Origin of the sequence: Caballeronia sp. NCF2 (assembly GCF_023631205.1) — a bacterium.
Classification (GTDB): Bacteria; Pseudomonadota; Gammaproteobacteria; order Burkholderiales; family Burkholderiaceae; genus Caballeronia; species Caballeronia zhejiangensis.
The window spans coordinates 1-57,671 of sequence record NZ_JALQDN010000090.1; the positions used below are offsets into that span (position 1 = coordinate 1).

Here is a 57,671-nt window from a genome sequence, read left to right on the forward strand (position 1 = left end):
CGGCTCTTTAATCAACATTTCGTCATTCCAGAAAGACCGGGAAATCGATTCAACGAACTTCTAACTCACGACACTAGCACGATGTCGCACAGAAGCGCGTCCGGCCACTGCGCGCCGGGCAGTTCGCGCAGACGCGCAAGCGCTTCATCGCCCGATGCGCAAGACATGACGCGCGCGCCCACCGATTCGAGCACGGCTTCGAGCGCATCGCGCGCGTCTTCCTGATCGTCGAGCACCATCACGGTGATGCCGGCCAATGCATCGTCATGCGTGGCTTCGGACGCTTGCGGATCGTCGAGCACGGGACGAAGCGGCATCGTCGCGACATACGCGACATGCTCGTCGATATAGCGCACCGTGAAGCCGCCGCCCATTTCGTTCAATGCGGATTCGAGCCGCCGCATCTGCTGCGAAGACAGATCGGCGGGACTCGCGCGCTGACCGATCACCGTGAGATTCGCGTGATTGTCTTCGCGGAACACGCGCAGTTCGATGCGCTCGCCGCGCGCCGCCGAGCTCATGTGCGAACGGCACAGATCGGCCACGATCTGCTGCAGCACGCTGGCATCGCCCGAGACGCGCAAACCCGGATCGCTGATGACCGTGTAGAGATTCACGCCGCGCGTGACGATCTCGTCGTGCAGCGCATCGACCACGCCTGCGACGAGCGCATCCAGTCCGAGCGCCGTCGCGGACACCTTGCGTTGCGCGTGCTTCAGCTCGCCCTGCTGCCATTGCAGCGACCACATGCGCGCGTACACGCCATCGCGCGCGAGCAGTTCGTCGTGCTGTCCCTGCTCGACGATGCGTCCATGCTCCATCACGAGAATCCAGTCGGCATCGACGACAGTGGACAGCCGGTGCGCGATGACGATCGACGTGCGGCCCTCCGCGAGCCTGTCGAGCTCGTTCTGGATCGCGCGTTCGGAGCGCGTATCGAGCGCGGACGTCGCTTCGTCGAACACGATGATGCGCGGATTCTTGAGTATCGCCCGCGCAATCGCGATGCGCTGACGCTCGCCGCCGGAGAGCCGCACGCCGCGCTCGCCGACGCGCGTCTCGTAGTCGTCCGGCAGACGCTCGATGAAACCGTCGAGTTGCGCCGCGCGGGCCGCCCGCGCGATGTCCGCGCGCGTCGCGCCGGGACGCCCATAGCCGATGTTGTAGGCGATCGTGTCGTTGAAGAGCACGGTGTCCTGCGGCACGATGCCGATGGTCGCGCGCAGGCTGTTCTGCGTGACCTGCGAGATGTCCTGACCGTCGATGCGTATCGCGCCCGCCGTCGGCTCGTAGAGCCTGAACAGCAGCTTCACGAGCGTCGACTTGCCCGATCCGCTGCCGCCGACGACCGCGAGCTTCTTGCCCGGATGCGCGCGAAAATCGACATCGCGCAGAATCTGCCGCGCCGGATCGTAACCGAACTCGACATGATCGAACTCGATCTCGCCCGCCGTCACGACGAGCGGCTTCGCGTGCGCTTCATCGACATCCTCGCGCACGCGGCCGCGCGACAGCAGAATGTTGAACATGCGCTCGACGTTGACCATCGCGTCGTTGGTCTCGCGAAACACGAAGCCGAGCGTGTTGAGCGGATTGCACACCTGCACGATATACGCGTTGACGAGCACGAGATCGCCCACGCTCATCGTGCCAGCGACGACGTGTTGCGCCGCGCGCAACATCACCGCCGCAATGCCGATCGTGATGATCGTGCTCTGCCCGACATGCAGCAGCGTGAGCGCGCGCTGATTGGCGATGCGCGCATGCACCCACTGCTCCAGCACGCTCGAAAGACGCCGCGTTTCGATGCTTTCGCTCGCGAAGAACTTCACCGTTTCGTAGTTGAGCAGGCTGTCGACGAGACGGCCGTCCGATTGTGCTTCGAGGCCGTTCACCGCGCGCTGGAAGCGCATGCGAAAGCGCGTGAAGATGACCGTCCACACCGAATACAGGACGAACGTCGCGCCGATGATCGCCATGAATTCCAGCGAATACGCATGCACCATGACCGCGACGATCGTGCCGATCTCGATCATCACCGGCACGATCGTGAAGAGCGATGTGCCGAGCAAAAAGCCGATGCCGTCCGCGCCCTTCTGCACGTCGCGCACGACCGCGCCGGTTTCGCGCCGCGCATGAAAGCGCGCGCCGAGCGCATGAAGATGCGCGAACGTGCGCTCGGTGAACGACGCGACCGTGCGCTGCGTGACGATGCTGAAGACGACGTCGCGCGCTTCGTTGAGCACATCGCCGAGATAGCGCAGCAGGACGTAGGCGAGGACGAGAAAGACCGGAAAGACGACGCTCGATGCGGGATGGCTGAACTCGTCGATGACGCGCTTGAGCATCAGCGGCACCCCGACCACCGCGAGCCGCGCGCCGATCATCAGCGCGACCGCCGCGGCGGTCTGATAGCGCCAGGCCCACACCGCGCGCCACAGATCGGCGCCGATGCGCCTGCGCACACGCGCGCGCTCCTGATCCTCCGTTACGCGGGCCGTCACTCCTTCCAGTCCTTGCGCTTGCCCGCGCCGGGATTCGATGCGCCCTTCGTCGCGGATTGCGCGTTGTTCTTCTGCACGCGCTCTTCTTCCATGCGGCTAAGCGTGGCCGGGTCCGTGCCCGACTGGCCCGCGGCGCCCGCGCCGCCGGCGACACCCGCGGATTTCCCGGATGCCTGGTTTCCCGATGTGGAATGGCCTGGCGGCGCACCGTTTTGCTGGGCGTTTGCGAGCGTGACGCCCGACAGCGAGACGCACGCGAGCGTGTGGATCATTCCCGATCGTAATTTGCGATTCATGGCGTTCTTCCTGCAACAGGGAGTGGTCAGCACTGGTGTGTCGATCAGCAACCCGTGCGCCCGGGACCGCGATGACGGACCGAATGGGAAGCGTCAAGGGGCCTGAATCCAGCATGAACCCACGTCATCATCGGGGCGCCCGAAGGTCTTGTCCGACAGCGAATCGATATCGCCGGAGGCATCTCAGGCTGTTTTGCAATTCGTGAAGCAATGCCATGCACGCTTTACTATTGCAACCGATCTGTCGTAGACGAATCTGACGCTATTCCTGTTCGGAAACTCTACGCTCGAATTGCGTGAGCGTGAGGTCGATCCTCGAGAGAGTCTGCCTATCCATCTTGTCATAGTGGATTGAGATCGAAAAGACTCGACCCAGTACGTTTGCAGGCAATTGCCTTCAATGAGCCTTGCGCGCCGCCTCTTCCAGCCGCAAGGACGATTCGAGAACTTCGCTCGAAGACGTGACGAATTCGCGTGCCCATTGCGTGGCGGCGCGCTCGGCGGCGCTCCGTGTTCCATACGCCACGTTGGTCGGAAAGGTCGCTTTGGGCACTTCGTCGTGCTTTCGATAATCTCGCTGGCGCGAGAACTGTGCGATCGCGGTCCAGCCATCATCCGGTACGTGTTCTGGAATGATCTCGACAAAAAAACCGCTCATGGAGTACATGATGTCCTTCGTTTAAAAGCACATCTGCTGATGCAAGGTCCGAACGCCCGGAGAAACGCCCGACCGTTCGAGCGCTGCCTTGCCGCGCCGCTTTCGACGGCCACGCAATGCACGTTTTTCCAGACATGCGATGTAAATCAGGCATTCGGATAGCCTAGCCCTTATCGAGCAAATATCGGACCGCAGCGCCTAAAAAATCACGCGCATTTCATGATGTGGTTATAGGAAAGCATTCGATTGAATGCGCCGCTTTCTTGGCCGCATCCCGGGCAACATCCGGTAAGAGGCGCGTAACCCAATGCGCGTCGTGCCTTCATAGACTGTGCGCTTTCGATAACCCGCTTCGAACGCACATGCGCCCGGCTCTCACCATCGATTCGCTCGCGAGCTTCCGGCTAAGCGAAGACGGCGGCTATCTCGTCGTCGACGCGCGCTCGGGCTCGTCGGTCGCATTGCATTGCTCCGTCATGCACGAGTTGATCGCCGCGCTCGCGCACGCCATCGCGTGCTCGGAAAGAATCCGCAAGAAAAATCGCGCGGCCAAATTCACGATGCATTGCGCAGGCTGGGAAGTCGCGCTCGATGCGGATGGCACCGGCGCGCTGATTCTCTCCTTCGTCCTTCAGGGCGGCGCGCAGCTCTCCTTTCGCATACGCCGCGAAAGCGCGCTGCAGATCCATGAAGTCATCGGCGCGGCGACCGGCCAGTCCCTGCCTGCCATCGGCGATGCACCGATCCAGTAAGCCCGCGCCGCTCTCTCCACTTTTCCCGATTCCCGCATGAAGCATCACATCTATCGCTCGCTCGCAGTCGCGGCGGGCGCCCTCGTCAGCGCGCACGCGCATGCCGGCAGCAGCTTCATCGTGCGCGACATTCGCGTGGAAGGCGTGAGCCGCGTCGATCCGTCGACGGTCTTCGCCAATCTCAAGATACGGCGCGGCGACACCTTCACCGAGGCGGGAGCCACCGATGCGATCCGCGCGCTCTACGACACCGGCCTCTTCACCGACGTGAGCGTGTCGACCGAAGGCGACGTGCTCGTCGTGCGCGTCGTCGAAGCGGCGGCCATCGCCGGCGTTCAGTTCGCGGGCGTGCATGAATTCGACAAGGACAATTTGTCGAAGGCGTTGAAAGCGGTCGGACTCGCGCCGGGTCAGACCTACAACAAGGCGCTCGCGAACCGCGCGGAACAGGAACTCAAGCGCCAATATCTGATGCGCGGCTTTTACGCCGCCGAAGTCACGACCACGGTGACGCCGCTCGATCGCGGCCGCGTGCAACTGCTTTTCTCGGTCGCCGAAGGACCGAGCGCGAAGATCAGGCAGATCAATTTCCTCGGCAACACCGCATTCGATGAAAAGACGCTGCACGACGAGATGCAGCTCTCCACGCCCAACTGGTTTTCCTGGTACACGAAGAACGATCTTTATCAGAAGGAGAAGCTCACCGGCGATCTGCAAAACCTGCGCTCGTTCTATCTCGATCGCGGCTACCTCGAATTCAGCGTGGAATCGACGCAGGTTTCGATCTCGCCCGACAAGAAGGACATGTATCTGACGATCATGCTGCACGAAGGCAAGCCTTACACCATCACGAGCGTGAAGCTCGCGGGCAATCTGCTCGGGCGCGATGCGGAATTGGCGCGGCTCGTGAGCATCGAGCCGGGCGAGCTGTTCTCGGCTAACAAGCTGCAGCAAGTGACGCAGACGCTCGTCGACAGGCTCGGCGGATACGGCTACGCCTTCGCGAGCGTGAACGCGCAGCCGGACATCGATCAGGCGCATCACACGGTCGCGCTCACGTTGCAGGTCGATCCGGGCAAGCGCGTGTATGTGCGCCGCGTCGAAGTGATCGGCAATACGCGCACGCGCGATGAAGTCGTGCGCCGTGAAATGCGCCAGTTCGAAAGCGCATGGTTCGACAGTCAGGCGCTCAAGCTCTCGAAAGACCGCATCAGCCGTCTCGGCTATTTCACCGATGTCGATGTGACGACCGTGCCCATCGAAGGCGATCCGGATCAGGTCGACGTGCAGATGAAAGTGACAGAGAAACCGACAGGGGCGATCACGCTCGGCGCGGGCTTTTCATCGACGGACAAGGTCGTGCTGTCCGCCGGCGTCACGCAGGACAACGTGTTCGGCTCGGGCACGAGTCTCGGCGTGAACGTCAATACGGCGAAGACGTATCGCACGCTGAGCATCACGCAGACGGACCCGTACTTCACCGTCGACGGCATTCAGCGCATCACCGATGCGTATTACCGGACGACGTATCCGCTCTACTATTCGAGCGATTCGAGCTTTCGTATCGTGAGCATGGGCGTCGACACGAAGTTCGGCATTCCGTTCTCCGAGTCGGACATGGTGTACTTCGGCGCGGGCGTCGAGCAGGATCGCTTCAATACCGATTCGGATACGCCGCAATCGTATCTGGACTACGTGAGCGAGTTCGGCCGTGTGGTGAACAACGTGCCGCTCACGGCGAGCTGGAAGCGCGACCATCGCGACAGCGCGCTGGTGCCGAGCCGCGGCTATTATTTGCAGGCCAACGCGGAAGTGGGCACGCCGCTCGGCAACACCGAGTACTACAAGACCGATTTCACCGCGCAGTATTACCACTCGTTCTCGCGCGGCTTCGTGTTCGGCGTGAACCTTCAGGCGGGCTATGGCTCGGGTCTGGGCGGCAAGTCGTATCCGATCTTCAAGAATTACTACGCGGGCGGCATCGGTTCCGTGCGCGGCTACGAGTCGAGCTCGCTCGGTCCGCGCGACAAGACGACGAACGATCCGATCGGCGGCTCGAAGATGGTCGTCGCCAACATCGAGATGACGTTTCCGTTGCCGGGCACCGGCTACGACCGCACCTTGCGCGTGTTCACCTTCGTCGATGGCGGCAACGTCTGGGGCGACGAAGGCAACAGCACGGGATCGAACGGCCTGCGCTACAGCTACGGCATGGGCCTCGAATGGATTTCGCCGATCGGCCCGCTGAAGCTGAGCCTCGGTTTCCCGATCGTGCATCACAGCGGAGACACGTATCAGAAGTTCCAGTTTCAGATCGGCACCGCGTTTTAAGGCTCTTTACGTGAATCTCCGGCGAAGAGCCCGGCCCGTCCCGGTTCGGCGATCTACGCATGAGCGGGCATGACCGCGCCGAGCTTCGCGCCATTCGGACTGAAGGCGTAGCCGCGCCCGCGTATCGTCTGAATGAGGCGCGGCTCTGCGGGATCGTCCTCGACGATCTGTCGCAAACGGCACACGAGCGCATCGACCGAGCGCTCGGACAGCGCGCAGCCCTGCTCGCTCAACTGACGGGTGAGGCGCAGGCGCGACATCACCGTCATCGGATTGCGCGCGAACAACGCGAGCAGTTCGAGGAGCCTGTCGTGTACGTCGATGGCCACGCGCTTGCGCTTCAGCGTGCGCTTCGCCGGATCGAGCACGAAGTCGCCGAGGCGCAGCTTGCCGTTGCCGGGCGTGACCGGCAATGCACGCCCCGCGCGATGACGCAACAGATTGCGCATCCGCGAAAGAATCTCGCGCTCGTTGCAGGGCAGTTGCACGAAGTCGTCGGCGCCGAGATCGAGACAGGTGATGGCGTCCATCCAGCCGTGCGGCGCGCCGATGACGAGCACCGCGATATCCGGATGCAGCGTGCGCAGATCGCAGAGCACGGCTGCCGTGGGCGTGTCGGTCAGTTCGTTGCTGAGCAGGATCAGCGAAGGCTTCGTGTGCTCGATCTCGACGGCGAGCGTCTCTGCATTCGAGATCGTTCGCATCGCCGGGTAATAGCTCGAAAGAAATGCGCGCAGTTTTTGCCGAACGCCGTCATCCGGCTCGACGATGACGATGCGATGCGGCTCGTGCGTACCGGACATCATCGTTACGCCCTCCGCAGCTTCGGACGGCCGAGCGCGGCCGCATCGAGCGCGACGTGACGTTCGCCGTTGGCGTGCAGGCGCATGCGCTCGCGGATTTCCGGTTCCGTCGCGCTCACATGCACCGCGATGAACGAGCGTTCGCCGCGAAAGTTGATCCATTCGACGACACGGCAGGACGCGCCCCACGGCTGCACGATCGGCGCGGAAAGGCGGCAGCCGCGCAGTTTCGTCGCGGGTTCGTCGGCGATCTGCGCTACATCGGCGGAACTTCGTCCGGGCCAGGATGGGCGCTTCATATCGGCCTCCTTTCGTTCGGTGCGTGGCATGGCGTAACTCCGTGGTTTTCCCTTGAGATTGCCAGCGACGTTAGCGATCAATGCCGCATCCAGCATGGAGAAAAAGTGGAGAAGTCGTGGAGATTCGCGAGGAAACTGCGTGACGAAGGCCGCATCAACTAGAATCGGCCGTCATTCAATCCGCCTGCCACGCGAAGGGTTCCTCATTGAAGTTTCGTTTTGGCATCGCCTCGAAGATCTTTCTGCTCGTGCTGGTCGCGTGTCTCGTCATCACGTTGACGATGGGCTACGCCGTGCGCGTCAGCTTCGAGAACGGCTTTCTGCATTACGTGCGCGAACGCGATGCGGGGCGCGAACGCGCCGTGATGGCGAAGGTCGCGAGCGAGTACGCCGCGCACGGCAACTGGGCGTTCCTGCGCGGCAACGACGACGCATGGCTCGCGCTGCTCGACGACGCACAGGAGCAGTTCGTGCGGCGCGAGATCGAAGACATGCGCGCGACCGTGCCGAGCGCGTGGCGCAGCTTTCCGGGCAGCGGCAGCGTGGCGCGCATCCTCGGGCCGCTCGGCGAGCCGTGGCACGGCCCGCACTGGGGCATGCGTCCTTCGAACGCGTTGCCGAACCCGTCGCCTTTCGCGCCGCCCGAATCCGCACCTCTGCGCGATTCGCTGAATACAGCGCCCGAAATCGAATCGGCGGATCGCGTGCGCGGGCATAGACGGGAACGTCCGCCTGCCGCGCTCTTCGATGCGGATCGCGCGCTCGTCGCATCCACCAACGAGCCGCCGCCGCCGGATGCGCCCGCGTCGCCCGTGCGCGTGCATGGCAAGGTCGTCGGCTGGCTCGCAACCGCCGGGCCGACGCCGCTCACCGACGCCGCCGACATCGCGTTTCAGGCGCAGCAGATGCGCGCGACCTGGCAGATCGGCGGCGTCGCCGTGATACTCGCCGCCGTCGTCGCGATGGTGCTCGCGCGCCTCGTGCTCGTGCCGGTGCGCCGCGTGATGGCCGCGACGCATCGGCTCGCGAGCGGTGACTATTCGATTCGCGTGCCCGCGAAGAATCGCGACGAGCTCGACAAGCTCGCATCGGACTTCAACTCGCTCGCCGATTCGCTGGAGCGCGCGGAACGTTGCCGGCGCGAGTTCATCGCGGACGTGTCGCACGAATTGCGCACGCCGCTCGCCGTGCTGCGCAGCGAACTCGAAGCGATCGAAGACGGCGTGCATGTATTCGATGCCGCATCGCTCGCCTCGCTGCAGACGGAAGTCGCGGCGCTGAACAAGCTCATCGAAGACCTGTACGACCTGTCGCTGAGCGATGTCGGCATGCTGCGCTATCGCAAGGCGCCCGCGCAGGTGAACGCGCTCACGCGCGCGTCCGTCGATGCGATGCGTCAGTCGTTCCGCGCGAAGCGGCTCGCCATCGATGTCGAATGCAGCGATGCGCTCGCCTCCGCCGATGTCGATGTCGACGCCGCGCGTTTCGTGCAATTGCTGAAGAACCTGCTGCAGAATTCCCTGCGCTACACGGATCCGAACGGGCGCGTGCGCGTCGCGCTCGCGGGCGCACCCGACGACTGGACGCTCAACGTGCAGGACTCGTCGCCGGGCGTGCCGACGTCCGCGCTGCCGCATCTCTTCGACCGTTTCTATCGCGTCGACGAATCGCGCAGCCGGCAAAGCGGCGGCGCGGGACTCGGGCTCTCGCTATGCAAGGCGATCGTCACGGCGCATGGCGGCAGCATCCGCGCGGACGATTCGGCGCACGGCGGCGTGTCGATCACCGCGCGCTTTCCTTCCCACCGCGAGTAAGCGATGCCCGTAACTTCTCCCGCCCATGTCCTGATCGTCGAGGACGAGCCGAAGCTGGCCGCCGTGCTCGCCGACTATCTGCGCGTCGCGGGTTACATCGTGACGACGCTCGCCGATGGCGCGCAGGTCATCCCGTTCGTGCGTCAAACGCCGCCTTCGCTGATGCTGCTCGACCTGATGTTGCCGGGCCGCGGCGGACTCGATATCTGCCGCGAATTGCGGACGTTTTCGGAGCTGCCGGTCATCATCCTGACGGCGCGCATCGACGAGATCGATCGTCTGCTCGGACTCGAAACCGGCGCGGACGACTACGTGTGCAAGCCGTTCAGCCCGCGTGAAGTGGTCGCGCGCGTGAAGGCGATCTTGCGTCGCGCGGGCGGCGCGAACGCAACCGCGAGCGGCGCGGCGGCCAGTGCGCTGCAAATCGATCCGCAGTTTCATCGCGTGACGCTCGACGGCCACGAACTGCGCCTCACGCCGATCGAGTTCCGATTGCTGCATCTGCTGCATGTGTCGATGGGCCGAATACTGCCGCGCTCGTTTCTGCTCGATAACGTCTACGCGGATCATCGCGTGGTGACGGATCGCACGATCGACAGCCACATCAAGAATCTGCGCCGCAAGCTGCAGGACGTCCGGCCCGAGGGCGAGATCATCGTCTCGGTCTACGGCGTCGGATACAAGCTCGAAATCTGAGCGAACGTTCAGTTCGATGCGGGCATCGTCACGCGCGCGACCAGGCCCGAAGGCTCGCGATTGATGAGCGCGAGCGTGCCGCCGTGCGAACGCACGATGTCATCGACGATCGACAGCCCGAGGCCCACGCTGCCGGGCCGCTGCGCGCGCGCCGGGTCCAGGCGCACGAACGGCTCGATCACGTCCTGAAGGCGATCGGCGGGAATGCCCGGCCCGTCGTCGGTCACGTCGATCACCACGTTGCCTGCATCGAGCGCCGCCGTCACGACGATCTCCGTGCCGAAGTGAATGGCGTTGTCGATGAGATTCGTGAGCACGCGCTGGATCGCATCCGGCTTGCAGAAGAACGGAATCTGATCCGGCCCGTCGTAGCGGATCGCCGCGCCCGACTCCGCGTATTCGTCGCATAGCGTGCCGAGCAGCGCGCCGAGATCGAGCCACTCTTTTTTCTCCGCGCCCGCATCGCTCGTGAGGAATGCGAGGGCGGAACTCACCATTGTCTGCATCAGATCGATGTCGCGCAGCAGCTTGGCGCGCTCGATCTCTTTCTTCTCGGCGTCGAGCTGCAGGCGCATGCGCGTGAGCGGCGTGCGCAGATCGTGGCTGATCGCGGCGAGCATGCGCGTGCGGCTTTGCATCGAGCGCGCGATGCGTTCCTGCATACGGTTGAACGCATGCGCGGCGCGGCGGATTTCGAGCGGTCCTTCTTCATCGATCGGCGCAACGGTGATGTCGCGGCCGAACGCATCGGCTTTCTCGGACAATCGCCGCAACGGGCGAATCACGCGCGACACCGCCCACGCCGACAATCCCGCGACGCCCACGCACAGAAACGCGAGCGCGCCGAAGAACGGAATCGTGAAGCGATCGGGCTCGCGTTCGTTGCGGTCGGTGCGAATCTCCAGCGTGCGCTGGCCGAGGGGAATCAGCACTTGAAGATTCTGCGTCGGCTGACGCGCATCGCACGTTCGCACCGTCAGCGCCGCGCCCGCGTGCAGTTCCGCTCTGAGCGCGGCTTCGAGATCGTGCGTGTCGAGCGTCGAGCCTTTGCAGATGACGGCATCGTCGACGAGCTTCGCCGTCATGCGCGCGCGACCGGCGGCGGCCAGCACGCGCACGCGGTCCGCGTCGGGCGTCGCGCTCAGCATGTCCACCAGCGCGACGATGCGATACGACGTCTGCCACGGCCACGGCGGGCTCGGCGGCGCGCCGGGATAGAACAGCAACACGATGAAGAGCAACAGCGTCGCCGCCGACGAGCCCGCGACGATCGCGAGAATCTGCCCGAGCGTGGTCGCGAAAACGCGCGGCATCAGGCGGCGCATCACTGGGCGGTCACTTCGGGCTGGAACGCGTAACCGTCGGCGCGCACGGTTCGGATCGGATCATCGAGCGGATCGTCGCCCGCGAGCTTGCGGCGCAGCCGGCTCACGAGCAGATCGACGGAGCGCGTCGCGATCGGGAAGTTTTTGCCGCGCGTGAGACGGATGAGTTCTTCGCGCGATAGCACTTGCCGCGGATGCTGGCACAGCACGAGCAGCAAGTCGGTTTCGGCGCCCGTCAACGGCACGCGCAAGCCGGCGGGCGAGCGTAGAAAGCGCCGGTACGGATAGAACGTGAAGCCGGAGAACGTCATCACGATTTCGCTTGCCGGCGCGCGCGCGGCGGCCTCGTTCGTCTGGCCGCGGCGCAACACGACGCGGATGCGCGCGAGCAGCTCGCGCAGATCGAACGGCTTCGACACGTAATCGTCCGCGCCGAGTTCGAGGCCGACGACCTTGTCGGTCGGTTCGGACAGCGCGGTCAGCATGATGATGGGCGGCCCGCCCGATGCACGCACCCGACGGCAGAAGCTCAGGCCGTCTTCGCCGGGCAGCATCACGTCGAGCAGCACGAGGTCGAAGCCGCCGCGCGCGAGCAGTTCGTGTCCGGCTTCCGCGCTTCCGGCGACCTGCACGCGAAAGCCCTTGCCGCGCAGATAATCCGCGAGCGATTCGCTGATTTCCGGGTCGTCTTCCACGAGCAGCAGTTGAGATTCGTTCACTTCGTTGCACCGGTTCGAGAGCGGGCGGCGTCGCGCCTCAAGACGAGATTGTCCATCAATCCGGACCTCAACTTCATGTCAATCCGGACACACTCGGCCATCTTACTCAGTACGCGGATGTCGCGCGCAGACCACAACGTCCTTCCGATTCGCACAAGGCATTACCGCAGGTAATCGCGATTCGCGCCGCATTGCGGCATCGCGCGCACGCGAACGCATTGATGCTCAAGGGATTCCTCTTTCGCTGTGCTCCGCAGGCGCACGCGTTACACAACATTCGGTAACTCGCGTCCAACGAAAGCACGTCATGTGCCGTGATTTAATCCGCCGTCCGATGCGTCGACCGATCGATCGGAAAGAACCTCAAGCTCTCTTGGAGATACCACAGTGAAGAAATCCCTATTCACGCTGAGCGCGCTGGCCGCGCTCGGCACCGTCGCCGGCACGGCGCACGCGCAAAGCAGCGTGACGCTCTATGGCCTCATCGACGCGGGCCTCACCTACACGAACAATCAGGGCGGCGCGCATAACGTTCAGGCGACGAGCGGCGCCGTCAACGGCAGCCGCTGGGGCCTGCGCGGAACGGAAGATCTCGGCGGCGGCCTGAAGGCGATCTTCACCCTCGAAAGCGGCTTCAGCATCATGAACGGCAAGCTCGGCCAAGGCGGACGCGAGTTCGGCCGTCAGGCGTTCGTCGGACTGTCGAGCGATCGCGCGGGCGCACTCACGCTCGGCCGTCAGTACGATTCCGTCGTCGATTATCTCGGCCCGCTCGCACTCACGGGCACGCAATACGGCGGCACGCAGGCCGCGCACCCGTTCGACAACGACAACCTCGACAACTCGTTCCGCGTCAGCAACTCCGTGAAGTACCAGAGCCTGAACTACGGCGGCTTCAAGTTCGGCGGCCTGTATGGCTTCTCGAACGATGCGGGCGGCTTCGCGACGAATCGCGCGTATAGCGTGGGCGCATCGTACAACTACGGTCCGTTGAACGTAGCGGCGAGCTACATGCAGCTGAACAACGCGGGCGCGACGCTGAATTCGAGCGGCGCAGTCAGCGATGACGCCACGTTCAGCGCAAGCCGTCAGCGCACGTTCGGCGCGGGCCTGAGCTACACGTTCGGCGCGGCGCAAGCGGGCTTCGTCTTCACGCAGACGCGACTCGACGGCGCGACGGGCATCGGCGCATCGGCATCGGGCACGACCAACGGCATCACGCTCGATGGCGGCAGCGCGCGCTTCACCAACTACGAAGTGAACGGCCGCTACAACCTGACGCCCGCGTGGTCGGTGTCGGGCGCGTACACCTTCACCGACGGCCATCTCGAAGGCGTCGATCCGAAGTGGAATCAGTTCAGCCTGCAAACGGCGTACGCGCTGTCCAAGCGCACCGACGTGTATCTGCAAGGCGTGTATCAGCACGTGAGCGATACGGGCGATTCGGGCATCACGGCGGCGATCAACGGACTGTCGGCATCGTCGACGAACAGCCAGGTCTCGGCGACCGTGGGCTTGCGTCACCGCTTCTGATCGAAGCGTGAGCGAACGGCGGACGCGTATGTCCGCCGTTTTTGCGTCGCATGGGTTGCGGCGTTACTGATCGTCCCAGCGCGCGACGGTCTGTTCCTGAACGCCGAGCCCTTCGACGGATAGCTTCATCACGTCGCCCGGTTTCAGGTATTGCTCGGGCTTCATGCCGAGGCCGACGCCCGGCGGCGTGCCCGTCGTGATGACATCGCCCGCTTCGAGCACGACGAACTGGCTGATGTACGAAACGAGCTTGCTGATCGGAAAGATCATGTCGGACGTCGATGAGTTCTGGATGCGCTTGCCGTTCAGTTCGAGCCACAGCGGCAGATTCTGCACGTCGCCGAGTTCATCGGGCGTGACGAGCCACGGACCGAGCGGACCGAAGGTGGGCGCCATCTTGCCTTTCACCCATTGACCGCCGTGTTCGAGCTGGAACGCGCGCTCGGACACGTCGTTGCAGACTTCGCGCGATCGATATCGCAGAGCGTGATGTGCGCGACGCCTGCATCCGCGAGCGATACCGCGATCGCCGCGCCCGCGCCGCCGCATCCGAGCACGAGCGCGCGCTTCGCTTTCACGTCGTGGCCCTTCGCGAGCAGGCCGCGCACGAAACCTTCGCCGTCGAACATGTCGGCGTGCCAGCGGCCTTCGTCATCGCGACGCAAAGCGTTCGCCGCGCCGATGCGCCGTCCGCGCGAATGCACTTCATCGGCGATGGCGAGCGCACGTGTCTTGAACGGCGACGTCACGAGCAGGCCGTCGAGGTTCTTCAGGCGCAGCAGCGCGGGCAGAACCGCATCGATCTCGCTTGCCTCGATGTGCATCGGCACGAGCACCGCATCGATGCCCGCGTCGGCGAACTTGCGCGTATAGACTTCGGGCGAGCGCACCTGCGCGATCGGATCGCCGATGATGCCGTACAAGCGCGTGCGCCCCGTGATCGACGCGGCACTCATGCGCGGCTCCCGTACCACTCGGCGATGCGTTGCGAACGATGCCTACGTTCCCGGGCCACCGTTTCATCCTTGATGCCCATGAGTTGCGGCGCGAAGATGCGCGCGTCCATCTCGTGCACGTCGGTGGCGATGGCTGGACGGAAATCCATCTGCGCGAAGACATCGCGTTCGATATCGATGCCCGGCGCGACTTCGATCAACTCCAGCCCTTTATCGCCGACACGAAACACCGCGCGCTCGGTGATGAACAACGCGGAATTGCCGCGCTCGCGCGCGAGCGGCGCGCTATAGCAGATCTGTTCGAGCGAACGCACGAATTTGCGATGCCTGCCTTCCTGCACGATCCGCGTCTTGCCGTTCTCCCATTGCACGTCGAGCCCGCCCGCGGTGAGCGTGCCGCTGAAGATCACGCGCTTCGCGTTCTGGCTGATGTTGATGAACCCGCCGACGCCGACGATCTTGTCGCCGAAGCGGCTGATGTTCACGTTGCCGTGCGCGTCGACTTCCGCGAACGAGAGGAACGCGAGATCGAGACCGCCACCATCGTAGAAGTCGAATTGCGACGGCTGCTCGATCATCGCGGCGAAGTTCTGCGCGCCGCCCGAATCGCGGCCTGTGATGGGCGCACCGCCGATCAGCCCTTGCTCGTTGGTGAGGATCACCGAGTCGAGCAGGTCTTCTTCCGCGGCGACGGTCGAGAGTCCCGTCGAAATGCCTGCGCCGAGATTGCACACGGCATGCGGATACAGCTCCATCGCCGCGCGCCGCACGATCACCTTGCGCGGGCCGAACGGCAGCGGACGAATCTCCGAAAGCGGCACGCGCAATTCGCCGGCGTAGCTCGGATCGTAATCGGTCGCGTAAGTCTGACGCTGCTCCGGCTCGACGACGACGAAGTCCACGAGAATGCCGGGGATCTTCACTTGCTTGGGCGGCAGCGTGCCGCGCCGCGCCATGCGTTTCACCTGCACGACGACGATGCCGCCCGCGCGCCGCGTCGCCTGCGCCATCGCGAGCATCTCGCCGAGCACGGCTTCCTGTTCCATCGTGACGTTGCCGTCTTCGTCGGCGGTGGTGCCGCGCAGGAACGCGATATCGATCGGGAACGGCTTGAAGCGCAGCCATTCCTCGCCGTCGATATGCATCAGCTCGACGAGCATCTCTTCCGTCGACGGACTCTGACGCGCGCCCTGCTGACGCGGATCGACGAACGTGCCGAGCCCGGTCTTCGTGATGAGGCCGGGACGCCCGCCCGCCATTTCGCGCATCAGTTGCGACCTTGACGATGAGGCCATTGGGACAAACCCAAAGGACGAGGTATCGACGGGGCACGCATCGATTTACAGGCTATGATCTGTTTTAATGCTTAACAACTCAAAGGCTGTAAAATGGCTTTACAGATCAGAACCTGTAGGAGCACGCGATGGACTATTCGCTGAAAACACTGAGCCAGCTCAGGCCGATCCTGATCGGCTTTCGCAAGGCGGCGGGCCTTACGCAAGCGGCGGTCGCGGCGCGTCTCGGCGTTACGCAGCAGACGTACGCGCAACTCGAAGCCAATCCGGCAGCAGTGAGCGTCGAACGTCTCTTCAAGGTTCTACGCGTGCTCGACGTGGAACTCGCGCTCACGCGAGCGGAAAAGGCGAGCGAAGCCACGCCGATACACCCGCCGCCGCCCATCGCGGCCAAGGCCACCGCCGCGCGCCCGGCACGCAAGCGCGCCCCGGCCGCCGCTGCGGCCTCGAAGAAACGGGAGAACTGGTAATCATGGCGCGCCGCACGCAATCCGGCCGACTCGACCTGTGGATGAACGGCCTGCCCGTCGGGCATTGGGAAACAGGCGCGGCCGGCGAACGCCTCGTCTATCGCGACGACTGGATCGCCGATCCTCAAGGCCGTCCGCTATCGCTGTCGCTGCCCTTCACGCCGGGCAATCAGCCGTGGCGCGGGCAAGTCGTCACCGACTTCTTCGACAATCTCCTGCCCGATAGCGAGCCGATCCGCCGCCGCATCGCCACGCGATTCCGCACCGGCGGCACGGCGCCGTTCCAGTTGCTCGCGCAGTTGGGCCGCGATTGCGTCGGCGCCCTTCAAATGCTGCCGCCCGGCGAAGCGCCCGTCGATCTCGACACCATAAAAGGCCGTGCGCTCACCGCATCGCAGATCGCGCGTCTGTTGCGCGAGACCACATCGGCGCCGCAACTCGGCCAGCACGAAACGGTCGACGACCTGCGCCTGTCCATCGCCGGGGCGCAGGAAAAGACCGCGCTTCTGCGTCACGGCAAGCGCTGGCTTCTGCCCGAAGGCAGCACGCCGACCACGCATATCTTCAAGCTGCCGCTCGGGCTCGTCGGCAACATGCGCGCCGACATGCGTACATCGGTCGAGAACGAATGGCTCTGCTCGAAGATCGTCGCGGCGTTCGGCCTGCCCATCGCGCGATGCGAAATGGAACGCTTCGACGATCAGAAGGTGCTCGTCGTCGAGCGCTTCGATCGCCGTCTGTCGAGCGACAAATCGTGGATCCTGCGCCTGCCGCAAGAGGACATGTGTCAGGCCACCGGCACGCCAGCGCTGCTCAAGTACGAGTCGGACGGCGGTCCCGGCATCGAACGGATCATGGAGGTGCTCGCCGGATCGACGCACGCCGCACAGGACCGTCTTCGCTTCTTTCGCACGCAGATGATCTTCTGGATACTCGCCGCCACCGATGGTCACGCGAAGAACTTCAGCATCGCGCATCTGCCCGGCAACCGGTATGAATCGACGCCGCTTTATGACGTGCTCTCGGCGCATCCGGTCATCGGTACGCGGCCCAATCAATTCGCCGCGCAACGCGTGCGCCTCGCGATGGCCGTGCGCAGCAAGAACGCGCACTATCTGATCGGCGAGATTCAGCGGCGGCACTGGATCGCGCAGGGGCGGCGCGTCGGCCTTGCCGCGAACGATGTCGAAACGATGATCGATGAACTCGGCGCGCGCACGCCGCACGTCATCGACGAAGTGGCCGCACGCTTGCCACGCGATTTCCCGATGGACGTCGCCGAGACGATCTTCGACGGCATGCGCCGCCTCGCGCGCAAGCTCGCATCGTGACGCGCGGCGTCACTTGCCCATGTACTTCTGCGCGAGCGCTTCGTAGAGCGGCGGTGCGAACAGCTTCGACACCTGGCTCGCAATCAGCGCGGTGGCCATCAGCGACAGCACGAGCGCGTGACCGTTGATCATCTCGATGACGATCACGAACGCCGTGATCGGACTCTGCGTGACGGCGGCGAGATAGCCGACCATGCCGAGCGCGATCAGCATCGGCAATTCCATGTTGCCGAACACGAGATGCAGCGCATTGCCGATGCCCGCGCCGATCGCGAGCGACGGCGCGAAAAGTCCGCCCGGCGCGCCCGGCAGATACGACCCGACCATCGACGCCATTTTCAGCAACGGATAGCTCGCGCCGACTTCCGTGTGGCCTTCGAGCATGCCGCGCGCTTCCGCATAGCCACTGCCGAAGGTATGGCCGCCCGCCACCACGCCGATGACCGCGATGACGAGCCCGCACGCCGCGCCGAACGCCACCGGATGCGTCTGACGCCAGCTCGCGAGACGGCCCGGCATCCAGCGCTCCGTGTTGAGCAACAGCCAGCAGAAGATGCCGCCCGCGATGCCCGTCACCACGCCGAGCAAAACGACGGCGAGCGCGAGCGATTCGGGGAAGTGTCCGGTGAGATCGATCGTGCCGAAGTAGACGTAGTTGCCTTGCAGCGCGAGCGAAACGATGCCGGCAAAGATGATCGCCGTAATCAGCACGCCGCTCGTGCGCTGCTCGAAGCTGCGCGTGAGCTCTTCGATGGCGAACACCACGCCGGCGAGCGGCGCATTGAACGCCGCCGACAATCCCGCAGCCGCACCCGCGAGCGCGAGATTGCGTTCCAGCGCGCCGCCGCGCATGTTGCGCAAGCGTGTGGGATAGAAGCGGCGCAAGCTGAACATGAGCGCCGCGCCCACATGGATGGTCGGCCCTTCGCGCCCGATGGTGAAGCCGCCGAGAATCGACAGAAACGATATGGCGATCTTGCCGACGAGAATGCGCAGCGTGAGCAAGCGCGGCCCGAGCTCGCGCTTGTCGTGCAGCATCGCGATGACCTGCGGAATGCCGCTGCCTTCGGAGCCGGGAAAGAAGCGGCGCGTCAGCCAGACAGCGAGCGCGCCGATCGCGGGCGTGAGCAGCAGCGGCAACCACCAGTAGACGGCGACGACGCGCAGAAAAGCGTCGTACCCGAAGTCGATCAGCCGTGCATACATGACCGCGACGAGCCCGGTCGCGATCGCGCCGAGCCAGAACACGCCGTAATGCAGCCACAGTCTGCGCGCGCGCAGGATGGTGCGCCGGTCGATGAATCCAGGAATGTGCATCGGGGAAGCCGCCTAAAATTTAAGGCACATTGTGACATAAAAGTTGCATCACACTTCCTGCGGACCGAACACCCAGCCGAACGATCCATAGTGCGCCTTGTGTTCTGCAGCGAGCCTGAGCAGGCACCGCTCGCCCTTCGCGGTGAGGTGAACCTGCACTTGACGGCGATCGGTTTTGTCGGTTTTGCGCGTGACGAGTCCCGCCGTCTCGCATCGCGACACCAGCGCCGCGGTGCCGTTCGGCGCGGCCTGCAGCCGCTCCGCGAGCTCGCCCACGGTGGCCCAGCGCCGTTCGGGAAATCCGCGTACATGCAGAAGCAACTGGTACTGAAGCGTCGTGATGCCGGCCGCGTTGCAGACTTCCTCCGACACGCGCAGGAACTTGCGCAGCTCGTAACGGAAGCTCGACATCGCTTCCAGGTCCTGCTTGTTGATGCTCGATGACATTGGCGATCCTGATTCGAGATTGGCTTGCTCGCGGATCATACGACGCCGGCTACCCGAACACGCGTCGCCACGCCACCCGAAGGCGCCGCGCGCGGTCCTCGAACAGATACGAAGCGAGCAGCGCGAGAAGCATGGAGACGGCGCCCGTCAGCACATGCTCGACGTAAGGCAGACGATAGTGGCCCGGATGCGCATACGCATCGCCGATCGCGGTGAGCACGCCGACGAGCGCTGCATTGCCGTACCGGTTTCCGTAGAGTTTCGCGGCGGGCGTGAAGGTCAGAAGCAGCGCGAGCAGTCCGGTCAGAAGCCCGGTCTTGAACGCCACCATCCAGTGCGCGGCGCTGGCGATATTGCCCCAGCTGCCGGGCATGCACGTCATGCATGCGCTCGTCGGCTGCCAGAAGCGTTGAACGAAGACCTTGATTCGACGCGTCCATTCGTTCCACATGATCGCCGTCCTCATCGACGCAGCGCGTCATCGATTGCTGCGAGCGCGTAAAGCAAGCCGCGCTTCCTGCCCTCTTGCGCGAGCCGCTGTAGCGCATCCGTCGACGCCGCTTTCCGGTCGCCCTTGCCATGCGCGACGAGCGCGCGCGCCCGCGCCACGACGAATGCCGAAAACGGCGATGGCTCGCGTCGCGCGTAATCTTCGAGCGCCGCAGCGTGATGCGCGGCCGCGTCCAGAAGTCCGCGATCGAGGCACGCGTCTATCGCGTCGCGCCGAAAGAGAAAGTGGTTGTGGCTCACCGCGCCGCTGGCGAGCAGAGCTTCGCCTTCGGCGAGCGCGCTGTCGAAGACCGCGACGTCGTCCGTCGAACGCGCCAGCACGCCGAGATACGCGGCGCCCAGATACGTCATGCCGGTCTCGCGGCTGATCGACAGCGCCTCTTCGATATCGTCGAGCGCGTCGCGCCGGCGTCCCGCGACACGATGCAATTCCGCGCGCAACGCGAGCGCCTCGCCTTCGAAGCGCCTCGATTTCAGTTCGCGCGCACAGCGCAGCGCCGGGCCGACATGCTCCCACGCGCGATCCCACTGCGCGAGATCGTGCAGGCAGTGAAACGCCGCATGATGCGCAACCGCGAGCGCCCGCAATTGCCCGACCTTCTCCGCCGCGGCCACACTCGCGAGCGCCGCATCGAGCCCCGCGTTCGCCGCGCCCGCGAACCATGCGGTAATCGCGTGCATCGGCAGATTGGCGACTTCGATCCGTCCGAATCCGTGGCGCCGGCACAGCTCGATGCAGCGGCTGAAGGCGTCGTTCGCGCTGATCATCCGTCCGCGCATGTACTGCGCGTCGCCGATTCCGCCGAGCGCGGCGGCCTCCAGTTCCGCGTCGCCCGCTTGCTGCGCGAGCGCGAGGCTGCGTTCGTGTTCGCGCACGCAGCCTTCGATATCGCCGCGCGGAAAACACAGGTTGCCGCGCAGGAAATGGATGCGCGCTTCCTCGCGCAGCAGTCCTTGCGCGGCCGCGGCCGATGCGGCGCGATTCAGATCGGCCCACGCGCCATCGAGATCGTCGATGACGCGCTTCACCGTCGCGCGCCCGATCCACGCGTGACAGCGCGCCGTGTCGGTCGTGGCGAAGCCGAGCGCGGTTTCGAACGCCGCGAGCGCCGATGTCATGTCGCCCGCGTCGTGCAGGATCGTGCCGCGCAGGCATTCGAGCGCGGCGCGGTCGCTGTCCGCATCCGCGATTTCGAGCCCGCGCGCGACGAGCCGAAGCGCCGCTTCATGCCGATACGCCGACGCCTGCACGCGCGCCGCGTCGCAATAGGCGAGCGCCGCTGCGCGATCCGCGGCGCGATCGAGATGCTCGGCGCGCAGAACCGGATCGCGCTCGCCGAACCACTGCGCCGCGCGACGATGCAACGCGCGGCGACGGCTTTTCAGCAGCCCGTCGTAGATCGCGTCGCGGACCAGCGCGTGGTGGAAGATGAAGCCGGCGCCCTGGCGTCGCACCAGGCGATCCATCGACGGCGATTCGAGCGCGGCGCCCGCGCCGGTTTCATCGACGAGAAAATCGACTGCATCCTTCTCGACGAGCTGCCCGAGCACCGACGCCGCCTGCAAAGCGGTCTTGCCGGCGGAATCGAGCCGGTCGAGCCGCGCCTGCACGAGACTGCGCACCGAGCCGGGCACGCCGGATTCCGCGCCGTCCTGCGCGTGGTTCAGCAACTGTTCGAGAAACAGCGGATTGCCCGCCGCCCGCGCGATGCAGCGCTCCGCGAGATCCGCCGTCGCGCCGGGAAACGATTCGGCCATGACGCGCGCCTCGCTTGCGCTCAACGGTCCGAGATCGATGAGCGAATACGGCGCGCCGTGCGCGGCGTGCCAGGACGCGTCGAAGGTTTCGGATAACGGGCGCGCGGTCAGTACGAGCACGGCCGCGCAATCCGCCGCCGTCGCGGATAGCGCCGCGAGGTCCGCCAGCGTCGGCGCATCCGACCAGTGAATGTCTTCGACGGCAAGAACCCGCGGATGCCGGCCGCTCGCGCGACGAACGAGCCGCGCCACGACATCGCGCCGGCCGCGAACGCGCATCGCGTTGTCCATTGCCTCGAAGACCGTGCGATCCGCGAGCGGCATGGGCATGTCGAGCAGGTCTTCGAGAAAGAGCGCATCGCCTTCATCGATCGAACCGGCGGCGATCGCCTGGGCGATGCCCTGCCCTATCGTTGCGTCATCGTTCGGATCGTCGAGCGCGAGCAGTCCGCGCACGAGCGATTGAATCGCGCCTCGTCCGGTCGCCGCGCCGAAGTCGAGCACGAGCCCGCCGTGACAGACGAATCCCGCATCCCGCGCGGCGCTTTCGAACGCTTCGACGAGGCGCGTCTTGCCGATGCCCGCCTCGCCGCGCAGCACGATCGTGCGTCCATGGCCCGTCGCGCGGCACGAGCCGAGCACGGTCCGGAACGCGAGCAGATCTTCGCAGCGGCCGACCATCGGCCGGATCGGCGGCGCGTGTCGAATGCCGGCGATGCGCCATGCCGGAACCGGATCGGCGAATCCCTTGACGGACAGCGCGCCGCGTTCGACGCAATCGAGACGCTCGGCCAGATGACGCCGCACGGCCTCCGATACGAGGATTTCTCCGGTGCCGGCCGCGTCCGTGAGACGCGACGCGAGATTGACGGTGTCGCCGGTGACGGTGTACGCCCGATGCGTCGCGCTGCCCGTGCCGCTCGCGACGACCTCGCCGCCCGCAATGCCGATGTGCACGCAAACCGCGCGACCGAGCGCGCGCGACAGGCCGGGCATCGCGTCGTCGATTGCGAGCGCGGCGCGCACGGCGCGTTCGGCATCGTTTCCATGCGAGACCGGCGCGCCGAAGACCGCCATCACCGAGTCGCCGACGTGCTTGTCGACATGGCCGCCATGCAGCTCCACGATGCGATCGACCTGCTCGAAGTATCGATCGAGCACGTCGAGCACTTCTTCCGCGTCGATTTCCCGGCTCATCTGCGTGAAGCCGCACAGGTCGGCGAAAAGCACGGCGACTTGCCGCCGCTCTCCTTCATCGCCCGGTTTGATGGACGCATGCGGCAGTCCGGCCAGCGCATGGAGCAGCTTGCGCCGATGCCCGACCGGCGCGACGCCGAGTTCCTTCAGGTCGTCGGCGGTGAGATTGCGCAGCACGTCGGCGTCGATGGCGTTCTCGCGAAACACCGGCTCGTACCGTTCCATTCCGAGGCTGCGCAGCCAGGCGGCGACGTCCACGATCTCTCCTGGGCGGAAGATCTGCTTCCACTCAAAAAGATAGCACGCAGCCGGACGCGCGCCATGGCTCTCACGCTCCGATCGACTGCAGCAACCGCGTGAGATCGCGCGGCTCGACGCGGATCAATCCGCCTTTCGGACTGTCGATGTCGGCGATCAGCGCGAGCGACAGCGCGACCGTCGCCGGAAGAATCGTGATGAGCAGCCCTTTGGTCAGCTTGCCCTTCGCGCCGTAGCCCTGCATCACGCAGCCGAGCAGCGCGATGATGATCATCAGATACCACGCGCCCAGCGGAATATGGTTGATGCGCGCTGCCTCCGAGTAGTCCTGCGAGTTCAGCACGTCGTTCATGCCGGCGACGACGAGCGCGCCGATGGGCGTCGGCTGATCCTTCGCCACTTGCGTCGCGAGCTGCCACAGCTCCGTTTCGACATTCGACGTATCGCGGACGATCGTCGCGAGCGCATCGGGCGCGCGCGTCGTGTAGTTCGCCAGTCTCAGCTTCGTATAGCGGAGCAGCGCGGACTTGATCTTCGCGCCGGTCGCGGCATCGGCGAGATCGGCGCGCGCATATTCGGTGCCGATCGCGTTCGCCTCGCTTTCCTCCAGCGTCTTGCGCAAGTCGTAGCGATTCACCGCCATCGAAAGGCTGAAGCCGACGAGCAGCGCAAGCAAGGTCAGCGTGGAAGTCTGGATGATGTTGAAGTCTTCGCGATCCTCCGGCGGCAGCACGGCGAAGCGCCGCAATACGTGCGCGCCGCACGCCACCGCGCCGATGAACAGCGCGAGCAGCACGACGAACAAACCTTCCGGATGATCGACTAAAACCGTCATCGGCGCTCCTTCAGCGCGCGTCGGCCACGGAAGATTCGGCGCTCGCGAGCATCGTCGCCAGCGTCGTTCCGGCGAGCGCCGGCGCGTCGACGTGAAAGAGCGCATCGCCGAGCGCCGCGCGCGCGCCGATCCGTCCGGCGAGCCATGCGCGCAAGCCCGCCTCCGGCATCACGACGATGTTGCTGCGCCGCGATGCGTCGGTTGCCGTCACGTCCGGCAGCTCGGGGACGATGTCGGGATCGAAGCCATCGACGGTCGCGCGAAAGAACCCCCACGTATCGCTTTCGACGAGGAACACGTAGAACTCCGGCAGCGCGAGAAGCTCGTCCGGCGTGTGCGTTTCCTCGATGCGCGCCTGCAGCAGATTCAGCGCATCGATCGCCGACATGCGCGCGCGCGCCGCGGCGAGCGGCCCTTGCCCGGTATCGGCGGGATCGATCAGCCCGGCCTCGATGGCCTTGCGCGCGGCGACCGCGACCGTCAGCGCCGCCGGATGACCGACGCCGAATTCGATCTTGAAGTTGCAGATGGCGCACATGTCGGCCCCTCAAGGCGTGACGATATTGAAGTAAAACTCGAACGTGTCGAGCCAGGTGAGAAACGCGCCGAGCTGCTGGCTGTTGCCGTCCACCTTGGCTTCGCCGGACATCACGAGCTTCTGCATGTTCGTCGTGCCGAGCATGATGTTGTTCAGGTTCTCGCGCGTCATCGTGATCGATGCATCGGCCGCGCCCGACGTCGTGCCCTTCGAGTAATGGATCGCGCTGTTCTCCACGCCGAGCACGACCTGCTCTTTCGTGTCGGTGAGCGTGAGATTGAACGTGACGGTCTTGCCCGCCGCGCGTTCGCCATTCAGACGGATGCCGAGAAAGTCGAGGAACATGTCGAGCGGCATCGCGCGGATCGTGTCCGGGCTTTGCGGCTGCGGCGCGGGCACTTTCTGAATGCCCTTGCGCAACTCCATCGCGCCCGTCAGATAGAAATTGCGCCACGGCGCGGATTCGGCCTGATAGCCGAGCTGCTCATAGGCGTCCGCGAGCAACTGCTTCGCGGCGACGTTCTGCGGCTCCGCGAACACGACGTGATTCATGACTTCGGCGACCCATCGGTATTCGCCCTTGTCGTAGGACGCGTGCGCCTTCCTGATGACCGCCGCCGCGCCGCCCATGTATTCGACGTAGCGCTTGCCGCTTTCGGTCGGCGGAAGCCTGTGCAGATTCGCGGGTACGCCGTCGAAAAAGCCCAGACGCAAGTTGTATTGCGCGACCGCGTCGTGATAAACGGTGCCGTAATAGCTGCGGCAATACCAGTGCTTCGCGAGGCTGTCGGGCAGACGAATCGCTTCGCCGATTTCGAGCGGCGTCTGTCCCATGTTCGCGAGCCGCAAGGTCTGATCGTGCAGATACCGGTACATGTCGCGCTGCGCGCGCAGAAACGGCTGGATGCGGTCATTGCCCCACGTCGGCCAGTAATGCGAGGCGAACAGCACTTGCGCATCCGCGCCCCACATGTCGATGGACGTCTGCAGATACTTCGACCAGAGCAGCCCGTCGCGAACCTTCGCGCCACGCAGCGTGTAGAGATTGTGCAGCGTGTGCGTTGCGTCCTCGGCCGCGCAGAACGCCTTGAATTTCGGCAGGTAGAACATGAATTCGGACGGCGCTTCCGATTCCGGCGCCATCAATACCTCGATCTCGACGCCGTCGAGCGTCATCTTCTGCCCGGTCTTCTCCGCGAATATCGTCGGGAAGGCGAGCGTGATCGTTCCGACGGACGTCGTCTTCCCGAGGCCGCCATCGACGATGCCGGTCGGGCTGCGCGGCAGCAGCGAGCCGTACATGTAGCTCGCGCGGCGTCCCATCGCGTTGCCGGCGATGACGTTCTCGCCCACGGCGGCGTCGGTGAATCCGACCGGCGCGACGATCTTCACTTTCCCCGATTGCAGATCCTGATCGCTGACGAGCCCGCGCACGCCGCCGTAGTGATCGACGTGACTGTGCGTGTAGATGACGTGCGTGATCGGCTTGTCGCCCAGATGCGGAATGACGAGTTGCTTCCACACCGTCGACGCGACTTCCGTCGTGATGAACGGATCCACGACGATATAACCCTGATCTCCGCGGATGATGCTCATCACCGACAGATCGTAGCCGCGCACTTGCCAGATGCCCTCGACGACCGTGAACAGGCCGTGATTCATGTTGAGCTTGGCGTTGCGCCACAGGCTCGGATTGACCGTGAGCGGCGCATTGTTGTCCGGGCCGCCGTTCACGAACGCGAACGTCTGAAGGTTCCAGGCCGGAAAATTCCCTTGGCCGGGAATCACCACCGGTTCGGGCAGCGTGGCGATCAGGCCGCGGCGCGCGTCCTCGAAGTCCTGTGCATCCGCGAAGTTAAGGAAGTTGGCGTACTGCTGATTGATGTCGAGCGTCGCGCGCGTCGCCGGCTTCGACGCCGCGCCCGTCCCGCCCGATGGCGACGCGTCGGCCTGCGCCAGCGCATCGCCGACGACGCCCGACAGGCCCGTCGCCATGCCGGCGACCGCAACGTTCTTCAGAAAGACTCGACGCGCTTCTGCATCGGCTGGATGTTTCGGCTCGGACATCTCGTCTCCTGTCGGGGAATGCCGGAACGCGATGTATTCCGTCTCGGATCGCCTTTGCGATCCGCACTGAAACACACGCGTCAATAACGTCCATGTGTTGAACCGATACTGGAAAAGCGCTGGATCAACGGTGGATTAAATCTATCGTCCGAATGTTCGAATAGACGAGCGTTATGAAAGTCAATCCTCGCGCACGCGCGCCGTGATCGGAACGTGCGCGCTCGTGCGTGAAGATTCGCGCGACGCGCCGACGAGACGGCGCCCTTGCGGACCGTGAACGGCGTCGGGTTCGGGAAAGAGCCGCAGCATCGTCAGATACAGCGCGCCGCCCACGACGAACGAAACCGGCACGCTGAGATCGCAGCCGCCCGCGAGCGCGCCGAGCGGCCCGGCGAACTGTCCCGGCAGATTCACGAACGTCAGCCCGATGAACGCGGCCGGCAGCCATGCGCCCATCGCGCGCCAGTTCCAGCCGTGGCTATACCAATAGTGGCCGCCGCGCCCGCCGCGATTGAACACTTGCAGATCGTCGGCCAGATAGAAACCGCCGCGCTGCACGAAGCCGATCACCATGATCGCCATCCACGGGCAACTGAAGGTGCAGATGAGCGTCGAGAACGTCGCCACGCTTTCCACGAGGTTGAACGCGAAACGCCCCACGAAAATGAAGCCGATGGCGAGCAGGCCGATCAGCGCCGTCGCGCGCACGCGGTTGAGGAACTTCGGGAACATGCTCGACGTGTCGAGGCCCGTGCCGTAGAGCGCGGTCGTGCCCGTCGACAGTCCGCCGATGATCGCGATCAGACACATCGGCAACAGGAACCAGCGCGGCGATACCGCAAGCAAGCCGCCCACGTAGTCGTTCGAGCTGATGAAGCTCGGCGCTTGCGTCGCGATGATCGTCGCGGTGACGAGGCCGAAGAGGAACGGCACGAACGTCGCGATCTGCGCGAGAAACACGGCGCCCATCACGCGGTGGCGCGGCGTCGATTGCGGAATGTAGCGCGCCCAGTCGCCGAGCGTCGACGCGAACGAAACCGGATTGCTCAACGCGACCAGCGCCGCGCCGACGAACGCCGCCCAGAAGCCCGCGCTGCCGTGCTGAAGCGTGCCCGCGTAGTGGACGTCGAAAGGCTTCGCGAACGCGAATGCGCCGAGCACGAACATGAGGCTCGCCGCCCACACGGCGATCTTGTTCACCCACAGCATGAAGCGAAACCCGTAGATGCAGACGATCAGCACGAGCACCGCGAACACCAGATACGCCGTGCCGAGCGTCCACGGATTGACCGGCAAGCCGATCATGTCGTGCGCGCCGCCGACGAGCGCATCGCCCGAACTCCATACGGCGAGCGAGAAGAACGCGACCGATGTGAGCACCGCGAGAAACGATCCGACGATGCGGCCATGAATGCCGAAGTGCGCCCCCGACGACACCGGATCGCTCGTGCCGTTGCGCGGCCCGAAGAGGCTCATCGGCGCGAGCATGCAGGTGCCCGCGAGCACGCCGATCACGATGGACCACACGCTCGCTTCGAACGAAAGGCCGACGAGCACCGGAAAGCTGCCGAGCACCGAAGTCGAAAACGTATTGCAGCCGCCGAACAGCAGGCGGAACAGATCGATGGGCCGCGCGTATCGCGAAGCGTCGGGAATGCGCTCGAAACCGTAGGTTTCGATCTTCGTGATGCTGGTGCTGTCGCTGGTGTTGTCTGCCATGTTGTCTCGCTCCATTGTTATCGGCGGTCATTCCGTTGCGTCGGAATGCGCGCCGTAATGCGTCATCAAGGCGTCGTCAAGGCGTTCACATCGGGCACGTTGCTACCGCGCGTTCAGGCTCATCGTGATGAATCTCGCGCGCGCCATAGACGCCGAAAAGGTCTTCACAGAAGGCTCGAACGATGGCTTTGTCGGCCATGTCGCGCTTCATCGCGAGATGCAGCGGCACGTCGAAGCCGAACGCGGTGCGTCCCAGCACGCGGATCAGTCCGCGCTGCTCGAAGGCGTCCGCGTGATGCGCGGGCAAATAGCCGATATGACTGCCCGACAGGATCAGCACGGTGGCCGCGTCGATGCTGTCCGCGATCGCCGTCACGCGCCGCTCGCCGATGCCCGCGAGTTCTTCCGGCACCGGATAGCTGCGCCAGATCCAGTCGTGCGCGCGCAGATCGTCGAGCGTCACGAGCGGGTCCGCATGAAAGAGCGGATGTCCGCGCCCGCAGCAGATCACTTGCCGCTCGTTGAACAGCCTGCTGTACGACAGCCCCGCGACGCGATGCCAGAAATAGCCGATCGCCAGATCGAGTTCGCGATTGACGAGGCTTTCTTCGAGTTCCTGCGGCGGCGCGACGTGCATCGCGAAACGCACGGCCTGATCGCGCTTGCGAAATGCGCCGATAGCTTCCGCGAGCCGCGCGTTCTCGACATGCGATGCCTGTCCGATCAACCCGATCGACAGCGTGCCGACCAGCTTGCGATCGATGTCGCGCACCTGCGCGACGAATTGCGATGTGGCGCCGATCAGCGCCCGCGCCGACATCACGAAACGCTCGCCTTTGGACGTCAGCCGAAAGCCGCCGCGTCCGCGTTCGCACAGCCTGAAGCCGACGCGCGCCTCGAGCGCGGAAAGCTGCGAGCTGATGGTCGACTGGCGCACGCCGAGCGACGCTTGCGCGGCGGTGATGCCGCGCGCGTCGACGACCGCGAGAAAGACGCGCACGAGGCGCAGGTCGAGATCGGATGTATTGGAGAACATGTCGTCGCGCTCACATCGGGAAGCCCATCGCCTTGATGCCCTTGATCCACGCGCGCTTCCAGCCGCCCTCGGCATCGGCGCCGTCGAATGCGTGGAACGTGACTTTCGCGGCGAGCCATCGCACCGGCTCGGGCGGAATGTAGGTCGGGCTTCGATTGGCGATGTCGAGCGCGCGCTCGGGACTGTCGCGATCGAAAAGGATGTTCAGGCCCATGAACGCGCCGAAGCGGCTCGCGGCCACGCCGAAGCCGGTGTAGCCCGCGACGAACACGGCTTTGTCGCCGAGATAGCGCTTCGCGAATACCGATCCGCGCGAGCAGTAGTCGATCGGACCGCCCCACGCGTGCGAGAAACGCACGTCGCTCAGTTGCGGGAACGTCTTGTAGAACGCCTCCGCGAGACGGTAGTACGTGTCGCGCTGCCGATCGCGCGGCGGATTCGGATCGCCATCGAAGTGATAACTCACGAGGCCGCCGAAGATGATGTTGTTGTTCTTCGTGAGGCGGAAATAGTTGAGCTGCGTGCGCGTGTCGTAGATGCCCTGACGCTGCTTCCAGCCGATGCGCGAAAGTTGCTCGCCGGTGAGCGGCTCGGTCGCGAGTACGTGATCGCGCACTTGCAGGACGCGCCGGTTGATATCCGGAATGCCGACTTTCGCGGTGCCGCTGCCCAACAGCACGCGCGGCGCGCGCACGCTGCCCGCGGGCGTCGTCACGAAGACGGTCGCGCCTTCGTCGATCACGTCGATCAGCGGACTGTGCTCGTAAAGCCGCACGCCGAGTTCGAGCGCCGCGCGTTTCAAACCCCACGCGAGCTTCGCCGGATGCACGATGCCGCTGCGATTGCGCGACCACAGCGCACCCGCGAACAGCGGCGAATCGAGTTGTTCGCGCGTGGCCGCGGCGTCGAGCAGCGTGACGTCGTGGCCATACGATCTGTGCAGATCGTAATCGGCACGCAGATGGTCGATATGCTCGGGATCGACGGCGACCGTCATCTCGCCGTTCCATTCGATATCGGCGTCGATGCCATAGCGTTCGAGCGTCTCTTCGAAGCCGTCGAGATTGCGCTGGCCGAAGGCTTCGAGCTCGGCGATATCGTTCGGAAAGACCCGCACGGCGTTGGGCAGGCCGTGCATCACCGATGTCGAGATGATGCCGCCCGCGCGCCCCGATGCGCCGTGCGCGACCCGTCCTGCTTCGATCAGCACGACGTCGAGTTCGGGCATCTGCTCTTTCGCCTGCACGGCGGCCCACAAGCCGGTGAAGCCGCCGCCGACGATCAGAAGATCGGCGCGTGTTTCGCCCGCGAGCGACGGTTCGGCCGGCGGCTCGGCGGGATTGTCGAGCCAGTAGGGAGAGAGCTTCGTGCGGGCGAGCGCTTCTTCGACGGTCAGTCGGGCCGGCTTGCGGCGCACATCGCGCGATGCGCCGGGTGCGGCGAAGTCGGCTTCGAACAGTTGCGCGCTTTCGTTCATGACGTGTCTCCTCCTCGGGCGCGGTGCGCGACGTTATTGCTGCGGTTCGAGCACGACGTAGAACTTCTTCGCGTCCTCGATCGTTTCCCAGCGGCCCGCGAAACCGGCCGGCAGCAGATAGCCCTCGCCCGCCGCGAACTCGCGGCGCGCGCCGTTCATATCGGTCAGCGCGATGCGGCCTTCGACAAGCCAGACGGCTTCGTCGGCGGTGGTCGCGGGGAAATCGACGGCGCCGACCTTGCCTTCCCACCAGCCGATCACGTAGTTGCCGGTCTTACCTTCGGCCGCGCGCCAGTCGCTTTCGTCCATGCCGTAATCGAGTTGCGTGAATTGCCCGATGCCAGCGCCCAGCGGCGCGATGTCCTGAATCAGCTTGCTCATGTGTTTCCTTCGGTGCGTCGTTTTCAATGAATCGGTGCGCCAAAGTTACCGGGTCGACATGCCCCGGTATGCCCCCCCGCAGGGGGGACAAGCCGCGTTTCAGCGATCTGCGGGTAAATACCTAGTTACCTCGAAATCCCCGTCTGGCGGGCGATACGGCGCTTGATCTACAATCGGACAGCCTTTTCTTTGGGGCGCGCCATGCTGCTCAACGTACCCCCGCTCAATCAGGATCAAGCCGCGTTTCCGCTGTCTTTCAAGACGCTCGGCAAAGTCATCGAAGCTGTCGGCACGCCGGATTTCGTGCCGCGTCTCACGCTGCTTCTCAATGAAGTCGTGCCGCTCAATGTCGTGCACATCGAACGTTCGCGCGTCGATCGCAGCAAGCCCACGGGGTTTCGCTGCGAGTGGATCGGCAGCAGCGGCGTCGGCATGGACACGAGCGTCATCTCCGATGTCATGACGCTGTACTACGACCGCTTCTACGACAGCGATCCGCTCTTCGCGGGCATTCGCGGCAAGGTCGGGACGATGCTCGTCGTGCGCGATATCGGCGCGATTCCGCCGGGCGAATTCCGTCAGCGGCTCTTCGACGAAGCGTCGATCGCGCACGAATGCGTGCTCGCGCGCGGCACGCCGCACGCGCAGGATTCCATCGCGCTCGAACGCGCGCTCGATGCGCCGCCGTTCACGCTCGCCGAGATGAACCGCTTTCGCAACGTGAGCGAGTTCCTGTTTCCGCTGCTGGAGCTGCATGCTTCGACGAGCGCCGCGAAACGCGTCGCGCATCCGACGTCGTTCCTGCATCCGCTCGCTCAGTTCGATGCGCGCATCGCCGAGGATCGCGTGCGTCTGTCGAAGCGCGAATACGAGATCTGCACGCATCTGATCACGGGCCGCACGGTGCCCGAAGCGGCGGAAATCATCGGTGTGCGAATCGGTACGGCCGAGTCGTATGTGAAGCGCGCGTTCGCGAAGCTCGGCGTGCGGACCAAGCGCGATCTGATCGCGTGGGGGCAGGAGCATCCTCGTCTGCACGCCACCTGAAGCCGCGTTCACATCGAACCGGCTCGATGTGAACATCTCCATTTCGTGATTCGCGCGGCGCTCGCCTCGCCTAACATCGCCCCGTCCTCACAACGATGACGGGAGACGTATCGATGCAGCGCGAACTCAATCAGCCGCTCGGCGGCAACGACATGCCGCGCTTCGCCGGCATCGCGACCATGATGCGGCTGCCGCAGGCGGCGAGCACCGTTGGTCTCGACGCGTGTTTCGTCGGCGTGCCGCTCGATATCGGCACGTCGAACCGTTCGGGCGCGCGCTTCGGGCCGCGCCAGATCCGCGCGGAATCGGTGCTGCTGCGTCCGTACAACATGGCGACGCGCGCCGCGCCCTTCGATTCGCTGCAAGTGGCCGATATCGGCGACGTCGCGACGAATCCCTACGACCTGAAGGATTCGATGCGGCTGATCGAATCGGCGTACGACGAGATCGTCGCGAGCGGCTGTCGCCCGATCACGCTCGGCGGCGATCACACGATCGCGTGGCCGATCCTGCGCGCGCTGCACAAGAAGTACGGCAAGGTCGCGGTCGTGCACGTCGATGCGCACGCGGACGTCAACGACACGATGTTCGGCGAGAAGATCGCGCACGGCACGCCGTTTCGACGCGCGGTCGAGGACGGCCTGCTTCGCTGCGATCAGGTCACGCAAATCGGTCTGCGCGGCACGGGCTATCACGCCGACGACTTCGACTGGTGCCGCAAGCAGGGCTTCACCGTCGTGCAGGCCGAAGCGTGCTGGAACCGGTCGCTCGCGCCGTTGATGGAAGAAGTCCGCGCGCGCGTGGGCGACGCACCGGTGTATCTGAGCTTCGATATCGACGGGCTCGATCCCTCGTTTGCACCCGGCACCGGCACGCCGGAAATCGGCGGCCTTTCCGTGCAGCAAGGCCTTGAAATCGTGCGCGGCATGAAGGGCCTGAATGTCGTGGGCGCGGATCTCGTCGAGGTCTCGCCGCCTTACGATCAGGCCGGAACGACGGCGCTCGTCGGCGCGAATCTCGCATTCGAGATGCTCTGCGTGATGCCGGGCGTCGCGTACCGTTGAACCATCGAGGACGATCATGAATATCCGCGACAATCACTCGATTCTTCTGCCGGCCGCGACGATCGCGGGCACGCGCTATGGCGCATCGGTTCTGGAAGCGGGCAACGCGATCCACAACGCGTCGACGGGCGCGGTCATCGGCTGGCAGGAACATGCCGACGCCGCGCAAGTCGATGCCGCCGTGCGTGCCGCGCACGCCGCGCTCGATGCATGGCGCAACCGCACGCCCGCATCGCGCGGCGAGGTGCTGCGCAAGATCGCGCAGTCGCTCGCTGCGAACCGCACGCGTCTTTCGTCGATGCAGCAAGCAGTCAGCGGCAAGCCTCCGCTCGAAGCCGACACCGACGTCAGCGACGCCATCGCCACGTTCGACTACTACGCGGACCTGTGCGCGGACGCATCGCTTTTTGCGACCGAGACGCTGACATTGCCCGACGACGCCGTGACGGGCGAGCGCCATTACGAAGCGGTCGGCGTGGCCGCGCTGATCGTGCCGTGGAATTTCCCGATGGTCACGACCGCGTGGAAGATCGCGCCCGCGCTCGCGGCGGGGTGCACGGCCGTGCTGAAGCCTTCGGAATTGACGTCGCCGGTCGAGCATCTGCTCGCGGAAATCATGACGGCGGCGGGCGTGCCAGATGGCGTCGTGAATATCGCGAACGGCAGCGGCGAAGTCGGCGCGCTGCTCGCGGCGCATCCGCTCATCGACAAGATTTCGTTCACGGGCAGCACGGGCGTCGGCCGCAAGGTGATGCAGACGGCGGCGCAGGACATGAAGCGCGTGACGCTCGAACTCGGCGGGAAATCGGCGCTGATCGTGCGCGCCGATGCGGACATCGAGTACGCGGTCGCGCTCGCAATGGGCGGCGCGTTCACGAACGCCGGGCAAATGTGCTCGGCGACGTCGCGCATCCTCGTTCACGACGAGGTCTATCGCAAGTTCGTGGCCGCGCTCGAAGCGGCCGTGCGCGCGCTCGTGGTTGCCCCGCCGCACGTCGAAAATGCCGCGATGGGCCCGCTCGTATCGCATGCGCAGCGTGCGCGCGTGCAGGCGCTCGTCGAGCAGGGCGTGGCGGACGGCGCGCGCATCGCGTTCCGCGGCGCGCTCGACGGCGCTTGCGCGGACGGCTTTTTCATGGCGCCGGTCGTCGTCGCCGAACCGGATGCCGCCAACGTGCTTTGGACGGAAGAAGTGTTCGGGCCGGTCGCGTGCGTGAAGTCGTTCCGCACCGACGATGAAGCCATCGCGCTCGCCAACGGCACGCGTTATGGGCTCGTCGCAACCGTCGTGACGCGCGATGAAGACGCCGCACGGCGCTTTCGCCATGCGCTGCGCGCGGGCCTCGTGTGGATCAACACACCGCAGTTGATCTTCCCGCAGGCGTGCTGGGGCGGACTCGGACTGAGCGGAATCGGCCGCGAGCTCGGCGTGGCGGGATTGCGCGGCTATCAGGAATTGCGCCACGCGATCGCGGCGCGCGGATAGTCGCCCGTCGACGCGCGTGAGCAAGCTCACGCGCGCGTCGCTTGGGCCAACTCGCGCGCGAGACCGGACTAGCTGCGCGGCGGACGCGGCGGACGGTCGCCCGGACCACGGCTCTCGCGATGATTCGGCCGGCCGGGCGCGCCGTGATCTTCGCAAATGGTGGAAATCGCGTGCTTGAAAAGAACCTGGTTTCCGCTCGTCGAATTGAGATAGACCATATAGGTGTCGAACGACTGGATATGGCCCGTCAGCTTGATCCCATTAACGAGATAAATGGAAACCCGCTTGCGTTCTTTGCGCAGCGCGTTGAGAAAATCGCCTTGAATGCTGGCTGGACTGTTGGACATTTATGACCCGTGTTTAACCGAGCGCAGGCACCCCGACCGACCCTCGTCATTCGTGGAGCCTGCTTTTTGTGCTCGGCGTGTTTTCTTTGGACAAGTCATTATCCCGTTTCCGCGCCGTTGTTGCGATGAAAAGATAATCGCCCTATATGGCGCATGGCCGTTTCCGTCGAATCGTCGGACAAAATACGACGAATCATGGCCGATAGAGACTGGAAGGCCCGTCCATCATTTGAGCACCGCCGCCTCCACGGCGGCGAGATACGCGGCGAGCGCCCGCTTGACCTCGCGCAGATAACGGCGCGCCAGTTGCACGTCGCCCATTGCGGGACGCAGCTTGACGGCCAGCGCGCCGCTCGCGAGCGCGTGCAGCATGTCCACGTACAGTTCGCGCTCGGACGCTTTCACGCCGGGCATGCGTGCGTCGATCACCTTGCGCATCATGCTGGACTTGCGCTTTTTCTTCGCTTCATCGTGCGGCATGACCGACATCAGAATCAGGAGATCGGTCTTGCGGTCGAAATATTCGATATGCGGCGACATGATCCGATCGATCACCGCTTCCGCCGACAACGCCCGCCAGGTCTCGCTGTCGACCCGCGCAAGTTCGTCTTCGAGTTCCTGCAGCGCCGCCGCGTGGCGGTCCCACAACGCGGCGAGCAACGCGTCGCGATCCGGAAAGAAGTGATACATCGAGCCGATCGGCGTTTGCGCACGCCGCGCGACGCCGTGCATCGTCACGCCTTCCAACCCCTTTTCGACGATCAGCTCGGCGGTCGCATCCAGCACCGCCTCGATGCGCGCGCGCCCGCGCGCCTGCAAGGGCGAACGAGCCGTGCTGGCGCGCTCCGGATCCTGCAATTCGCTTTCATTGTCGGCGCGAGCCTTCTTCATTGTCTCTCCTCGAGCAAGGTCAAACTAGACGCTCGCGTCTAGATTCGTGCATACTAGACGGCATCGTCTAGTTTGGCGAGCGCGTCGCGGTGACATCGTAGTCATTTCTGGCCGCAACGCCCTCGCCGTCCCGCATTCATCGAAGGCTACCGCACCCGCGCGGTGGCGCGAAAGCTCCCGGAGAACACATGTCAGTCACAGCGCCCACGCACGGCGGCCAACCCGCCGACGCCGTCGAACGCAAACCGTCACGCAAACGCCTGCTGATTGCAATCGGCATCGTCGCGGTCGTCGCCGGCATTGCATGGGGCGTGCGCTGGTGGACGGTCGGCCGTTTCGTCGAAACCACCGACGACGCCTATCTCAAGGCCGACAGCGTCACCATCGCGCCGAAAGTAAGCGGCTATATCACCGAAGTGCTCGTCGCCGACAATCAGGCGGTCGAGGCCGGCGCGCCGCTCGCGCGGCTCGATACGCGGCAGTATCAGGCCTCGCTCGATCAGGCGAAGGCCGCGCTCGATGCGCGCGCCGCCGACATCGACCGCGCCGAAGCCGAGCTGAAGCAGCAGCACGCCAACGCCGATCAGGCGAAGGCGCAGGCCGAAGTGTCGCGCGTAAGCCTCGCGCATGCGGAAGACGACGTGAACCGTTATCGTCCGCTCGTCGCGACCGGCGCCGAAACCGCCGAGCGTCTCGCGAGCCTCGTCTCCACGCGCGATCAGGCGCGCGCCACGCTTGCCGCGAATCTCGCCGCCGCGCGTTCGGCATCGACGCAGATCGGCGCGACCGAAGCGCAGATCGCGCAGGCGCGCGCGCAAGTCGAAGCGGCGCAGGCGCAACTGAATCAGTCGAAGCTCGATCTGAGCGACACGACGCTCGTGAGCCCGGTCGCGGGGCGCGTCGGCGATCGCACCGTGCGCGTCGGCCAGTATGTGCAGCCGGGCACGCGCTTGATGACGGTCGTGCCGGTCGAGGCGCTCTATCTGGAAGCGAACTTCAAGGAAACGCAGGTCGGGCGCATGCGCGTCGGCCAGCCGGCGACGCTGCACGTCGATGCACTCAAGGGCACCGAGTTGCACGGCGTCGTCGAAAGCTTCGCGCCCGGCACCGGCGCGCAGTTCGCGCTGCTGCCGCCGGAGAACGCGACAGGCAACTTCACGAAGATCGTGCAGCGCGTGCCGGTGCGCATTCGCGTCGATACGGGTCCGCAAACGCGCAAGGTGCTGCTGCCGGGCCTCTCGGTAACGGTCGATGTCGACACCAAAACCGCCACCGACGACAGCCATCGCATCGCGGCGGAAAATCGCCATGACTGAGGCCGCCGCGCATCCGCATCGCGCGAGCGCGACCGACTGGATCGCGGTCACGGCCGGCGCGCTCGGCGCGCTGATGGCCACGCTCGACATTTCCATCACCAACTCCGCGCTGCCGCAGATTCAAGGCGAAATCGGCGCGACCGGCACCGAAGGGACCTGGATCTCCACCGGCTACCTGATGTCGGAAATCGTGATGATCCCGCTCGCCGCGTGGCTCACGCGCGTGTTCGGGCTGCGCAATTTTCTGCTCGGCAACGCGGTGCTCTTCACGCTGTTCTCGGTGATGTGCGGCTTCTCGACGTCGCTGTCGATGATGGTCGTGGGCCGCATCGGCCAGGGCTTCACCGGCGGCGCGATGATTCCGACCGCGCAGACCATCATCCGCACGCGGCTGCCGCGCGAGCAGATGCCCGTCGGCATGACGATCTTCGGCCTGATCGTGTTGCTCGGGCCGCTGCTCGGACCCGTGCTGGGCGGCTGGCTCGCGGAGAACATCTCGTGGTCGTGGTGCTTCTTCGTCAACGTGCCGGTCGGCTTCGCGCTCGTCGCATTGCTCATCACCGGCTTGCCGGCGGAGAAGTCGCATTGGGAATCGTTCTTCAAGGCCGACTGGATCGGCATAGCGGGACTCGCCATCGGCCTGAGCTCGCTTACCGTCGTGCTCGAAGAAGGCCAGCGCAATCAGTGGTTCGAATCGCATGAAATCGTGATGCTCACGTGCGTCACGGCGGTCGGCTTCCTGCTCATCGCGATCTCGCAATTCGTCGCGACGAAGCCAATCGTGCGGCTGTCGCTGCTGCGCAATCCGCGCTATGCGAGCGTGATTCTGATCGTGTTCGCCGTCGGCGCGGGGCTGTATTGCGTGTCGTTCCTGCTGCCGCAGTTTCTGAGCGTCGTCGCGGGCTATAACGCGCTGCAATCCGGCGCGATCATGCTCGTGTCGGGCGTGCCCGCGTTTCTCATCATGCCGGTGCTGCCGCGTCTGCTCGGCAAGGTGGATTTTCGCGTGCTCGTCATCTCGGGCCTGCTGTGCTTCGCCGCGAGCTGCCTGCTCGATATCTCGCTCACCGCGCAAAGCGTCGGCCACGATTTCTTCTGGTCGCAGATCTTGCGCGGCTTCGGCCAGATGCTCGCGATGATGCCGCTCAATCAGGCGTCGATGGCCGCCGTTTCGCGCGAAGAATCCGGCGATGCGGCCGGCCTCTACAACATGGCGCGCAATCTCGGCGGTTCGGTCGGGCTTGCGATCATCGGCACCGTGATCGACCGTCGCAACGACTTTCACACCGCATCGATCCGCGAATCGCTGACGGCGAATTCCGTCATCGGTCAGGAACGCATGGCCGCGAGCGCCGCCAGCTTTTTCGCGCAGGGCGGCGACATGGCGCACGCGAAGATGCAGGCGCTCGGCCAGTTGTCGATGCAAATCGGTCAGCAGGCGATCGTCATGACTTACTCCGAAACCTTCTACGTGCTGGCGATCGCGCTGCTCGCGTGTCTGCCGCTCGCACTCTTGCTCAAGACGCCGCGCGGCCAATCCGGCGACATGTCTTCTGCCGGCCACTGATTCATGAATTCATCGACGATGTTCCCTCGCACGCTTCGCCTGACCGCCCTGCTTCCGCTCGCTGCTTTCGCGCTCGCCGCGTGCACGGTCGGCCCCGACTATCGCGGCGCGCCGGAAATCGCGCCCGACGCCGCGAAAAGCGCCGCCTTCGTGCGCGCGCCGGCGCAGGGCGTCGTCGCGACGCACGCGCCCGCGACGTGGTGGCAAGCGCTCAACGATCCGCAACTGAACGCGCTCATCGATGCCGCGTTCGCCCACAATCCCGATCTGAAGATGGCGCAGGCGCGCTTGCGTCAGTCGCGTTCGCAACTGCGCGGACAGCGCGCCAACGAGTTGCCGAAAGTGTCGGGATCGGCGGCGGCGTTGCGCATGCGCTCGCCGGATACGTCGATCTTCGGTTCGTCGGGCGATGACGGTTCGTCGGGTTCGACGGGACGCGGTCCGGTCGATTTCTACACCGTCGGCTTCGATGCCTCGTGGGAGCTCGATCTCTTCGGCGGCACGCGCCGCGCGATCGAAGCGGCATCCGGCGAAGCCGAAGCCGTGCACGCCGATCTTTCGGACGCGCAGGTGTCGCTCGCGGCGGAAGTGGCGTCGGTGTACATCGACTTGCGCGATCAGCAGGAACGCCTTGCGCTCGCGGAACGCACGGCCGAGTATCAGCAGCAGATGCTGACGCTCACCGAGCAGCGGCGCGCGCGCGGCACGGCGGCGGAAGTCGATGTCGAGCGGCTCACGACGCAGGTCGACACGACGCGTGCGACGCTCGTGCCCTTGCAGACGCAGATCACCGATTCGCTGGATCAACTCGCCGTGCTGACGGGCCGCGCGCCCGGCGCGCTCGATGCCGAACTCGGCGCGCGTGCGCCGTTGCCCGCGTTGCCGTCGTCGGTGCCGATCGGCGATCCGGCGGCCATGCTCCAGCAGCGTCCGGATATCCGCGCGGCCGAGCGTCGTCTCGCATCGAGCAATGCGCAGATCGGCGAGCATATTGCCGATTATTTTCCGAAGGTGACGCTGCTCGGCGATATCGGTTTCTCCGCATCGGAGCCGAGTCATCTGCTGCGCAAGCAGAATTTCTCGTGGGTCGGCGTGCCGTATCTGCAATGGAATCTGTTCGACTTCGGGCGCACGGCGGCGAATGTCGATGCCGCCAAAGCCGCGCGCGACGAAGCCGAAGCGCGCTACGAAAAGACCGTGCTCGGCGCGCTGAAGGACGCGAATTCGTCGCTGTCGCGTTACGGCAACCAGCGCGAGCATGTCGTGCGGCTGCAGCAGGTGCAGGCGTCGGCGGAGCGGTCGGCCACGCTCGTGCGGCAACGTTATACGGCGGGCGTATCGACGCTCATCGATCTGCTCGACGCACAGCGCACGCAATTCGCCGCGCAGCAGGACGTGGTCGCCGCGCAGGCCGAACTGCTGAAGGACTTCGTCGCGTTGCAGAAGAGTCTCGGACTCGGCTGGGCGACCTAAGCGTCTTCCGTCGATTGACGCTGCGACGCCATCTCCCGCTCGAACATCGGCGCATAGAACGCGACGGCCTTGCGCAAAATGTCGTTCACTTCCCTTAGCGCGACATTCTCTTCTTCGAGTTGCGCGATGCGTCGAAGCGGATCGTCGTCTGCGGCTGGCGTCGTCATGTGCGTTCGCGTGATGTGCGCTATCGATGCGACAGCGCCTTCGCCGATTGCAGAAGGTCGTCGAGCATCGACTGGCGTCGCTCCGGATCGGTGTCGCGGCCCGTCATGAAGCACAGCGCCGCGATCGGCAGTCCGGCGCGATCGCGCACGGGCGCGGCCATGCACAGGCGAAACGCGTTCGACAAGCCTTCGGTGCAGCAATAGCCCTGATTCTTCGCGGCTTGCACATCGCGCATGAATTCATCGAAGTCGATGCGCACGCCGTTGTCGAGCGCGAAGTCTTCGGCGGGAATCAGGGCGCGGATTTCATCGGCGTTCAGGTGGCCGAGCAGCAGGCGTCCGGTCGCCGTCCACGGAATCGGCACGCGCACGCCGATATCCGAGCTGATGTTGAACGGCCGCGCGCTGTTTTCGGACAGCACCACGGTGTACTTGTTTCCTTCGAGCATGCAAAGCTGCGTGGTCTCGTCGTACTTGCGCACGAGCGCGAGTATCGACTGATGCGCGCGGCTGATGAGGTCGTTGTGCGTCGCGTAGTCGGAGCCGTAGTAATGCATCTCGCGTCCGAAGAACACGCTGCCATCGGCCGATGTCTCGAGCCAGCCCACTTCCGCCAGGATCGCGACCAGCTCGTAGATGCTCGAACGCGGCGCGCCGGTCGCTTCGATCAGCTCGCGCATCGTCATCGGGCGCTGCGCGAGATGCAATTGCCGGAACATGGCGATGACCCGATCGACTCCCCTCGCTCGCGACGATTCCGTGACTGCCATTCATTCGCTCCGTGTGCGTCAGTGGTCGAGCACGCGATGCAGGAACTGCCGCGTCCGCTCGTTGGATGGATTCACGAAAATCTGCTCCGGCTCGCCCTGCTCCGCGATCACGCCTTTGTCCATGAAGACGACCCGATCGGCGGTCTTGCGCGCGAAACCCATCTCGTGCGTGACGACGACCATCGTCATGCCATCGCGTGCGAGTCCGCGCATCACTTCGGTCACTTCGCCGACGAGTTCGGGATCGAGCGCCGAAGTCGCTTCGTCGAAGAACATGATGCCCGGCTCGACGGCGAGCGCCCGCGCAATCGCGACGCGCTGCTGCTGTCCGCCGGACAACTGGCTCGGATAATGATCCGCACGGTCGGCAAGCCCGACGCGATCGAGCACGTCCATCGCGCGCTTGCGGGCATCGGCGGGACTCATCTTGCGCGCCTTGATGAGCGCGAGCGTGACGTTGCCGAGCGCGGTCTTGTGCGGAAAAAGATTGAACTGCTGGAACACCATGCCGACGTGGCCGCGAATATCGCGCGCGCGTTTCGGGTCGTGCAGCGGCACTTCGTTGACCCATACTTCGCCGGAATCCGTCGTTTCGAGCCCCGCCATGATGCGCAGCACCGTGCTTTTGCCCGAACCCGACGCGCCGATCAGCACGAGCACTTCGCCCGCGCGCACGTCGAGATTGATCTCGTTGAGCACGCGCGTCGCGCCGAATGCTTTGCTGACGCCCGACAGCGAAATAATGGGCCTGGTCTGACTTTGATTGCTCACGACAGTCTCCTGCGGTCATGGTGGCGCACCCATTGCGAAAGCGGGAAGCACACGACGAAATAAATGAGTGCGACGAGTCCGTAAATCTCGACCGGCTTGCCGATGCGATCGACGATCGCCTGGCCGCCGTGCATCAGCTCCGACATGCCGATCATGCTGACGATCGACGTATCTTTGATAAGCGAAAGATATTGGCCGATGAGCGGCGGCAACACGATCCTGCCGGTCTGCGGCAACACGACGAACGCGAACGCCTGCGTGCGCGACAGACCGAGAATCTGCGAGACTTCCCACTGGCCTTTCGGCACCGCTTCGATCCCGGCGCGAAAAACTTCGGCGATATACGCGCCTTGATAAACGCTCAGGCCGAGCACGCCGGCGGCGAAAACATCGATCGCATAGCCGAAATACGAGACGCCGAAGTAGATGAACATCAGCGTGATGAGCACGGGCGTGCCGCGAAAGAGCTCGGTATAAAGCCGCGCGATGCGGTCCGTGCCCCACGGTCCGAACGATCGCAACACGGCGGCGAAAAGGCCGATCAGCGTGCCGCCGACGATCGACGCGACGGACAGCAAAAGCGTCGTCACGAGACCTTGCAGCAGGATCGACAGACTGGTTCTCAGCAGTTCAAATGACATGATCCGACTCCGGTTCGGGCATCAGGCGCGATTGGCGCGGCGCAACGCGAGGCCGCCGAAGCGTGCGCGCGGCCGGACGACGAGCGGCGGATGAAACATGCGCGCGCCGAGCTGACCCGCGATCCACGACAGCACGTTGCTCAGCACGAGATACGCGACGAGCACGACCGAAAACGTCTGCACGTAGAGCAGCGTGCGCGAATTGATGACGGTCGCGGTGCCGGTGAGTTCGGGCAGCGCGATCGCGGAGAGCAGCGACGTGCCGAGCAATAGCTGGATCAGATAGTTGACGATCGCCGGATAGACCGCGCGCGCGGCCTGCGGCAAGACGATTTCGGTGAAGATCTGCCCGCGTTCGAGGCCGAGAATGCCCGCGGCTTCGAGCTGTCCGCGCGGCACCGACTGAATGCCCGCGCGAAACACTTCCGACAGATAAGCGCCGACGTTCAGGCCCAGCGCGATCACGCCGGCCCAGTAGGCATCGAGCGCAATGCCCGCCGACGGCAAGCCGAAGAACACGATGAATATCTGCAAAAGAACCGGCGTATTGCGGATGACTTCGACATACGCGCGCGCGACGAAGCGGATCGCGGCCATCGGCGACAGGCTCGCCAGCGCGGCCAGCAAGCCGAGCACCAGCGACAGCACGAACGCGAGAAGCGTCACCTGCAGCGTCAGCCATCCGGCTTTCAGGAACTCGGGGACGTAGCCCCACAAGGTCAGCCATTCGTAGTTCATCTCGGCCTCCGCATCCGTCCGGTCTCGTGCGATATCGACATCACTTCATCCTCAGAACTGCGGATTGAGCGGGAAATGCGGATCGGTGCCGAACCACTTCTTGTAGAGCTGCGCGTTGAGCTTCGAAGCGTTGATGTTGAAGAGGAACAGGTTCAGATAGTTGAGCCACGCCTGATCGCCGGCCTTCACGCCGAAGCCGTTGTATTCGAGCGGCACGAGTGCTTCGTTCGTGACGGTCAATTCGGGATCGAGCTTCGCCTGATACGCGAGGAAGTTGTTGTCCTCGATCATCGCGTCGGCCTGGCCTTGCTTGACGGCGAGAATCGCGGCCTGCGAGCTGTCGTATTCCTGGATCTTGATCGGGATGTTCAGCGAGCGGACTTCATCGCCGTTGGTCGAGCCCTTGACGGTCGCGATCGTGCGGTTGCCCATGTCCTGAACCGACTTGATGCCGCTGCTCTTCCTGACCAGCAGCGCCTCGCTCGCGACGACATACGGCGTCGTGAATTCGATGACCTTCGCGCGCTCCAGATTGCGCGTGAAGTTGCAGAACACGACATCGACCTTGCTCGTCTGCAGGTTCGGGATGCGGTTCGCGCTCGTCGTGTTCACGACTTCGAGCTTCACACCCATCTGCCTGGCGAGTTCCTTGGCGAGATCGACGTCGTAGCCGTCGGGCTGACCATCCTTGTCGTAGAAGCCGAACGGCGCGAACGTCAGACAGTCGCCGACCCGCAACGTCCCGCGCTGCAGAACCGCCTGAAGCGTCGACGAACCTGCCGCCGCCCCGGCGTTTGCGCCGCCGCCTTCGGCCGGCGTGGAAACCTTGGTGCAGGCGGCCAACGCCAGCGCGCCGGCGATGACGAACAGCGAAACGGTTCTGACGCCTATGTTCGAGAGTTTCATGAGCAGGTCCTTTCGAAGGATGGTTAGGAGGAACCGGTTCCAGAACCGGCTCAGAGCGAAACGCGAAAGTTCGCCTATGTCCGATATACCGGACAGACATCTGGCGTATCGGATCGAACTTCAGTGTTGGATGAGAAAATTCCGAGCACAAGCGGCCCGAACCCTAATTGGCGAGGGTTTTTTGATCAGATAGGGGATGCGGCTACAAACGCAGCCGGCTGACGAGCCGCCAGGACGCGCGAGCGGCGCGGCGGAATCACGGAAGCGATGGTTCGACGTTCGGCCGCGCGGCCCGACCCGGCCGAACCGGGTCATGGATTTTGCGTTCTATGTCTCGCGAGCCGGAACGTCGCGTCGGAAGCTACTGGCTGGCGCCCGCTCCGATCCCCGCTTTCTTCTGAGCGTTCTGCAAGTCCTGGGGATAGTTGGGATCATTCGCGCGGCCGGGGTTATAGCCCGCGTCCTCGAGTTTCTTCAGCTCGGCGTTCTTCTTGTCGCGCGCCTGTTTTCGTGCGGCTTTTTTCTCGGCTTTCGTCATGGACGCAGCTTGCGTCGCGCCGGTTGCGGTCGAACCGGTATCCTGCGCATAGGAAAGCGAGGCCGCGGATGCGCCCGCCACGCCCAGGAAGAATGACACGGCAATGCTTGCTAGCTTCGTTCTCACGGTGATTCTCCGTTCGCCTGGAGGACTTGCGTTGAGGAAAGTATAGGGCGCGCGTTTCGGCACTGCGCCCATCGAGCATGCGACTTTCATTCGTCACGACATAACTTATCGGAAGCCAACGGATGCAAATCATCGTCGATGCCGACGCCTGCCCCGCCGTCGTGAAGGATATTCTCTTTCGCGCAGGCACACGCATGAAGGTGCACGTGACGCTCGTCGCGAATCAGTTTTTGCGCACGCCGCCCTCGCCGTGGATCCGCGCGATTCAGGTGCCCGCCGGTTTCGATGTCGCCGACGCGCGCATCGTCGAGATGGCGCAGGCTGGCGATCTCGTCATCACGGCGGACATTCCGCTCGCGGCGGCGGTGATCGCAAAGGGCGCGTTCGCGCTCGATCCGCGCGGCGAATGGATGAACGCGGAGAACATCGAGGAACGTCTGTCGATCCGCGCGATGATGGATCAGTTGCGCGGCTCCGGCGTGCAGACCGGCGGGCCGCCGCCGTACGCGCCGCGCGACGGCAAGAACTTCGCCGCGCAGCTCGACCGTTTTCTCGCGAAGCAGCGGACGCCCGATTGAGCAGGCGGCTTCAGGCGGTCCCGTCGATGATCTTCCGGATCGCTTCCTCGAACGCCTCGGAAGGCTGCCCGCCGCTCACCAAATACTTCTGGTCGAAGATGATCGCCGGCACGGACTGAATGCCGAGTTGCTGGAACTCGCGCTCTTCGGCGCGGACTTCGTCGGCGTACGCACCGCTTTGCAGCACCGTGCGCGCCTCGTCGCCATCGAGCCCGGCGCTGCGAGCCGCTTCGATCAGGACGTCGGGGTCGCTCGTATCCTTGCCGTCACCGTGATAAGCGCGCAGCAGCGCGAGCTTGAGCGGCAGTTGCTTGCCTTCGATGCGCGCCCAATGCAGCAGCCGATGAGCATCGAACGTGTTGTAGACCCACTTGCGTTCGCCGAACGCGAAGCCTTCGCGCGCGCCGCGCTCGCGGATCATCGCCTGCGTCTCGCCGATCTGTTCGGGCGTGCGGCCATATTTGCGGCCGAGATAATCGACGATGCGCTCGCCTTGCGGACTCATGTCCGGATTCAGTTCGAAGGGATGAAGGGTGATGCGCGCATCGACGGTATCGCCGAGACGCTCCAGCGCGCGTTGCAGCGAAGAGAGTCCGACGGCGCACCACGGGCACGCGATATCGGAGACGAAGTCGATTTGGAGAGTGCGGGACATGAGGTTCGTGAAGATTGGAATCGAGTCGGACAGACTAGCTCAAATCGCCGATATCGGTTTGCGCGTGCCCTTCGCGGCATCCGCGAACAGGTCGAAGACTGGATTCACGATTTCGACGCGCTCGAACTGGAGCCGGAAGAGCGTCAGGGCGGAACGTGGCTCGAGCCGATAGTGCGAATGCCCAATGTCGTTCTTGCCGTCGCGCATGGGGATCGCGAAGCAAATGGTGGCGCGGTTGCTAAAGACCGTTAGTTGCGATCGATGCGATTGCGTAATGGTCAGTCCCTGCCCTTCGCGCTTTTCGACTTGTTGAAGACGTAGCCCGAGAAGCCGTCTCTCAGATCGGGATATTTCTGAATGATGGTTTCGACGAGCTCGCTCGATGGATCGATGCCCAATCTGCGCAGCGTCAGCTTTCCCGCCGGACTCGTCTTGTAGGTGCGCCGCCAGTCTTCGCGCTGCCGCGGCGTCGCGGCTTCGTACATCTCCCAGCCGCGACGGACTTCATCGACGATCCGGTTCTGAGCGTTCACATCCTGTGCCGCGACCTGCAATGCCCGACGCGCCTCGGCCTGTTGCTTCGCTTCAGTGTCGCGTTGATCGGTCAGCGCCAGATTCTCCTGAATCTGAACCATCTGGCGTTCCGCATCCGAGACGATCCAGCCTTCCTTCAGCGCTTTCATGAAGAAGCCCGCCGGACTCTTCGACACCTTGCCGAGCTTGAGGCTGAAACGCGTACGCTCGATTGCCTGCTCCAGACGTTCGTCGGTGAAGGTATCGCGGTCGGAAGCGATCTGATTCAACTGCGCGCTGGACAGACCGATTTCCTGTTTCAGCGTCAGATACAGCGCCTGCGCGTGCTCGTGCGTATGCAGCAGGCGCTCGGCCATTTCCTTGCGCTCGACGCGAAATCGCATGCGTCCGATCTTGCGTGAACCCGGTTCATTGCGCGTCTCATACGAGAGGGAAAGATCGGATACCTCATTAATCTGATCCACCGCCGGAGCGAGCCAGTCGCGCTTGAAGTATTTGAATTCCTGCGCTTTTGCGCCCATCGTCCCCTGCCAGGCACGCAATTCGTCGAGCGTGAACCAATCGGTTATACCCTCGGACGCGTAGGGAAGCAGATGGTCGTACATCACGCGCGCATAGCTGAGCGTGAAAAGCGACGTGATGCGCAAGCTCAGCCAATGCGATTTCCCGGGACCGCGAATGATTCCGATGAGATCGGGCGGAACGCGGAACTGAAACCGTCCGCCGACGTATGAGATGCGTCCAATCAGTTGAACCGATCCGAACGGCTTGGAGCCATCGGCGTCGGCTTCCGCGGTCGCCTGAATGAGCGCCCTCTGCGCCTCGGTGATCACCTGTTCCAGATGCGCGTTGTTCCGGCTCGAGTAGCGCATGAGCCACTTGAAATAGTCGAGCTCGACGTCGTACAGGTCGTGAATCTTTTCTTCTTGCGCGACGATGAAATAGGCCGCGTCAATCAAGCGACGAGCCGCCACGCCAAGATCGACGATGCGGATCAGGACGTTCTTGCGCGAAAAGCCGATGTCCGAGCGGGCGGCGTCGACGGGCAAGCCCTGCGCATTGGCATCGTCGAATAGGGCCAGCGCCAGTTGTCTGGACGTGGCCACCTGCCCTGCTGTCGTCATTCCGTCTCCGTGTCCGGCGCTAGTTCATTGTGTCGAGCGGTACGTTAACGGCTGCAAGGTGAGCTGTCAACACAAACTACCTCACCTTTTGCAGGCGCGGACACAGGAAACCTCACCATTGCGTCGCAACCTACACAAATTTCCTCACCATTCTTGCCTAGACGCCTCACCTTGGGGTCCACTTCATCTCACCTTGACGGGGTAAACACAGCACCTTGACGCTCAATCAACATCACTTCAAGCACACTTTTCCTCACCTTATGGGTGTAAGTCGTTGATTTCATGAGCGTGCGCGTGAGAGGTTAGTGGTGGTGAGTCTTTGTGTTTACAAAAATAACTAACCAACGGCCTTACTCATATAGACGGTGCATTTGATTTTTAACCAGCGGGACTATGGCGTTCCGCGCGCTTCGTTTAGGTGAAGTGAATTGTGACCAGCCGTCGAGACGCTGGAATCCAACTGCGCCGACGTTCGCGGAGGTGAGGTTTTTTGTGATGGGATCCGGCGTTCCACTGAGCTTCCGATGCCGTGGAGCGTTTCGCTGTCCTCTGAGCGTTTCGGGAATCACTGAAGATAGCTTGTATAAGTGGTTGATCTTATTAATAGTCTTGCACCTCCGCCCCGGTGCTTGCAAATTTCGATCAATTCCAATAGCTATTCATCACTGCGGCGAGTATTCTACGGTTCGACATCTAGTTACACCAAAACCGTGGAAACATCGGCGAGCGTGAAGAAAACGCCTCACCGTGGACTAAAAAGGAAGCACCGAATGAATTTGAGCGAACTGCCAGGGATTAATCGAAGGGTGAAGCTCTCCAACCTAGGAGAATTCGCCGAGCGTTTGTCGGTCATGACGAACGAACTGCGTGATCAGATCTTGGCACCACGGCCAAGGAAGACAGCGCCCGTGTTTACGATAGGCGAGCTGTCGGACATGTGCGGGATCGACCGGCAGAAGATCAATTATCTGGCGACAAAGGAAGGTACTGACCTCCCGCCGGGTGAAACGCACGGAACCGGGCGTGCGCGTATCTTCTCTCTGAAGGATGCCCGAACGTGGGTTCAGCAGGTCTCGGACATTTATCAGACGCCGCTTGTCACTGGTACGCGCGAACATCGCGGTAGGGTGTTAATCACGGCGAACTTTAAAGGCGGGTCGTGCAAGACGACGACGTCGATGTGCATCGGCCAAGGATTGAGCTTGCGTGGTCGCAAGGTTCTCATGATCGACCTCGACCCACAAGCGTCGCTTTCGGAGTTGTGCGGCCTGTACGCGGAAAAGGACGTGACTTGGGAGGATACGGTCCTGCCATACATTTACGATCCGGACATGGAAGGCGGTCTCGCGTCGAAAGTGCAAAGCACGTATTGGGACGGACTCGATGTGATTCCGGCACACAACTATCTTCACGACGCCGAATTCCATCTGCCTACTGCGCAGAAGACGAACGCGAACTTCGAGTTCTGGTCGGTGTTGCGAAAAGGGATTGAGCCGCTGCGCGCGGAGTACGACTACATCATCCTGGATACCGCGCCTTCGCTCTCTTATATGACGCTGAACGGATTGATGGCGGCCGATTCGATGGTCATGCCGCTCGTACCCGAAAGTCTCGATTTCATTTCGTCGGTGTCGTTCTGGTCGTTGTTCGCTGAAGTCGCGAATGGTTTCGTCGAACACGAAGTCGACAAAACATATGACTTCGTTTCGGTGCTTCTCTCGCGGGTCGACTATGGCAATACATCTTCGGCGCCGGTCGTGCGCTCATGGTCTCAGCGCGCGTATGGCGACTGGTTGCACACCACTGAGATTCCGGCGAGTTCAGTCATGAGCAATGGCGCGTTGGCTTTTTCTACTGTCTTCGATCTTTCACGGGCCGAGACAGTCGCGAAAACTTTGGCGCGCGTAAAACAGCCGATGGTCGACTACTGCAAATGGATCGATGACCAGTACGTTGAGCAATGGAGGGCGGGACAATGAGCAGCCTTCGCGACCGAATGATGAGCAAGACCGCGGAAGTGCGTGCGGCAAAGGACATCCAACTCGATCCGCAGCAAGAGAAGGCGACGAGTCCGCGCACTGCGCCCGGAATGGCAGCGGCGTTGGCCTCGGCGCAGCAGCGCATCGCGCAACTCGAGCAGGCAGGTCCTGCGTCGGAAGCGCCGGTGTCGGAGATCGTTCCGAATCCCTGGCAGCCTCGGCAAGTATTCAACGACGCGAAGCTTGTGCAACTCGCCGAGTCGATCCGCGAAGCGGGTCTCGTACAGCCGATCGTTGTACGGCGCATCGGCACCGGATACCAGATCGTGGCGGGTGAGCGTCGCTGGCGCGCGCATAAGATGATCGGTAAGGAATCGATCAAGGTTCTTGTCGTCGATCTTTCCGACGAAGAGATGGCGATGCTTGCCCTCGTCGAAAACGTAGCGCGTGAAGATCTGTGCGACTACGAGATCTCGCGATCGATTCGACGGACCGAAAAGGAATTTCCTAACCGCAAGCGCATGGCTGAAGCGTTGGGCATCTCGCGCTCCGAGTTGTACCGGTATCTTTCGTTTGGCGAGTTGCCGGATTTCGTCGTGCAGGATCTAGATGTGCAGCCTCGCCTGTTGGGAGCCACGGCCGCGGAGAATGTCGTCTCGGTACTGCGCGGGCGGAACGCGGCGGCGTTCGACATTGCCAAGGGCCTTTGGGCGCGCGTCGTTTCGGGCGATCTGGATCAGTCGAAATTTGGCAAGGCGATCAAGCAGGCGTTGGATGACGAGCGCAAGCCGGCGCCGGCCGTAAGCGATCGCAGTATCGACAAGATTTTTGCGGGTGGATCGCAGGCAGGGTCGATCACGAGAGACTCAATGGGGCTCACGGTCAAGATCAAAGCCGGATTACTGACCGAAGAAAAGGAACGGCAAATTCGGGAGTTGGTTACACAGTTGTTTGCCGATAACAGCTAGTCGATTCCCTCCAGCAATTGGTCTTGATGCGGTGCGCTCGGCATCTGGGTCAATTTCCGAAGCTCCAAGAGTGTCTCAACTTGGGACACGCGCAGCGCGAAGTCACGCTCGTGCACTTCCTCTAGGTTGATCTAGCGAGTGTCCCGACTTGGGACACTCGATCTCCGCAGCAACGTCGGCCGTTCACGCCCCGGGCGCAAACTTTCCCACATCCGCGCATCGACACGACCCGCACGGTTGTTTGCACGCGAACTCGTGGACTGGGGCAATTTCCCATTGGAACAAGCTGTCTCAACGGCAGGACTATTGATGGCACGCACCATCGATGCAGATGAGGCGCGCGAAATATCTCGATCTCGATCCAGGCGCATGGTCATCCGGTTTGGCGCAGAGGACGACGCAGCCACTACTCCAAGCGCGTCGATGCGAGTCACTCTCAGCGTGGGTGAATAGCAGCTTGGGAAAGGCGGAGCCCGCCAGCATCCGAAGCTTGAATGTAAAGCCTGAACGTCCTCTTAGCGATGCGAAACCAACGGAGAAGCCGGTCACCGCCACTCGAGCAAGCACTTCGCCTGGAAGCTGCTGAACAATGATCGCTCCGATCGTTCGTGAAACAATCGACGCCGCGTTTCCACTCCTGCGATCGCTAGACAGGACGGGCTTGGCGGCCCATTTTCAAGGGTGATCTGGGAGGATGTTTCACGAAATCGTCTGCGTGAACACAGGGTATCGGCATAAAAGGAACCGGCGAGCGCTCCCAAACGCGCATGACGGCCGCATCGTGACGAATAAGACGAAAAATGTAGCGCCCGATACGTCCGCAATGAGGCGTCGAAGCTGCGTGAGACGGCGTTTCGCTGGTCGCGGCGAAGAACACCCGTCGCGACTCCGGATGGGGCGACGGAAGACATCGATGCGCCAGACCAACCTTCATAAAATGCTGCGCGGATCAGCAAACTTTCCGCTTGCTCCCTCGTCCATTCAGACTGCTTGCCGCCCGCGTGCTGGTGAAAAAGCTCGGACGGAACATGCGCGAGCCGCAGGTATCTGAAAGTTAGGCTCAGCGTCCCCGCGCGTTCGCTCTCGCGAACTTCCGCGCGCGCGACAATCCCGAAGAGCGCTCATCACGCGCGACCGGGATCAGTCGCGGGAAGAAAACGTCGAGCACCGCGACCATCGAGAGCAATACGACGGCAACGAAGACCATCGTGCCAAGAAACTCGAGCAAAGACATATTCACCTCGTCCGGTCGCATAGTTTTGTATTGGAGATCTACTGGACTCAGTGTGAGCGAGGCATGGCAAAGTCGATGTCGCGATCAGCCGGGACAACAGGCATCTGTTCGACGCTTCAAATTTCCGTCCGCGCTTAATGTCTGGAATGCGCGCGGGCTGACCGAAATGCGTCCGCGGGCGTCCGGCGCGTCGAAATTCAAAGTCAGACGCAAGTGGCGAGTTGTCGGCGGAAAGGCCCTTGCGCAACGCCTACCTTGTATATTTCTTCGGTATCCGAAATAATATGGCCGTGAAAATGCGCGCGGGATGCTTAGCGCAAATAAATCCGGACGGGCAAAGCTCAACAGGCCGCCGGCATTCCGATCCGCAACTGGGAGTGCGCGACGCGCACTCCACGCGACATCACTTCGTAGCGGCCACCACGAAGGCGTCTGATCTGTCAGGTAGCGTCAAAGCTCCTAATACCTGACTGTTGCTGAAAAAAACGACGCCCGTAAGCTTCGCACCCGGATATATGCAGGGCGCGGGTCCAAACGTGATCGTGGCGTCCAGCACGTCTTTGTCGCCATGAGGCGTGGCGGCTCCGCTGAACGTGCAGCCGCTCAAGCCTTCACCCTTGATCGAGCCGTCCTGCCCGATTACAAAAGTGGCGGTCTCGCCGTCCTTCGTCGATCCGGCCGCGCCCGAATACGTCCCGGCAACGGACGACAGCGCCACCGGACGTTCATAGTTGGCGTCATAAACCACGTTGAACTTGATGCTGTTCTGCTTCGCCGTGCTCGTATAGATCACGCCCTGAACGCTGTTCTTCGCGTTGTAGCCCGCGAGGACGGGCGTATCGGTCGCAGCCTTGCCGCTTATGTCGAAGGTGCGCGCATTGTCCGACTGAAAAGTGCCATGAGATGCGGATGCCGCACCCTGTACCAGACCTAGCGCGTTTGTCGTCGTGTTCGCATACACGAAATAGAAAGCGCCAGTCTCGAGCACTACGCCGCCCACGACGTTGCCGTTCGCATCGGTTCCGGAATAAAGGCCTTGTGCAGCGTTAGCCTCGGGCGCGCTCGGCGCATTATCGGAACTGCCGCCGCCCCCACCGCATGCGGCCAAAACGACTGTAACTGCAGATACTGCGACGACGCGTTTCATATTTTTCTGATGTCTGAACTTGCGCTAGCGGCAAGCGAATGAAATAAGCGATGACCGGAATCTTGAACGGGTCCGACAGCCTTTGAAGCGGAAGGCCATCGCGGCCCCGCGATTGCCGAATTTGGCCTTCCCCTTGGGGATAACGGCATGGAAGCGCACGACTTGAGGGCGTATGCTATTCATCGATGCGCCATGACGCAGCACTGTCAACGGCCGGACATAGAGCCGGCACATTCTTGTCGAAGCCCGCTACGCAGGGAGAGAGGACAGATCATGGATGACACGCCCACCATCGAATCGCGGATCAGCGTCGAGCCCGCGCGCAGCGGACTTGGCGTCGAGGCGCTGCAGCGCGATATCGTCGATAACCTCATCTGTCTGCAGGCGCGCTATCCGGAGATCGCCACGCCGCACGACTGGTACATGGCGCTCGCCTACGCCGTCCGCGACCGGATGATGACCCGCCGAGTCGCCACCACGCACACCTATGTAGCGCGCGACGCAAAAGTCGCGTGTTATCTGTCCGCTGAATTTCTCATCGGCCCGCAGCTCGGCAACAACCTGATCAATCTCGGCATCGAAAGCAACGCGCGCGAAGCGTTGCAGGCGCTCGGACTCGACCTCGATACGCTGCTGTCGATCGAAGAGGAACCGGGCCTTGGCAACGGCGGCCTCGGACGCCTGGCCGCGTGCTATCTCGACTCGCTTTCCACGCTCGAAATCCCGGCGATCGGTTACGGAATCCGCTATGAGTTCGGCATCTTCGATCAGGAAATCCGCGACGGCTGGCAAGTGGAAATCACCGACAAATGGCTGCAGAAGGGCAACCCGTGGGAAATCCTGCGCCCGGACGTCGCGTTCTACGTGAACTTCGGTGGCCGCACCGAAAGCTCGACCGATGAAGCCGGCCGCTTTCATGTGCGCTGGATTCCTGCCTATACGGTCAAAGGCGTGGCCTGCGATACGCCGATCCCCGGTTTTCACGTCAATACATGTAACTCGTTGAGGCTCTGGAAAAGCGAGGCAGTCGAGTCGTTCGATCTTCAGGATTTCAATGCCGGCGACTATTACGAAGCCGTGCACGAGAAGGTGCTTTCGGAGACGCTGTCGAAGGTGCTTTATCCAAATGACGAGCCCGAAGCGGGTAAGCGCTTGCGGCTCGCGCAGCAGTACTTCTTCGTTTCGTGTTCGTTGCAGGACATGTTGCGCCTGCTTGCGCTCAAGGGCGAGCCGATCAATCGCTTGCCGGACATGTTCACGGCGCAATTGAACGACACGCATCCGTCGATAGCCGTCGCCGAGTTGATGCGCCTGCTCGTGGATGAGCGGCAACTGCCTTGGGACGACGCCTGGGACATCACGCAGCGCACGCTCGCCTATACGAATCACACGCTGTTGCCCGAAGCGCTCGAAACGTGGGGCTTGCCATTGTTTCAGGGCTTGTTGCCGCGATTGATCGAGATCATCTACGAGATCAATCGCCGCTTCCTCGATGATGTCCGCCAACGATATCCCGGCGATGAAGCGCGGATCGCGCGCATGTCGCTGATCGACGAAAGCGGCACGAAGCGCGTACGCATGGCGCATCTTGCGACGGTCGGCAGTCACGCGATCAACGGTGTGGCCGCGCTCCATTCGGCACTGCTCGAAAAGACGGTGCTGCGAGATTTCGCCGAGCTATGGCCCGAGCGCTTCCATAACGTGACCAACGGCGTCACGCCGCGCCGCTTCATGATGCTCAGCAATCCGGGTCTCGCGAAACTGCTGGACGAGGGGCTGGGGGAAGGTTGGGCGACCGATCTCGGCAGACTGCGCAAGCTGTCCGAATACGCCGACGATGCCGCATTTCAGGAACGCTGGCGCAACGTGAAGCAGGCGAACAAGCAGATCCTCGCGGATAAGATCAAGAGCGCGACGGGCATCGTCGTCGATCCTGCGGCGCTGTTCGACATACAGGTCAAGCGAATCCACGAGTACAAGCGGCAACATCTGAACGCGCTATACATCGTGACGCAGTACATGCGTCTGCGCCGCGATCCACAACTCGCGCTGACGCCGCGCTGCTTCGTATTCGGCGGCAAGGCCGCGCCTGGCTACGCGATGGCCAAGCTCATCATCCGGCTGATCAACGGCATCGCTGAAGTCGTGAACGACGATCCCGCGATGAACGGCCGCCTGAAAGTCGTATTCTTCCCGGACTTCAACGTCAAGAACGCACACTTCATTTACCCGGCTGCGGACCTGTCCGAGCAGATCTCGACCGCGGGCAAGGAGGCTTCGGGCACCGGAAACATGAAGTTCATGATGAACGGCGCGTTGACCATCGGTACGCTCGATGGCGCGAATATTGAGATGCGCGAAGAAGTCGGCGATGAAAACTTCTTCCTGTTCGGCCTGAATGCGGACGAAGTGGAACGCGTGAAGCGCGAAGGGTATCGTCCGGCCGATTATGCGGATGCGAATCAGACGTTGCGGGAAGTGCTGGAGCTGATCGGCAGCGGGCACTTCTCGCGCGGAGATCGAGAGATGTTCCGTCCGCTGGTCGACAACCTGCTGCACCACGATCCGTTTCTGGTGCTTGCCGACTATGCCGCGTACGTCGCGCGTCAGGAGGATGTGAGCGCCGCCTGGCGCGACGAGCGGCGCTGGACTCGCATGTCCATCCTGAATACCGCCTATGCAGGCAAGTTCTCTTCGGACCGCGCGGTTCACGAATATTGCGAGCGGATCTGGAATATCCGCCCCGTGAAGATTTCCATCGAACGACGAAACTAGTTTTTCTTCCCGAGATCGCGCAGACGCTTGCCGGCCATCAGATCGTTGCCGAGTTTCTCGAGCGAAACGCCGCGCGTCTCGGGCACGTAGAAGAACACGACGACCGCAAAGATGACGTTGAGGATCGCATAGAGCACGAAGGTGTTCGCTTCGCCGACAGTCGACAGCAAGCTCAGGAACGTGGCCGCGACCGCCATGTTGGCGACCCAGTTGACGAGCGTCGAAACGGCGATGCCGAAGTCGCGCCCTTGCTGCGGCTGGATCTCCGAGCACAGGATCCAAACGAGCGGGCCGGCAGACATGGCGAACCCCGCGATGAAAAGCAGCAGCGACGCGACCGCCAGAATCTGTGCCGTGAGGCCGGCGACTCCGGCATGCAGCAGGAACCCGAGCGAGCACATGCCGATTGCCATGATGGCGCATCCCGCATAGAGGATCGGCTTGCGGCCCCAACGATCGACGAAGGCAATCGCGCCGAAGGTCGCAATGACGTTGACGAGGCCGACGATGACTGTCGCCCACAGTTGCTGTTCATGAGTCGCGAAGCCGGCCAGTTCGAAGATGCGCGGAGCGTAGTACATCACGACGTTGATGCCGGTGAGTTGCTGGAACACCTGCAGCACGACTCCGAGCAATACCGAGCGACGGAAGTTCGCGTTTTGCCGCAACAGGCTCCATCCTCGCTGGGGCCGCGTGTTGTCTTCGTTGACCTGCTCGAGTTCGGCTTGCACGTCGGCGGGATTGGCGTAGAAGCGTTGAAGGACGGCGCGCGCTTCGTCGGCGCGGTTGCGCTGAAGCAGCCAGCGCGGGCTATCGGGAAGGGCGAGCACGCCTGCGAGGAAGAAGACGGCGGGAATCGCGATGACGCCGAGCATCCAGCGCCAGTCGGCCACGTACGACAGTCCGATGTTCGACAGGAAGGCGGCCAGGATTCCGACGGTAATCATCAACTGATACGTCGAGATCATCGCGCCGCGTACTTGTCGCGGCGCAACCTCCGAAAGATAAAGCGGCGCGGTGAAGGACGCCATTCCGACCGCGAGGCCCAGCAGCAAGCGTGCGCCGATCAGATGAGCCGGACTCGCCGCGAACCCGGACCATAGCGATCCCGCAATGAAGAGTATCGCCGCCAGCACGAGCGCATAGCGGCGTCCGAGACGCCACGATAGCCAGCCCGCACCCAGTGCGCCGATCGCCGCGCCTACCATCATCGAGCTGACGATCCATTCTTGTGCGCGATCGCTCAGAACAAAATGCTTCGCGATGAAAGGCAGTGCGCCCGAGATCACCCCGATGTCGAGGCCGAACAGCAGGCCGGCGAGCGCCGCCATCAGGCAGACGAAGAGACCATATCGTCCGGTTTTCGTGGATGTCGGGACGCTGCGGTCGGCGAGGGTGCTCATCTGAGTTGTCTCCAGGTTGCAGGTTGCGCTTCAAACCGGTCACGGTGGCAGTCGGGCGGCTTTGCTTCGACCATGCGACTGCGCACATGATCGAAGATGAGAAT

The 57,671-nt window shown here is 63.5% G+C and carries 51 protein-coding genes and 1 pseudogene; 17 read left to right on the top strand and 35 right to left on the bottom strand.

All coding sequences use genetic code 11. From position 1 onward, the window contains the following. Positions 1-65 precede the first annotated feature (65 nt). The 3 genes from NCS02_RS33110 to NCS02_RS33120 form a co-directional block, all read right to left on the bottom strand. On the bottom strand, positions 66-2,504 hold the full coding sequence (locus NCS02_RS33110; RefSeq protein WP_250523623.1) for an ATP-binding cassette domain-containing protein: 2,439 nt from the start codon (positions 2,502-2,504) through the stop codon (positions 66-68). Beyond that, positions 2,501-2,800 carry a hypothetical protein gene (locus tag NCS02_RS33115; RefSeq protein ID WP_175982411.1) on the bottom strand — a complete coding sequence of 100 codons (300 nt, stop codon included), beginning with the start codon at positions 2,798-2,800 and terminating at the stop codon, positions 2,501-2,503. The genes NCS02_RS33110 and NCS02_RS33115 overlap by 4 nt, the downstream gene beginning before the upstream one ends. Before the next feature lie 397 nt (positions 2,801-3,197). Beyond that, the gene (locus NCS02_RS33120; RefSeq protein WP_008345357.1) at positions 3,198-3,467 is read right to left on the bottom strand and encodes a hypothetical protein; all 270 of its coding nucleotides are present in this window, start codon (positions 3,465-3,467) and stop codon (positions 3,198-3,200) included. A 353-nt stretch (positions 3,468-3,820) separates the two neighbouring features. Here NCS02_RS33120 and NCS02_RS33125 point away from each other — a divergent pair, with 353 nt between their 5' ends. Both NCS02_RS33125 and bamA read left to right on the top strand, forming a co-directional pair. Next, positions 3,821-4,210, top strand: coding sequence for a hypothetical protein (locus NCS02_RS33125; RefSeq protein ID WP_008345356.1), 390 nt, complete (start codon positions 3,821-3,823; stop codon positions 4,208-4,210). A 36-nt stretch (positions 4,211-4,246) separates the two neighbouring features. Further along, on the top strand, positions 4,247-6,541 hold the full coding sequence (gene bamA / locus NCS02_RS33130; RefSeq protein ID WP_250520468.1) for an outer membrane protein assembly factor BamA: 2,295 nt from the start codon (positions 4,247-4,249) through the stop codon (positions 6,539-6,541). 53 nt (positions 6,542-6,594) lie between these two features. Here bamA and NCS02_RS33135 read toward each other — a convergent pair whose 3' ends face one another. Then, positions 6,595-7,347, bottom strand: coding sequence for a winged helix-turn-helix domain-containing protein (locus NCS02_RS33135; protein ID WP_250437775.1), 753 nt, complete (start codon positions 7,345-7,347; stop codon positions 6,595-6,597). Between the two features lie 2 nt (positions 7,348-7,349). After that, positions 7,350-7,643 carry a DUF2866 domain-containing protein gene (locus tag NCS02_RS33140; RefSeq protein WP_051078953.1) on the bottom strand — a complete coding sequence of 98 codons (294 nt, stop codon included), beginning with the start codon at positions 7,641-7,643 and terminating at the stop codon, positions 7,350-7,352. Between the two features lie 206 nt (positions 7,644-7,849). Here NCS02_RS33140 and NCS02_RS33145 point away from each other — a divergent pair, with 206 nt between their 5' ends. Together NCS02_RS33145 and NCS02_RS33150 are read left to right on the top strand one after the other, a co-directional pair. After that, a complete protein-coding gene (locus NCS02_RS33145; RefSeq protein WP_250520469.1) occupies positions 7,850-9,457 on the top strand; it encodes an ATP-binding protein in 1,608 nt (535 codons plus the stop codon). A 3-nt stretch (positions 9,458-9,460) separates the two neighbouring features. Next, entirely contained in the window at positions 9,461-10,153 is a 693-nt protein-coding gene (locus NCS02_RS33150) for a response regulator (RefSeq protein WP_008345351.1), read from the top strand. Positions 10,154-10,161: 8 nt separating this feature from the next. On the opposite strand, the gene NCS02_RS33155 is transcribed toward NCS02_RS33150, so the two are convergent. Further along, positions 10,162-11,466, bottom strand: coding sequence for an ATP-binding protein (locus NCS02_RS33155; RefSeq protein ID WP_250457701.1), 1,305 nt, complete (start codon positions 11,464-11,466; stop codon positions 10,162-10,164). 11 nt (positions 11,467-11,477) lie between these two features. After that, entirely contained in the window at positions 11,478-12,197 is a 720-nt protein-coding gene (locus tag NCS02_RS33160) for a response regulator (RefSeq protein ID WP_008345349.1), read from the bottom strand. A 387-nt stretch (positions 12,198-12,584) separates the two neighbouring features. Between NCS02_RS33160 and NCS02_RS33165 the strand changes: the two genes are divergently transcribed. Further along, positions 12,585-13,730, top strand: coding sequence for a porin (locus NCS02_RS33165; protein ID WP_008345348.1), 1,146 nt, complete (start codon positions 12,585-12,587; stop codon positions 13,728-13,730). Positions 13,731-13,793: 63 nt separating this feature from the next. Here NCS02_RS33165 and NCS02_RS33170 read toward each other — a convergent pair. The 3 genes and pseudogenes from NCS02_RS33170 to NCS02_RS33180 all read right to left on the bottom strand — a co-directional run. Next, positions 13,794-14,192: pseudogene (locus tag NCS02_RS33170) on the bottom strand (fumarylacetoacetate hydrolase family protein); the annotation flags it as partial. Beyond that, positions 14,135-14,686, bottom strand: a complete 552-nt coding sequence (locus tag NCS02_RS33175) for a shikimate dehydrogenase family protein (protein ID WP_250520470.1) — start codon at positions 14,684-14,686, stop codon at positions 14,135-14,137. The gene NCS02_RS33175 and the pseudogene NCS02_RS33170, both read right to left, overlap by 58 nt. Next, positions 14,683-15,981, bottom strand: a complete 1,299-nt coding sequence (locus NCS02_RS33180) for an acyl CoA:acetate/3-ketoacid CoA transferase (protein ID WP_250520471.1) — start codon at positions 15,979-15,981, stop codon at positions 14,683-14,685. Before NCS02_RS33180 ends, NCS02_RS33175 begins: the two co-directional genes overlap by 4 nt. A 128-nt stretch (positions 15,982-16,109) precedes the next feature. Between NCS02_RS33180 and NCS02_RS33185 the strand changes: the two genes are divergently transcribed. Continuing rightward, positions 16,110-16,451: a helix-turn-helix transcriptional regulator gene (locus NCS02_RS33185; protein WP_250520488.1), complete on the top strand. Its 342-nt coding sequence runs from the start codon at positions 16,110-16,112 to the stop codon at positions 16,449-16,451. Continuing rightward, positions 16,451-17,782 (top strand): type II toxin-antitoxin system HipA family toxin, encoded by a 1,332-nt coding sequence (locus NCS02_RS33190; protein WP_250520489.1) that lies wholly within the window; start codon positions 16,451-16,453, stop codon positions 17,780-17,782. The genes NCS02_RS33185 and NCS02_RS33190 overlap by 1 nt, the downstream gene beginning before the upstream one ends. A gap of 9 nt (positions 17,783-17,791) precedes the next feature. Here NCS02_RS33190 and NCS02_RS33195 read toward each other — a convergent pair whose 3' ends face one another. The 11 genes from NCS02_RS33195 to NCS02_RS33245 all read right to left on the bottom strand — a co-directional run bounded on the left by NCS02_RS33195 (position 17,792) and on the right by NCS02_RS33245 (position 31,322). After that, positions 17,792-19,099, bottom strand: coding sequence for a chloride channel protein (locus NCS02_RS33195; RefSeq protein WP_008345342.1), 1,308 nt, complete (start codon positions 19,097-19,099; stop codon positions 17,792-17,794). A gap of 48 nt (positions 19,100-19,147) precedes the next feature. Continuing rightward, complete coding sequence (locus tag NCS02_RS33200; protein ID WP_008345341.1) at positions 19,148-19,546, bottom strand: MarR family winged helix-turn-helix transcriptional regulator; 399 nt, start codon at positions 19,544-19,546, stop codon at positions 19,148-19,150. A gap of 49 nt (positions 19,547-19,595) precedes the next feature. Beyond that, complete coding sequence (locus NCS02_RS33205) at positions 19,596-19,997, bottom strand: hypothetical protein (RefSeq protein ID WP_008345340.1); 402 nt, start codon at positions 19,995-19,997, stop codon at positions 19,596-19,598. Between the two features lie 11 nt (positions 19,998-20,008). Next, the gene (locus tag NCS02_RS33210; protein ID WP_250520472.1) at positions 20,009-23,269 is read right to left on the bottom strand and encodes an adenylate/guanylate cyclase domain-containing protein; all 3,261 of its coding nucleotides are present in this window, start codon (positions 23,267-23,269) and stop codon (positions 20,009-20,011) included. Between the two features lie 70 nt (positions 23,270-23,339). After that, on the bottom strand, positions 23,340-24,104 hold the full coding sequence (locus NCS02_RS33215; RefSeq protein ID WP_250437780.1) for a bestrophin-like domain: 765 nt from the start codon (positions 24,102-24,104) through the stop codon (positions 23,340-23,342). A gap of 10 nt (positions 24,105-24,114) precedes the next feature. Then, entirely contained in the window at positions 24,115-24,642 is a 528-nt protein-coding gene (locus NCS02_RS33220; protein ID WP_175982406.1) for a hypothetical protein, read from the bottom strand. A 9-nt stretch (positions 24,643-24,651) separates the two neighbouring features. Beyond that, positions 24,652-26,709, bottom strand: a complete 2,058-nt coding sequence (locus NCS02_RS33225) for an alkyl/aryl-sulfatase (protein ID WP_250520473.1) — start codon at positions 26,707-26,709, stop codon at positions 24,652-24,654. Positions 26,710-26,889: 180 nt separating this feature from the next. Beyond that, on the bottom strand, positions 26,890-28,428 hold the full coding sequence (locus tag NCS02_RS33230; RefSeq protein ID WP_250504397.1) for a purine-cytosine permease family protein: 1,539 nt from the start codon (positions 28,426-28,428) through the stop codon (positions 26,890-26,892). Between the two features lie 85 nt (positions 28,429-28,513). Beyond that, entirely contained in the window at positions 28,514-29,464 is a 951-nt protein-coding gene (locus NCS02_RS33235) for a LysR family transcriptional regulator (RefSeq protein WP_250457707.1), read from the bottom strand. 10 nt (positions 29,465-29,474) lie between these two features. Next, positions 29,475-30,941, bottom strand: coding sequence for an NAD(P)/FAD-dependent oxidoreductase (locus NCS02_RS33240; RefSeq protein WP_250520475.1), 1,467 nt, complete (start codon positions 30,939-30,941; stop codon positions 29,475-29,477). Positions 30,942-30,974: 33 nt separating this feature from the next. Continuing rightward, positions 30,975-31,322 carry a cupin domain-containing protein gene (locus NCS02_RS33245; protein ID WP_008345333.1) on the bottom strand — a complete coding sequence of 116 codons (348 nt, stop codon included), beginning with the start codon at positions 31,320-31,322 and terminating at the stop codon, positions 30,975-30,977. Between the two features lie 201 nt (positions 31,323-31,523). Between NCS02_RS33245 and NCS02_RS33250 the strand changes: the two genes are divergently transcribed. The 3 genes from NCS02_RS33250 to NCS02_RS33260 all read left to right on the top strand — a co-directional run bounded on the left by NCS02_RS33250 (position 31,524) and on the right by NCS02_RS33260 (position 34,919). Beyond that, entirely contained in the window at positions 31,524-32,369 is an 846-nt protein-coding gene (locus NCS02_RS33250) for a helix-turn-helix transcriptional regulator (protein ID WP_008345332.1), read from the top strand. 113 nt (positions 32,370-32,482) lie between these two features. Then, on the top strand, positions 32,483-33,433 hold the full coding sequence (gene speB, locus NCS02_RS33255) for an agmatinase (protein WP_175982400.1): 951 nt from the start codon (positions 32,483-32,485) through the stop codon (positions 33,431-33,433). A gap of 16 nt (positions 33,434-33,449) precedes the next feature. Further along, positions 33,450-34,919, top strand: a complete 1,470-nt coding sequence (locus NCS02_RS33260; protein ID WP_250520477.1) for an aldehyde dehydrogenase family protein — start codon at positions 33,450-33,452, stop codon at positions 34,917-34,919. A 68-nt stretch (positions 34,920-34,987) separates the two neighbouring features. Here the strand turns inward: NCS02_RS33260 and hfq are convergent, their stop codons facing one another. Together hfq and NCS02_RS33270 are read right to left on the bottom strand one after the other, a co-directional pair. After that, on the bottom strand, positions 34,988-35,266 hold the full coding sequence (gene hfq, locus NCS02_RS33265) for an RNA chaperone Hfq (RefSeq protein WP_008345329.1): 279 nt from the start codon (positions 35,264-35,266) through the stop codon (positions 34,988-34,990). Positions 35,267-35,491: 225 nt separating this feature from the next. After that, positions 35,492-36,157: a TetR/AcrR family transcriptional regulator gene (locus NCS02_RS33270; protein ID WP_008345328.1), complete on the bottom strand. Its 666-nt coding sequence runs from the start codon at positions 36,155-36,157 to the stop codon at positions 35,492-35,494. Between the two features lie 188 nt (positions 36,158-36,345). Here NCS02_RS33270 and NCS02_RS33275 point away from each other — a divergent pair, with 188 nt between their 5' ends. The 3 genes from NCS02_RS33275 to NCS02_RS33285 are packed head-to-tail and all read left to right on the top strand — an operon-like array spanning position 36,346 to position 40,513. After that, the gene (locus tag NCS02_RS33275) at positions 36,346-37,473 is read left to right on the top strand and encodes an HlyD family secretion protein (RefSeq protein WP_008345327.1); all 1,128 of its coding nucleotides are present in this window, start codon (positions 36,346-36,348) and stop codon (positions 37,471-37,473) included. Further along, positions 37,466-39,040, top strand: coding sequence for an MDR family MFS transporter (locus NCS02_RS33280; RefSeq protein ID WP_250520478.1), 1,575 nt, complete (start codon positions 37,466-37,468; stop codon positions 39,038-39,040). The genes NCS02_RS33275 and NCS02_RS33280 overlap by 8 nt, the downstream gene beginning before the upstream one ends. Before the next feature lie 3 nt (positions 39,041-39,043). Beyond that, positions 39,044-40,513 (top strand): efflux transporter outer membrane subunit, encoded by a 1,470-nt coding sequence (locus tag NCS02_RS33285; RefSeq protein ID WP_372492611.1) that lies wholly within the window; start codon positions 39,044-39,046, stop codon positions 40,511-40,513. On the opposite strand, the gene NCS02_RS33290 is transcribed toward NCS02_RS33285, so the two are convergent. The 7 genes from NCS02_RS33290 to NCS02_RS33320 form a co-directional block, all read right to left on the bottom strand. Continuing rightward, entirely contained in the window at positions 40,510-40,680 is a 171-nt protein-coding gene (locus tag NCS02_RS33290) for a hypothetical protein (RefSeq protein ID WP_008345324.1), read from the bottom strand. The genes NCS02_RS33285 and NCS02_RS33290 overlap by 4 nt on opposite strands. A gap of 20 nt (positions 40,681-40,700) precedes the next feature. After that, on the bottom strand, positions 40,701-41,450 hold the full coding sequence (locus NCS02_RS33295; protein WP_008345323.1) for an IclR family transcriptional regulator: 750 nt from the start codon (positions 41,448-41,450) through the stop codon (positions 40,701-40,703). 18 nt (positions 41,451-41,468) lie between these two features. Next, a complete protein-coding gene (locus NCS02_RS33300; protein ID WP_008345322.1) occupies positions 41,469-42,221 on the bottom strand; it encodes an amino acid ABC transporter ATP-binding protein in 753 nt (250 codons plus the stop codon). Further along, positions 42,218-42,862 (bottom strand): amino acid ABC transporter permease, encoded by a 645-nt coding sequence (locus tag NCS02_RS33305; protein ID WP_250520479.1) that lies wholly within the window; start codon positions 42,860-42,862, stop codon positions 42,218-42,220. Before NCS02_RS33305 ends, NCS02_RS33300 begins: the two co-directional genes overlap by 4 nt. Before the next feature lie 21 nt (positions 42,863-42,883). Further along, positions 42,884-43,600: an amino acid ABC transporter permease gene (locus tag NCS02_RS33310; RefSeq protein WP_008345320.1), complete on the bottom strand. Its 717-nt coding sequence runs from the start codon at positions 43,598-43,600 to the stop codon at positions 42,884-42,886. 51 nt (positions 43,601-43,651) lie between these two features. Further along, the gene (locus NCS02_RS33315) at positions 43,652-44,506 is read right to left on the bottom strand and encodes an ABC transporter substrate-binding protein (RefSeq protein ID WP_250520480.1); all 855 of its coding nucleotides are present in this window, start codon (positions 44,504-44,506) and stop codon (positions 43,652-43,654) included. A gap of 361 nt (positions 44,507-44,867) precedes the next feature. After that, positions 44,868-45,176 carry a hypothetical protein gene (locus NCS02_RS33320; RefSeq protein ID WP_372492612.1) on the bottom strand — a complete coding sequence of 103 codons (309 nt, stop codon included), beginning with the start codon at positions 45,174-45,176 and terminating at the stop codon, positions 44,868-44,870. 116 nt (positions 45,177-45,292) lie between these two features. On the opposite strand from NCS02_RS33320, the gene NCS02_RS33325 reads away from it, so the two are divergent. Beyond that, positions 45,293-45,748, top strand: coding sequence for a YaiI/YqxD family protein (locus NCS02_RS33325; protein WP_008345317.1), 456 nt, complete (start codon positions 45,293-45,295; stop codon positions 45,746-45,748). 10 nt (positions 45,749-45,758) lie between these two features. Here the strand turns inward: NCS02_RS33325 and NCS02_RS33330 are convergent, their stop codons facing one another. The 3 genes from NCS02_RS33330 to NCS02_RS33340 all read right to left on the bottom strand — a co-directional run bounded on the left by NCS02_RS33330 (position 45,759) and on the right by NCS02_RS33340 (position 48,061). Further along, positions 45,759-46,403, bottom strand: coding sequence for a DsbA family oxidoreductase (locus NCS02_RS33330; protein ID WP_008345316.1), 645 nt, complete (start codon positions 46,401-46,403; stop codon positions 45,759-45,761). Between the two features lie 39 nt (positions 46,404-46,442). Further along, a complete protein-coding gene (locus NCS02_RS33335) occupies positions 46,443-46,610 on the bottom strand; it encodes a hypothetical protein (protein ID WP_250457712.1) in 168 nt (55 codons plus the stop codon). A gap of 71 nt (positions 46,611-46,681) precedes the next feature. Beyond that, positions 46,682-48,061: a replication initiation protein gene (locus NCS02_RS33340; RefSeq protein WP_175982394.1), complete on the bottom strand. Its 1,380-nt coding sequence runs from the start codon at positions 48,059-48,061 to the stop codon at positions 46,682-46,684. 770 nt (positions 48,062-48,831) lie between these two features. Here NCS02_RS33340 and NCS02_RS33345 point away from each other — a divergent pair. Next, positions 48,832-50,040 (top strand): ParA family protein, encoded by a 1,209-nt coding sequence (locus NCS02_RS33345; RefSeq protein WP_033535672.1) that lies wholly within the window; start codon positions 48,832-48,834, stop codon positions 50,038-50,040. Next, on the top strand, positions 50,037-51,008 hold the full coding sequence (locus NCS02_RS33350; protein ID WP_250520481.1) for a ParB/RepB/Spo0J family partition protein: 972 nt from the start codon (positions 50,037-50,039) through the stop codon (positions 51,006-51,008). The genes NCS02_RS33345 and NCS02_RS33350 overlap by 4 nt, the downstream gene beginning before the upstream one ends. A gap of 1,637 nt (positions 51,009-52,645) precedes the next feature. On the opposite strand, the gene NCS02_RS33355 is transcribed toward NCS02_RS33350, so the two are convergent. Next, entirely contained in the window at positions 52,646-53,389 is a 744-nt protein-coding gene (locus tag NCS02_RS33355; RefSeq protein WP_175982393.1) for a hypothetical protein, read from the bottom strand. A gap of 273 nt (positions 53,390-53,662) precedes the next feature. Here NCS02_RS33355 and NCS02_RS33360 point away from each other — a divergent pair, with 273 nt between their 5' ends. Then, a complete protein-coding gene (locus NCS02_RS33360; RefSeq protein ID WP_250523624.1) occupies positions 53,663-56,164 on the top strand; it encodes a glycogen/starch/alpha-glucan phosphorylase in 2,502 nt (833 codons plus the stop codon). Here the strand turns inward: NCS02_RS33360 and NCS02_RS33365 are convergent. Then, positions 56,161-57,567: a sugar porter family MFS transporter gene (locus NCS02_RS33365; protein ID WP_008345310.1), complete on the bottom strand. Its 1,407-nt coding sequence runs from the start codon at positions 57,565-57,567 to the stop codon at positions 56,161-56,163. The genes NCS02_RS33360 and NCS02_RS33365 overlap by 4 nt on opposite strands. Between the last annotated feature and the right edge of the window lie 104 nt (positions 57,568-57,671).

Bases quoted from the DNA above. Each gene is read 5' to 3' on its own strand.
- NCS02_RS33115 (WP_175982411.1), bottom strand. From the start codon at position 2,800: ATGAATCGCAAATTACGATCGGGAATGATCCACACGCTCGCGTGCGTC.
- NCS02_RS33120 (WP_008345357.1), bottom strand. From the start codon at position 3,467: ATGTACTCCATGAGCGGTTTTTTTGTCGAGATCATTCCAGAACACGTA.
- NCS02_RS33125 (WP_008345356.1), top strand. From the start codon at position 3,821: ATGCGCCCGGCTCTCACCATCGATTCGCTCGCGAGCTTCCGGCTAAGC.
- bamA (WP_250520468.1), top strand. From the start codon at position 4,247: ATGAAGCATCACATCTATCGCTCGCTCGCAGTCGCGGCGGGCGCCCTC.
- NCS02_RS33135 (WP_250437775.1), bottom strand. From the start codon at position 7,347: ATGATGTCCGGTACGCACGAGCCGCATCGCATCGTCATCGTCGAGCCG.
- NCS02_RS33140 (WP_051078953.1), bottom strand. From the start codon at position 7,643: ATGAAGCGCCCATCCTGGCCCGGACGAAGTTCCGCCGATGTAGCGCAG.
- NCS02_RS33150 (WP_008345351.1), top strand. From the start codon at position 9,461: ATGCCCGTAACTTCTCCCGCCCATGTCCTGATCGTCGAGGACGAGCCG.
- NCS02_RS33155 (WP_250457701.1), bottom strand. From the start codon at position 11,466: ATGCCGCGCGTTTTCGCGACCACGCTCGGGCAGATTCTCGCGATCGTC.
- NCS02_RS33175 (WP_250520470.1), bottom strand. From the start codon at position 14,686: ATGAGTGCCGCGTCGATCACGGGGCGCACGCGCTTGTACGGCATCATC.
- NCS02_RS33180 (WP_250520471.1), bottom strand. From the start codon at position 15,981: ATGGCCTCATCGTCAAGGTCGCAACTGATGCGCGAAATGGCGGGCGGG.
- NCS02_RS33185 (WP_250520488.1), top strand. From the start codon at position 16,110: ATGGACTATTCGCTGAAAACACTGAGCCAGCTCAGGCCGATCCTGATC.
- NCS02_RS33195 (WP_008345342.1), bottom strand. From the start codon at position 19,099: ATGCACATTCCTGGATTCATCGACCGGCGCACCATCCTGCGCGCGCGC.
- NCS02_RS33200 (WP_008345341.1), bottom strand. From the start codon at position 19,546: ATGTCATCGAGCATCAACAAGCAGGACCTGGAAGCGATGTCGAGCTTC.
- NCS02_RS33205 (WP_008345340.1), bottom strand. From the start codon at position 19,997: ATGTGGAACGAATGGACGCGTCGAATCAAGGTCTTCGTTCAACGCTTC.
- NCS02_RS33215 (WP_250437780.1), bottom strand. From the start codon at position 24,104: ATGACGGTTTTAGTCGATCATCCGGAAGGTTTGTTCGTCGTGCTGCTC.
- NCS02_RS33220 (WP_175982406.1), bottom strand. From the start codon at position 24,642: ATGTGCGCCATCTGCAACTTCAAGATCGAATTCGGCGTCGGTCATCCG.
- NCS02_RS33225 (WP_250520473.1), bottom strand. From the start codon at position 26,709: ATGTCCGAGCCGAAACATCCAGCCGATGCAGAAGCGCGTCGAGTCTTT.
- NCS02_RS33230 (WP_250504397.1), bottom strand. From the start codon at position 28,428: ATGGCAGACAACACCAGCGACAGCACCAGCATCACGAAGATCGAAACC.
- NCS02_RS33235 (WP_250457707.1), bottom strand. From the start codon at position 29,464: ATGTTCTCCAATACATCCGATCTCGACCTGCGCCTCGTGCGCGTCTTT.
- NCS02_RS33240 (WP_250520475.1), bottom strand. From the start codon at position 30,941: ATGAACGAAAGCGCGCAACTGTTCGAAGCCGACTTCGCCGCACCCGGC.
- NCS02_RS33245 (WP_008345333.1), bottom strand. From the start codon at position 31,322: ATGAGCAAGCTGATTCAGGACATCGCGCCGCTGGGCGCTGGCATCGGG.
- NCS02_RS33250 (WP_008345332.1), top strand. From the start codon at position 31,524: ATGCTGCTCAACGTACCCCCGCTCAATCAGGATCAAGCCGCGTTTCCG.
- speB (WP_175982400.1), top strand. From the start codon at position 32,483: ATGCAGCGCGAACTCAATCAGCCGCTCGGCGGCAACGACATGCCGCGC.
- NCS02_RS33260 (WP_250520477.1), top strand. From the start codon at position 33,450: ATGAATATCCGCGACAATCACTCGATTCTTCTGCCGGCCGCGACGATC.
- hfq (WP_008345329.1), bottom strand. From the start codon at position 35,266: ATGTCCAACAGTCCAGCCAGCATTCAAGGCGATTTTCTCAACGCGCTG.
- NCS02_RS33270 (WP_008345328.1), bottom strand. From the start codon at position 36,157: ATGAAGAAGGCTCGCGCCGACAATGAAAGCGAATTGCAGGATCCGGAG.
- NCS02_RS33275 (WP_008345327.1), top strand. From the start codon at position 36,346: ATGTCAGTCACAGCGCCCACGCACGGCGGCCAACCCGCCGACGCCGTC.
- NCS02_RS33280 (WP_250520478.1), top strand. From the start codon at position 37,466: ATGACTGAGGCCGCCGCGCATCCGCATCGCGCGAGCGCGACCGACTGG.
- NCS02_RS33285 (WP_372492611.1), top strand. From the start codon at position 39,044: ATGAATTCATCGACGATGTTCCCTCGCACGCTTCGCCTGACCGCCCTG.
- NCS02_RS33290 (WP_008345324.1), bottom strand. From the start codon at position 40,680: ATGACGACGCCAGCCGCAGACGACGATCCGCTTCGACGCATCGCGCAA.
- NCS02_RS33295 (WP_008345323.1), bottom strand. From the start codon at position 41,450: ATGGCAGTCACGGAATCGTCGCGAGCGAGGGGAGTCGATCGGGTCATC.
- NCS02_RS33305 (WP_250520479.1), bottom strand. From the start codon at position 42,862: ATGTCATTTGAACTGCTGAGAACCAGTCTGTCGATCCTGCTGCAAGGT.
- NCS02_RS33310 (WP_008345320.1), bottom strand. From the start codon at position 43,600: ATGAACTACGAATGGCTGACCTTGTGGGGCTACGTCCCCGAGTTCCTG.
- NCS02_RS33315 (WP_250520480.1), bottom strand. From the start codon at position 44,506: ATGAAACTCTCGAACATAGGCGTCAGAACCGTTTCGCTGTTCGTCATC.
- NCS02_RS33325 (WP_008345317.1), top strand. From the start codon at position 45,293: ATGCAAATCATCGTCGATGCCGACGCCTGCCCCGCCGTCGTGAAGGAT.
- NCS02_RS33330 (WP_008345316.1), bottom strand. From the start codon at position 46,403: ATGTCCCGCACTCTCCAAATCGACTTCGTCTCCGATATCGCGTGCCCG.
- NCS02_RS33335 (WP_250457712.1), bottom strand. From the start codon at position 46,610: ATGCGCGACGGCAAGAACGACATTGGGCATTCGCACTATCGGCTCGAG.
- NCS02_RS33340 (WP_175982394.1), bottom strand. From the start codon at position 48,061: ATGACGACAGCAGGGCAGGTGGCCACGTCCAGACAACTGGCGCTGGCC.
- NCS02_RS33345 (WP_033535672.1), top strand. From the start codon at position 48,832: ATGAATTTGAGCGAACTGCCAGGGATTAATCGAAGGGTGAAGCTCTCC.
- NCS02_RS33350 (WP_250520481.1), top strand. From the start codon at position 50,037: ATGAGCAGCCTTCGCGACCGAATGATGAGCAAGACCGCGGAAGTGCGT.
- NCS02_RS33355 (WP_175982393.1), bottom strand. From the start codon at position 53,389: ATGAAACGCGTCGTCGCAGTATCTGCAGTTACAGTCGTTTTGGCCGCA.
- NCS02_RS33360 (WP_250523624.1), top strand. From the start codon at position 53,663: ATGGATGACACGCCCACCATCGAATCGCGGATCAGCGTCGAGCCCGCG.
- NCS02_RS33365 (WP_008345310.1), bottom strand. From the start codon at position 57,567: ATGAGCACCCTCGCCGACCGCAGCGTCCCGACATCCACGAAAACCGGA.